This window comes from Pseudomonas sp. NFACC24-1 (genome assembly GCF_900115235.1).
Taxonomy (GTDB): domain Bacteria; phylum Pseudomonadota; class Gammaproteobacteria; order Pseudomonadales; family Pseudomonadaceae; genus Aquipseudomonas; species Aquipseudomonas fluorescens_AA.
In genome coordinates this window covers 283,472-341,142 of the sequence record NZ_FOVS01000002.1, presented here as the reverse complement: position 1 = coordinate 341,142, position 57,671 = coordinate 283,472, and the positions used below count along the sequence as shown (strand labels likewise).

Here is a 57,671-nt window from a genome sequence, read left to right as displayed (position 1 = left end):
GCGCCGCCAGGTGCAGCTGGCCCAGGTCCAGGTGGCGGGACGGGGTCACGTCCAGTTCATCGGTCACCGCCACGCCTTCGCTGTGGTGCAGCAGGGCGATGGCCAGGTAGTCGGTCATGCCCTGCTGGTAATGGGCGAACAACACGTGGCCGCCCACCGACAGGTTGGACTCTTCCATCAGTTTTTGCAGGTGTTCCACCGCCACCCGACTGAACGCGGTGAAATCCTTCCCGCCATCCAGGTACTCCTTCAGCCAGCCGCTGAACGGATGCGCCCCGGACTCGGCATGGAAAAAGCCCCAGGCCTTGCCTTGCTTGGCGTTATAGCTTTCGTTGAGGTCGGCGAGCATGTTCTCGATGGCCGTGGACTCTGCCAGTTCGGAGTCGCGGGCATGGAGCACCGCAGGGGTGCCGTCGGGTTTTTTGTCGATCAGGTGGACGATGCAATGACGGATCGGCATGGATTTCTCGGCTGATGAAAGAGAGGAGGGCGTGCTCCCCGAAAAGGGCCCAGTGTACCGCAATCACTGGTTTTGGAACCCGGCAAAGGACCTTTCAGGCCCGTCCGACTGCCTATATGCATTTTTTTAACGTTTTAGCGCAAGAAAGCTGACCAAATGGGTAGCTAGAGGCGGATATTTCAGAGGCGTTGTGCTAGTTTTGCCCGGTCTTACGCGAAGTCACTGCGTTAAGCGTGCATTCAGCATCTGTCAGGTCGAACCAAACCCGGTTTTCGGCATCTATTACCCCGATCCGTCGTGGTGATTGCCGAGGGTGCCTGATCCAGAGAGATCGGGCTCGATGGCTGACACTGCACTCTGCAATCCATATGAATTTGATAGGGAAGGAACACTACATGGCTCTTACTAAAGACCAACTGATCGCTGACATCGCTGAAGCTATCGACGCGCCAAAAACCACCGCGCGTAACGCTTTGGACCAACTGGGCCAAATCGTTGCCGATCAGCTGGAAAACGGCGGCGAAATCACCCTGCCAGGTATCGGCAAGCTGAAAGTCACCGAGCGTCCTGCCCGTACCGGCCGTAACCCTTCGACTGGCGCTGCCATCGAAATCGCTGCCAAGAAAGTGATCAAGCTGGTTGTGGCCAAAGGCCTGACCGACGCGGTCAACAAGTAAGATCGCTGTAAAAAAACCGTGCCTCGGAGTGATCCGGGCACGGTTTTTTATTGCCTTGGAAAAAGTGGCCTGTGGTGAGGGGATTTATCCCCGCTTGGGCGCGAAGCGCTCGCAAGACCTGACACCCGAGTTGACTGCTTTTAGGGCCGCTTCGCAGCCCAGCGGGGATAAATCCCCTCGCCACAGGGTTCTTTTGCTGGCTGAAGGATTGGTGGTGAGCGCTATGCCGATTCAGCCCTTGCGAACCCAACGCGCCTGGCGCCACGCCTGTTGCTGGGCCTCGGTCTGGAAGGTCCAGGCCACGAAACGACTCTGCTTCTGGCCCTGGGACATCTCCACCACGTGGCTGTGCAGCGCCCCGGCCTTTTTCAGCGCGGCCTGAATCGCCGGCAGGTTCGACACCTTCGACACCAGGGTGCTGAACCACAACACTTGGCTGGCCAATTGTGCGCTTTCGCTGATCAATTGCGTGACGAATCGCGCTTCCCCGCCCTCGCACCACAACTCCGCGGCCTGGCCGCCAAAATTCAGCACCGGCAGCTTGCGCTTCGGATCGGCCTTGCCCAGTGCCCGCCACTTGCGCTGGCTGCCCTTGGTGGCCTCTTCCAGGGAGGCGTGGAACGGCGGGTTGCACATCGTCAGGTCGAACCGTTCGCCATCTTCCAGCAGGCCCAGGAGGATCTGCTTGCGGTTGGCTTGCTGGCGCAACTGGATGGCCTTGTTCAAACCATTGGATTGGACGATGGCCTTGGCCGAGGCAATGGCGGTCGGGTCGATCTCCGAGCCGAGGAAGTGCCAGCGGTAGTCGCTGTAGCCGATCAACGGATAGACGCAGTTGGCGCCGGTGCCGATGTCCAGCACCTTCACCGCCGCACCCCGAGGGATCTCTCCGTCGTTATGGCTGGCGAGCAAATCGGCGAGGAAATGCACATAGTCGGCGCGACCGGGCACCGGCGGGCACAGGTAATCGGCCGGAATGTCCCAATGGGCGATGCCATAGAAGGATTTGAGCAGCGCCCGGTTGAACACCCGCACCGCGTCGGGGCTGGCAAAGTCGATGCTTTCCTTGCCGTAGGGGTTGATGATCACGAACTTGGCCAATTCAGGCGTGGACTTGATCAACGCCGGGAAGTCGTAGCGGCCCTGGTGACGGTTGCGTGGATGTAGGCTGGCCTTTTCCCGCGGCGCCACGGCTTTGGCCTCGGTGGTGGACTTGGGCTTCTGGCGTGCAGGTTTGGGTGTGCGGGGGGCGGTCATTGGCGGGTCGATTCGGGGATGGCTCAAAAAGTGGCGGGTATTGTCCCACATCCAGACTGGTCTTGATGACTGCGCAGTTCAAATGTGGGAGCGAGCTTGCTCGCGATGGCGGCGACACATCCAGCTTTGATGCAAGCTGACCCTCCGCTATCGCGAGCAAGCTCGCTCCCACATTAGGGGGGCTCAGCATGAATAGGAAAGTGCCAGGCAGAAAAAAAGGAGGCCACCAGGGCCTCCTTCTTCAGTGACGAACCGCCGTTACAGGCTGGAGATCCGCCCATGCTGCTCGGCCAGCTTGCCCAGGGCCTGTTCGGCCTCGGCCAGTTTGGCCCGTTCCTTCTCGATGACTTCGGCTGGAGCCTTGTCGACGAAACCGGCGTTGGACAGCTTGCCACCAACCCGCTGCACTTCACCCTTCAGGCGCAGGATTTCCTTGTCCAGGCGCGCCAGTTCGGCGGCCTTGTCGATCAGGCCAGCCATCGGCACCAGCACTTCCATCTCGCCGACCAGGGCGGTGGCCGACAGTGGCGCTTCTTCGCCGGCGGTCAGCACCGTCACCGACTCGAGCTTCGCCAGCTTCTTGAGCAGCGCTTCGTTTTCGTTGAGGCGGCGCAGGTCTTCGGCGCTGGCATTCTTCAGGAACAGGGTCAGCGGCTTGCCCGGGCCGATGTTCATTTCGGCGCGGATGTTACGCAGGCCCAGCATGAAGGTCTTGAGCCATTCGATGTCGTCCTCGGCTGCCGGATCGATGCGGGTCTCGTTGGCCACCGGCCACGGTTGCAGCATGATCGTCTTGCCCTGGATGCCCGCCAGCGGTGCGATGCGCTGCCAGATTTCCTCGGTGATGAACGGCATGAACGGATGCGCCAGGCGCAGGGCCACTTCCAGCACGCGAACCAGGGTGCGGCGGGTGCCGCGCTGGCGCTCGACCGGTGCGTTCTCGTCCCACAGCACCGGCTTGGACAGCTCCAGGTACCAGTCGCAGTACTGGTTCCAGATGAACTCGTACAAGGCTTGTGCGGCCAGGTCGAAACGGAACTGGTCCAGTTGGCGGGTCACTTCGGCTTCGGTGCGTTGCAACTGGGAAATGATCCAGCGATCGGCCAGGGTCAGCTCGTAGGCTTCGCCGTTCTGGCCGCAGTCTTCGCCCTTGTCCAGCACGTAGCGCGCGGCGTTCCAGATCTTGTTGCAGAAGTTGCGATAGCCTTCGACGCGACCCATGTCGAACTTGATGTCGCGACCGGTGGACGCCAGCGAGCAGAAAGTGAAACGCAGGGCATCGGTGCCGTAGCTGGCGATGCCCTCGGCGAATTCTTCGCGGGTGGCCTTCTCGATCTTCTTCGCCAGTTTCGGCTGCATCAGGCCGGAGGTGCGTTTCTGCACCAGGGTTTCCAGGTCGATGCCGTCGATGATGTCCAGCGGGTCCAGGACGTTGCCCTTGGACTTGGACATCTTCTGGCCCTGGCCGTCGCGCACCAGGCCATGAACGTAGACCGTCTTGAACGGTACTTGCGGGGTACCGTCTTCGTTCTTCACCAGGTGCATGGTCAACATGATCATCCGGGCGACCCAGAAGAAAATGATGTCGAAGCCGGTGACCAGCACGTCGGTGGAGTGGAATTTCTTCAGGAACTCGGTCTGTTGCGGCCAGCCCAAGGTCGAGAAGGTCCACAGCCCCGAGCTGAACCAGGTGTCGAGGACGTCGTTGTCCTGCGTCAGGGCGACGTCCGGACCGAGGTTGTGCTTGGCGCGGACTTCGGCTTCATCGCGGCCGACATAGACCTTGCCCGATTCGTCGTACCAGGCCGGGATGCGATGGCCCCACCACAGCTGACGGCTGATGCACCAATCCTGGATGTCGCGCATCCACGAGAAGTACATGTTTTCGTATTGCTTGGGCACGAACTGGATGCGGCCGTCTTCCACGGCGGCAATCGCCGGCTCGGCCAGCGGTTTGGTGGACACGTACCACTGGTCGGTCAGCCACGGCTCGATGATGGTGCCGGAGCGGTCGCCTTTCGGGACTTTCAGGGCGTGATCGTCGACGCTGACCAGCAGGCCGGCGGCCTCGAATGCCGCGACGATCTGCTTGCGCGCCTCGAAGCGGTCCAGGCCGGCGTATTCGGCCGGCAGCGTGCCGTCGACGCTTTCATTCAGCGTGCCGTCGAGGTTGAACACCTGGGCCGCCGGCAACACGTTGGCGTTCTTGTCGAAGATGTTCAGCAGCGGCAGGTTGTGGCGTTTGCCGACTTCGTAGTCGTTGAAATCATGGGCTGGGGTGATTTTCACACAGCCGGTGCCGAATTCAGGGTCGCAGTAATCGTCGCCGATGATCGGGATGCGACGGCCAACCAGGGGCAGCTCGACGAACTTGCCGATCAGTGCCTGGTAGCGCTCGTCGTTCGGGTTTACCGCCACGGCGGCGTCACCCAGCATGGTTTCCGGACGCGTGGTGGCGACGATCAGGTAATCCTTGCCTTCGGCGGTCTTGGCGCCGTCGGCCAGGGGGTACTTGAGGTTCCACAGGAAACCTTTCTCGTCGTGGTTCTCCACTTCGAGGTCGGAAATGGCCGTGTGCAACTTGGTGTCCCAGTTGACCAGGCGCTTGCCGCGATAGATCAGCCCGTCTTCATGCAGGCGCACGAAGGCTTCCTTCACCGCTTCCGAAAGACCGTCGTCCATGGTGAAGCGCTCGCGGCTCCAGTCCACGGACGAGCCGAGGCGACGGATCTGGCGGCTGATGTTGCCACCGGACTCATCTTTCCATTCCCAGACTTTCTCGAGGAATTTCTCGCGCCCCAGGTCGTGGCGATTCTGGCCTTGGGCTTCGAGGCGGCGTTCCACCAGCATCTGCGTGGCGATACCGGCGTGGTCGGTACCCGGTTGCCACAGGGTGTTGCGACCTTGCATGCGGCGGAAACGGATCAGGGCGTCCATGATCGCGTTGTTGAAGCCGTGGCCCATGTGCAGGCTGCCGGTGACGTTCGGCGGCGGGATCATGATGGTGTAGGAATCGCCCGCACCTTGCGGAGCGAAATAATTCTCGGACTCCCAGGTGTTGTACCAGGAAGTTTCAATGGCGTGCGGCTGGTAGGTCTTATCCATGCGCGGCGGGACCCTATTGGCATTTATTCAGGAAAAGCCGGGAAGTATAGCGGGGGGGGCAGGTACAAGCCACAAGCTGCAAGCTGCAAGAGGGATCCGGCTTTTGCTTTTGCTTGCAGCTTAAAGCTTGCCGCTCGTAGCTGCGGCGACGAGCCGCTCCATCCTTGCCTCCAGCCGGCGCTTGATCTCGGTTTCGATGTGCGGGGCGAAGTCGTCGATGACGTCTTGCATGATCAACTGCGCCGCAGCGCGCAATTCGCGGTCCAGGTGCAGCAGGGCGTCGGGGCCCTTGGCTTCGGTCTTGGCGGCAGGCTCGGGTTCGGGCTGGCCGTTGATCGGATCGAACAGCAGGGGAATCTGCTCGTCATGCACCGGCTCGGGCACGACCGTATCGGTCAGCAGTGGCGGTTGCAGGTTGTCGTCGCCGAGCAACTGGCGGATCGACTCGAGGTCGTCCAACAGGTGCGCGGGCTTTTGTGGCGATTTTGGAGTGTCCATCGTAGGGCTCAGAGTCGCTGTAAACGGTGGTCTTGCAGAGGATAGCCCTGTTCGCGGTAGAAACGGAAACTCTCCCGCGCGGCTTGTCGGATGGCCGGATCTTCCACCACCACTTCCGCCACGCGGGCGAAGCGCTGGGCAAAGGCCGGTACTTTCAGGTCGAGGTTGACCAACAGGTCCTGATGATGGCCGCAGTCATCTCCCAGTCCCAGTACGATCAGCCCCTCGGGTTCGCTTTCGGCCGGGCCGTGGGGCACGAAACTCTCGCCCTTGAAAGCCCATAGGCGTGCGTCCAGGTCATCGCGCTGGGCGGCATCGCTGCAATGCAGGTAGATGCGGTGCCCCATGCGCCAGGCCTTTTCGACGAGCTTGCAGGCGAAATCCAGCCGCGCCGACGGATCGGCGCTGGGCAGGATATAGAAATCGACTTTGGTCATTGCGGTTCCTGAGCCGCCGCTGGCGCCACCCGAGGGTGACGCCAACGACGGTCATTGGTGTCAGGCCTTGGCGCGGTCCAGCAGGTACTGGGTCAGCAGGGGCACTGGGCGGCCGGTGGCGCCTTTGTCCTTGCCGCCGCTGGTCCAGGCCGTGCCGGCGATGTCCAGGTGCGCCCAGTTCAGGTTCTTGGTGAAACGCGACAGGAAGCAGGCCGCGGTGATGGTCCCGGCTTTCGGGCCGCCGATGTTGGCGATGTCGGCGAACGGGCTGTCCAGTTGTTCCTGGTACTCGTCGAACAAAGGCAACTGCCAGGCGCGGTCGTCGGCTTGCTGGCCGGCGCTGAGCAATTGGCCGATCAGTTCGTCGTTGTTGCCCAGCAGGCCCGAGGTGTGGGCACCGAGGGCGACGACGCAGGCGCCGGTCAGGGTGGCGATATCGATCACCGCTTGCGGCTTGAAGCGCTCGGAGTAGGTGAGGGCGTCACACAGCACCAGGCGGCCTTCGGCATCGGTGTTGAGGATTTCCACGGTCTGGCCGCTCATGGTGGTGACGATGTCGCCCGGACGCGAGGCGGTGCCGCTGGGCATGTTCTCGGCGCAGGCCAGGATGCACACCAGGTTGATCGGCAATTGCAGTTCGAGCACGGCGCGCAGGGTGCCGAACACGCTCGCGGCACCGCCCATGTCGTACTTCATTTCATCCATGCCGGCGCCTGGCTTGAGGCTGATGCCGCCAGTGTCGAAGGTGATGCCCTTGCCAACCAGCGCATATGGCTTCTCGGACTTCCTGCCGCCGTTGTATTGCATGACGATCAGGCGCGGCGGCTGGGCGCTGCCCTGGCCGACGGAATAGAACGAACCCATGCCCAGGTCCTTGATCTTCTTCTCGTCGAAGACCTCGACCTTCAGGCCCTTGAACTCCTTGCCCAGTGCCTTGGCTCGTTCGCCGAGGAACGTCGGGTGGCAGATATTCGGCGGCAGGTTGCCCAGGTCACGGGTGAAGGCCATGCCGTTGGCAATCGCGGTGGCGTGGGTCACGGCGCGCTGGACTTCAGCCTGGGCGGCCTTGATGGTCAGCAGGGTGATTTTCTTCAGGGCGCGGGGTTCGGCTTTCTGGCTCTTGAACTGGTCGAACTGGTATTCGCCGTCCACCAGGGTTTCCGCCAGCAGGCGGTTCTTGCCGTAGCTGTCGCGACCCTTGACCACCAACTCGTCCAACGCCAGGACGGCATCGGCGCCGCCCAGGCCCTTGAGGGTGCCCAACACGCCAGCGATGGTTTTACGGAACGGACGGTCGCCCAATTCGGCGTCCTTGCCCACGCCCACCAGCAGCACCCGATCGGCCTTGAGGTTGGGCAGGCTGTGCAGCAGCAGGCTCTGGCCGACCTTGCCGGCCAGGTCGCCGCGCTTGAGCACGGCGCTGATGGCACCGCCGCTCAGGCTGTCGAGCTGGGTGGCGACGACGCCGAGCTTGCGGTTTTCACCGACGGCAACCACCAGCGTGGCGGTTTTCAACGTTTCTGGGCTGACGCTTTTTACAACCAGTTCCATGTCCGGTTCCCTGAGTGAATGGTCAAGAGGCCAGGCGCCGACACAATGGCGCGCTGAGCGAGCTTCTTCTATATAGAAGCGCCGGTGCTTGCCGGCGACAAAGGCCGCAGTTTGAACCCCGGCGGCCGAGCCTGACAACCCTCGACGGCGCTAACTTTTGGCTTTAAGCACCGGTTTAAAGCGTGCGAAGTGACAGGCGCCTCCAATCACAGGATAATGCGGCTCTTTTTTCGGCGGTTCGCGTTGGCGGACCGGCTCGATACGTTTGCTTGTTTGGCCGCCTTAAGGGTTTGTATGAAAAGTCGCCGAGCGGCGATCAGGCAAGGCGAAAACAGGCGAGGAAGCGGAGTTGACTGGCTGTCAATGAGCATTCCGAGCCTGTTTTCAACGCAGCATGATCGTCGCGCAGGCACTTTTCATACAAAACCCAGCCTGACAACCCTGGAGTGTCTGGTGTGATCGTCTTTCGTTATCTATCCCGCGAAGTCCTGCTGACCCTGAGCGCCGTGAGCGCCGTGCTGCTGGTCATCATCATGAGCGGACGCTTCATCAAATACCTTGCCCAGGCGGCCTCCGGTGCCCTGGATCCGGGCTCCCTGTTCCTGATCATGGGGTTCCGCCTGCCGGGCTTCCTGCAATTGATCCTGCCGCTGGGGTTGTTCCTCGGTATTTTGCTGGCCTATGGGCGGCTGTACCTGGACAGTGAAATGACCGTGCTGTCGGCCACCGGCATGAGCCAGCAACGGCTGTTTCGCATGACCCTGTTCCCGGCCACATTGGTGGCGCTGGTGGTGGCCTGGCTGAGCCTGAGCCTGTCGCCCCAGGGCGCCAACCAATTCCAGCTGCTGATCAACCAGCAGGACGCCATGACCGAATTCGACACCCTGGTGCCAGGGCGTTTCCAGGCCCTGCGCGACGGCACGCGGGTGACCTACACCGAACAGCTCTCGGATGACCGGATCGACCTGGGCGGCGTCTTCATTACGCAAAAGAACCTGTCTTCGGACAGCAAGAAGGACCGTGGTATTTCCGTGCTGGTGGCCGAGAAGGGCCGGCAGGAAATCAACCCCGACGGCAACCGCTACCTGATCCTGCATAATGGCTATCGCTACGATGGCAAGCCGGGGCAGGCCGACTACCGGGCCATCAAGTACGACACCTATGGTGTGCTGTTGCCCAAGCCCGAGGTCAGCGACGAAGTCACCGATCGCGACGCGATGCCCACCGCCAGCCTGTTGGGCAACAAGGACATCCGTGCCCGCACCGAGCTGCAATGGCGCCTGTCGTTGCCGCTGCTGGTGTTCATCGTGACCCTCATGGCGGTCCCGCTGTCGCGGGTCAACCCGCGCCAGGGCCGTTTCCTCAAGTTGCTGCCGGCGATTCTCCTGTATATGGCTTACCTGACCATCCTGATTTCCGCCCGCGGCGCCCTGGAGAAGGGCAAGATCCCGCCGACGCTGGGCTTGTGGTGGGTGCATGGCATCTTCCTGGCCATTGGCCTGGGGCTGCTCTATTGGGAACCCCTGCGCCTGAAACTGGCCAGTCGCCGCAGCGCGCTGGAGGTGGCCCGTGGTTAAACTCGACCGCTACATCGGCAGCAGTGTGTTCATGGCGATTCTCGCGGTGCTGGGGATCATCCTTGGCCTGGCGACCCTGTTTGCCTTCATCGATGAAATGAGCGACGTCAGCGACACCTATACCCTGACGGACGTGGCGAGCTACGTGCTGCTGACCGCGCCTCGGCGCCTGTACGACATGCTGCCGATGGCGGCGCTGATCGGCTGCCTGATCGGCCTGGGCAGCCTGGCCAGCAACAGCGAGCTGACCATCATGCGCGCCGCAGGCGTGTCCATTGGTCGGATCGTCTGGGCGGTGATGAAGCCGATGCTGGTGCTGATGCTGGTGGGTGTGTTGATCGGCGAATACATCGCCCCGGCCACCGAGAACACCGCCCAGGCCAACCGTTCCCTGGCCCAGGGCGGCGGTGATGCGCAAAGCGCCAAGCACGGCCTGTGGCACCGCCAGGGTGACGAGTTCATCCACATCAACTCGGTCCAGCCCAATGGCATCCTCTATGGCGTGACCCGCTATCGTTTCGACGACCAGCGGCACATGCTGTCAGCGAGCTTCGCCAAGCGCGCGAATTTCGCCGAGGACCACTGGCAACTGAGTGATGTCACCACCACCCTGTTCCATGACAAGCGCACCGAGGTGGTCGCTGCCCCGCAAGAGCGTTGGGACGTGTCGATCAGCCCGCAGCTGCTCAGCACCGTGGTGATGGCGCCGGAATCGCTGTCGATTACCGGTTTGTGGGGCTATATCCACTATCTGGCGGACCAGGGCCTGAACAATGGCCGCTACTGGCTGGCTTTTTGGGTCAAGGTGTTGCAACCGCTGGTCACCGCCGCTCTGGTGTTGATGGCGATTTCCTTCATTTTCGGCCCGCTGCGTTCGGTGACCCTTGGTCAACGAGTGTTTACCGGCGTGCTGGTGGGCTTCACCTTCCGTATCGCCCAGGATCTGCTGGGGCCGTCGAGCCTGGTGTTTGGTTTCTCGCCGCTGTTTGCGGTGCTGGTCCCCGCGGCTGTCTGCGCGTTGGCCGGGCTCTGGTTGCTGCGCAGGGCGGGTTGACCCCAATTCTTGTGGCGAGCAGGCTTCATGTGGCGAGGGGATTTATCCCCGTTGGACTGCCCAGCAGTACCCAGCATCCTCCCTGGCGCATCGCCAGGGTTGATAGGTCGAGGGCTGCTTCGCAGCCCAGCGGGGATAAATCCCCTCGCCACAATGGCGTCTGTATCAGGTACAATTCCCGGCTATTTTTCGGCGGGCCATGCCTGCAGCCTTTTTGAGTGTTGATCCGTGAGTGATTTGAGTCATATCCGCAATTTCTCCATCATCGCCCACATTGACCATGGCAAGTCGACGCTGGCTGATCGCTTCATCCAGATGTGCGGCGGCCTGGCCGAGCGTGAAATGGAAGCCCAGGTCCTGGACTCCATGGACCTCGAGCGTGAGCGCGGGATCACCATCAAGGCCCACAGCGTTACCCTGTATTACAAGGCCCGCGACGGCGTCACCTATCAGCTGAACTTCATCGATACCCCGGGTCACGTCGACTTCACCTATGAAGTCAGCCGGTCGCTGGCGGCCTGCGAGGGTGCATTGCTGGTGGTCGATGCCGGCCAGGGCGTCGAGGCCCAGTCGGTCGCCAACTGCTACACGGCCATCGAGCAGGGTCTGGAAGTCATGCCGGTGCTGAACAAGATCGACCTGCCCCAGGCCGATCCGGACCGCGTGAAGGAAGAAATCGAGAAAATCATTGGCATCGATGCCACCGACGCGGTCACCTGCAGTGCCAAGACCGGCCTGGGCGTGGATGAAGTGCTCGAACGCCTGGTCACCACCATTCCTGCGCCAACCGGCAACATCGAAGATCCGCTGCAAGCGTTGATCATCGACTCCTGGTTCGACAACTACCTGGGTGTAGTCTCCCTGGTACGCGTGCGCCATGGCCGCGTGAAGAAGGGCGACAAGATCCTGGTCAAGTCCACCGGCAAGATCCACCTGGTGGACAGCGTCGGGGTCTTCAACCCGAAACATACCGCCACCGTCGACCTGAAGGCCGGCGAAGTGGGCTTCATCATCGCCGGCATCAAGGACATCCACGGGGCGCCGGTCGGTGACACCCTGACCTTGAGCTCCACCCCCGACGTCGATGTGCTGCCCGGTTTCAAACGCATCCAGCCGCAGGTCTATGCCGGCCTGTTCCCGGTCAGCTCCGACGACTTCGAGGATTTCCGCGAAGCCCTGCAAAAGCTGACCCTGAACGACTCCTCCCTGCAGTACACCCCGGAAAGCTCCGACGCCCTGGGCTTCGGCTTCCGCTGCGGGTTCCTGGGCATGTTGCACATGGAAATCATCCAGGAGCGCCTGGAGCGCGAATACGACCTGGACCTGATCACCACGGCACCGACGGTAATCTTCGAGCTGCTGCTCAAGAACGGCGAAACCCTCTACGTCGACAACCCGTCCAAGCTGCCGGACCTGTCGGCCATCGAGGACATGCGCGAACCGATCGTGCGGGCCAACATCCTTGTGCCTCAGGAGCACCTGGGTAACGTCATTACCCTGTGCATCGAGAAACGCGGCGTACAACACGACATGCTGTTCCTCGGCACGCAGGTCCAGGTGACCTACGACCTGCCGATGAACGAAGTGGTGCTGGACTTCTTCGACCGCCTCAAATCCACCAGTCGCGGCTATGCTTCGCTGGACTATCATTTCGATCGTTACCAATCGGCTAATCTGGTGAAACTGGATGTGCTGATCAACGGTGAGAAAGTCGATGCCCTGGCATTGATCGTGCACCGTGACAACGCGCACTACAAAGGTCGTGCATTGACCGAGAAGATGAAGGAACTGATTCCGCGGCAGATGTTCGATGTGGCAATCCAGGCCGCCATTGGCGGGCAGATTGTGGCGCGTACAACCGTCAAGGCGCTCAGAAAGAACGTATTGGCCAAATGCTACGGCGGCGACGTCAGCCGTAAGCGCAAGCTGTTGGAAAAGCAGAAGGCCGGTAAAAAACGCATGAAGCAGGTCGGTAACGTGGAAATTCCACAGGAAGCCTTCCTTGCGGTGCTCAGGTTGGATAGTTAGGTCCTATGTCGCTAAATTTCCCGCTGTTGCTGGTTATCGCCGTATTCGTCTGCGGCCTGTTGGCGTTGCTTGATCTGTTGTTCCTGGCGCCTCGGCGCCGGGCGGCCATCGCCTCTTATCAGGGCAGCGTCAGCCAGCCTGATGGTGTGGTGATCGAAAAGCTCAACAAGGAACCGCTGCTGGTCGAATACGGCAAGTCGTTCTTCCCGGTGCTGTTCATCGTGCTGGTGCTGCGTTCGTTCCTGGTGGAGCCGTTCCAGATCCCGTCCGGTTCGATGAAGCCGACCCTGGACGTGGGCGATTTCATTCTGGTGAACAAGTTCTCCTACGGGATCCGCCTGCCGGTGATCGACAAGAAAGTCATCGAGGTGGGTGATCCGCAACGCGGCGATGTCATGGTGTTCCGCTTCCCGAGCGACCCGAACGTCAACTACATCAAGCGGGTGGTCGGCTTGCCGGGCGACACGATCCGCTACACCGCCGACAAGCGTCTGTTCGTCAATGGCGAATCGGTGGCTGAACAATTGCTCGGCTCCGAGCCGGGTACGCTGGGCAGTGCCGAACTCTACCGGGAAAAGCTCGGCGAGGCCGAACACCTGATCCGCAAGGAAATGAGCCGCTACCGCGCAACGCCGGACCGTTCGTGGACCGTGCCGGCGGGGCACTATTTCATGATGGGCGACAACCGCGACAACTCCAACGACAGCCGTTACTGGGATGATCCGAACATTCCCAAGGACCTGCTGGGCATGGTCCCGGACCGAAACATCGTCGGCAAGGCCTTTGCGGTCTGGATGAGCTGGCCGGAACCCAAACTCAGCCACCTGCCGAATTTCTCGCGGGTTGGCTTGATCAAGTAATCCCACACGGCGCTGTTGAACACAGCGCCGAATGCTTTTCTGGAGCCTGCACAGGGTTGCCCGGAGGCATGAAGCCAACGATAGTCAGGACGTCATTTTTGAACACAGCGTTAATTGTCCCAAGCCAACGGTGCCTTGCCACCGTGGCGGTGGAATCCAGCCACGAACTCAGCGTGGGTAAACCGTGAGCGTTTCTCTAAGCCGTCTCGAGCGTCAGCTCGGCTACACCTTCAAGGACCCGGACCTGATGCTCCTGGCCCTCACTCACCGCAGTTTTGCCGGGCGCAACAACGAGCGCCTGGAATTCCTCGGTGATGCCATCCTCAACTTCGTGGCCGGCGAGGCGCTGTTCGAACGCTTCCCGCTGGCCCGCGAAGGCCAGTTGTCGCGTTTGCGCGCGCGATTGGTAAAAGGTGAGACCCTGGCCGTGCTGGCCCGTGGTTTCGACCTGGGCGATTACCTGCGCCTGGGCTCCGGTGAATTGAAAAGCGGCGGTTTCCGTCGCGAGTCGATCCTGGCCGATGCCCTGGAAGCGTTGATTGGCGCGATCTACCTGGACTCAGGCATGGACATGGCGCGCGAACGCGTGCTGGCCTGGCTGACTTCCGAGATCGACAGCCTGACGCTGGTGGACACCAACAAGGATCCCAAGACCCGTTTGCAGGAGTTCCTACAGTCGCGCAGTTGCGAACTGCCGCGCTACGAAGTGGTGGATATCCAGGGTGAGCCGCATTGCCGAACCTTCTTCGTCGAATGCGAAGTTGTCCTACTGAATGAAAAAAGCCGGGGTCAGGGTGTGAGTCGTCGTATTGCCGAACAGGTAGCGGCCGCCGCAGCACTGATCGCCCTGGGCGTGGAGAATGGCAATGACTGATACAACCGTCACCCGCTGCGGCTATGTCGCCATTGTCGGTCGGCCGAACGTGGGCAAGTCCACGCTGCTGAACCACATCCTGGGCCAGAAACTGGCGATCACCTCGCGCAAGCCCCAGACCACCCGCCACAACATGCTGGGTATCAAGACCGAAGGCGCCGTGCAGGCGATCTACGTCGACACCCCGGGCATGCACAAGGGTGGCGAAAAGGCCTTGAACCGCTACATGAACAAGACTGCCTCGGCGGCGTTGAAAGACGTCGACGTGGTGATCTTCGTGGTCGACCGCACCAAATGGACCGAAGAAGACCAGATGGTCCTCGAGCGTGTCCAGTACGTGACAGGGCCGTTGATCGTGGCGTTGAACAAGACCGATCGCATCGAAGACAAGGCTGAACTGATGCCGCACCTGGCCTGGTTGCAGGAGCAGTTGCCCAATGCCCAGATCATCCCGATCTCTGCCCAGCATGGCCATAACCTCGACGCGCTGGAGCGGGTGATTGCCGAACACCTGCCGGAAAACGATCATTTCTTCCCTGAAGACCAGATCACCGACCGCAGCAGCCGTTTCCTCGCCGCCGAGCTGGTGCGCGAGAAAATCATGCGCCAGATGGGCGCCGAGCTGCCGTACCAGATCACGGTCGAGATCGAAGAGTTCAAGCAACAGGGCAAGACCCTGCACATTCATGCATTGATCCTCGTCGAACGTGATGGCCAGAAGAAAATCATCATTGGCGACAAGGGCGAGCGCATCAAGCGCATCGGCACCGAGGCGCGCAAGGACATGGAGCTGCTGTTCGACTCCAAGATCATGCTCAACCTGTGGGTCAAGGTGAAGGGCGGCTGGTCCGATGACGAGCGTGCGTTGCGTTCGTTGGGTTACGGCGACCTGTAATCCATCCGGCAGTACACCACGGACCTTGTGGGAGCGGGCTTGGGGTCGTTTATAAAATTGTGCTCCGTCAGCGAGACTCCATTTCCATGTCCCCAACCCAACCCACCGGCCAATCCGCCTACGTCCTCCACAGCCGCGCCTACCGTGAAAGCAGCGCCCTGGTGGACTTCCTCACGCCCCAAGGGCGGCTGCGGGCGGTGTTGCGGGGGGCGCGGGGCAAAGCGGGGACGCTGGCACGGCCCTTCGTGCCGCTGGAAGTCGAATTTCGCGGGCGGGGCGAGTTGAAGAACGTCGGGCGCATGGAAAGCAACGGCGTCGCCGCCTGGCTCAATGGCGAGGCGTTGTTCAGCGGCTTGTACCTCAATGAATTGCTGATCCGCTTGCTGCCCGCCGAAGATCCTCACCCGGCCGTCTTCGACCACTACGCCGCCACGCTGCTGGCCCTGGCAGAAGGCCGTCCGCTGGAGCCGCTGCTGCGTTCGTTCGAATGGCGGCTGCTGGATGACCTGGGCTATGGCTTCGCCTTGAGCGCCGACCTGCACGGCGAGCCCATCGCCGCCGACGGCCTCTACCGTTTGCAAGTGGATGCTGGCCTGGAGCGGGTCTACCTGCTGCAACCGGGGCTGTTCAATGGCGCCGAGCTGCTGGCCATGGCCGAGGCCGACTGGAGCGCGCCGGGCGCCTTGTCGGCGGCCAAGCGGCTGATGCGCCAAGCCCTGGCCGTGCACCTGGGCGGTCGGCCCCTGGTCAGTCGCGAGCTGTTTCGCAAGCCCTGATCAACCCGTATGCTGTGGGCCGACTATCTGTCCCTTCAGGAGCCTTTTTGTGAGCACCAGCAATCGCATTCTTCTCGGCGTGAACATCGACCATGTCGCCACCCTGCGCCAGGCCCGCGGTACGCGCTACCCGGATCCGGTCAAGGCCGCGCTGGACGCGGAAGAGGCGGGTGCCGACGGCATCACCGTGCACCTGCGTGAAGACCGTCGCCACATCCAGGAGCGCGACGTGCTGCTGCTCAAGGACGTGCTGCAAACCCGCATGAACTTCGAAATGGGCGTGACCGAAGAAATGATGGCGTTCGCTGAGCTCATCCGCCCGGCGCACATCTGTCTGGTGCCGGAGACGCGCCAGGAACTGACCACCGAAGGCGGCCTCGACGTAGCGGGGCAGGAATCGCGGATCAGCCTGGCGGTGGAACGCCTGTCGAAGATCGGTGCCGAGGTATCGCTGTTCATCGATGCCGACGAACGGCAGATCGAAGCATCCAAGCGGGTCGGCGCCCCGGCCATCGAACTGCACACCGGTCGTTACGCCGATGCCGAAACCCCCACCGAGGTGGCCGACGAGCTGCAGCGGGTCGCCGATGGCGTCGCCTTTGGCCTGGCCCAGGGCTTGATCGTCAACGCCGGCCATGGCCTGCACTACCACAACGTCGAAGCCGTCGCGGCCATCAAGGGCATCAACGAGCTGAACATCGGCCACGCGCTGGTGGCCCATGCGTTGTTCGTCGGGTTCAAGTCGGCGGTGGCGGAAATGAAAGCGCTGATCCTGGCTGCCGCGAAAGCCTGATGCCACCACATAACTCAATGTGCCTGCTCATTTAAGGCCTGCTTGATTGATTGTGGCGAGGGGATTTATCCCCGTTGGGCTGCGAAGCGGCCCTAAAATCTGGCGCCTCGGTGTGTCAGGCAGATTGAGTTGACTGCTTTGGGGCTGCTGCGCAGCCCAACGGGGATAAATCCCCTCGCCACAGATTCATCACAGCATCGGGATGGTGTACAGCTTCAGAGCTGCGGGGATTCCTGGTTCGGCTTGCTCTTGTCCACACCCGGCACGTGCAGGTTGCCCTCGGCCACCTGGTCGCCTTCGAGCTGCGGTTGCGTCACCCAGGTCAGGATGTCGTAGTAGCGACGGATGTTCGCCACGAAATGCACGGGCTCGCCGCCCCGGGCGTAGCCGTAGCGGGTCTTGCTGTACCACTGTTTCTGGGACAGGCGCGGCAGGATCTTCTTCACATCCAGCCACTTGTCCGGGTTCAGCCCTTCCTTGGCCGCCAGTTTGCGGGCGTCGTCCAGGTGGCCGCTGCCGACGTTATAGGCCGCCAGGGCGAACCAGGTGCGGTCGGGCTCCTGGATGCTTTCGTCCAGTTGGTCCTTCATGTAGGCCAGGTACTTGGCGCCGCCCATGATGCTTTGCTTCGGGTCCAGGCGGTTGGACACGCCCATGGCCTGGGCGGTGTTCTGGGTCAGCATCATCAGGCCGCGCACGCCGGTCTTGGACGTGACCGCCGGTTGCCACAGCGATTCCTGATAGCCGATCGCGGCCAGCAGGCGCCAGTCGACTTTCTCTTTCTTGGCGTAGGCCTTGAAGTGCTGTTCGTATTTGGGCAGGCGTTGTTGCAGGTGCTGGGCGAACGTGGTGGCGCCCATGTAGCCGAGGACATCGACGTGGCCGTAGTAGCGGTCCTTGAGGCGTTGCAGCGTGCCGTTCTTCTGCACCTTGTCGAGGTAGCTGTTGATCTCGTTGAGCAGGCTGTTGTCTTCACCAGGGGCCACGGCCCAGCTCTGGTTGCGGGCATCGCCCAGGTCGAAGGCCACGCGCACGTTGGGGAAGTACACCTGGTTCATCGCCACTTCGTTGGAATCCACCAGGGTGAGGTCGATCTGGCCCTCGTCGACCATGCGCAGCAGGTCGACCACTTCAACCGCGTCGGACTCTTCGTATTCGATGCCCGGGTATTGCTGTTTCAGCTGCGCCAGCTGTTCGGCGTGGCTGCTGCCCTTGAGCACCATGATCTTCTTGCCCGCCAGGGCGGCCGCGTCGGTGGGGCGTGACTGGCCATTGCGGTAGATGACCTGCGGGGTGACTTCCAGGTAGGCGTGGGAAAACCGCACCTGCTTCTTGCGCTGTTCGCTGCTGACCAGGCCTGCGGCCGCCAATACCGGGCCGTTGGGCTTGCCGATCTGGCTGAACAGGTCGTCGAGGTTGTCAGCGGTCTCGATCTTCAGCTCCACCCCCAAATCGTCGGCGAAGCGCTTCACCAGCTCGTACTCGAAGCCGGTTTCACCGTTGCGATCCTGGAAGTAGGTGGCAGGGCTGTTTCGGGTAACCACCCGCAGCACGCCATCCTCCTTTACGCGCTCCAGTGTGTTGGGTTTCTCAACACAACCACTGAGCACCAGGAAGAGTCCGGTTGCGATCAGCCATTTGGCATATCGCGGACGCAAAGCCGTTGGGGAAAACATCTGCGCAGTATACGCAAACGGCCCCTACCGCCATATCTCGACAGCAAAAGGCCAGTCTGCTAGCGGTTGCAAAACATGTCCGCAACACCGGCCGGCCGGGGTGTGGCGGGCTTTGCGCCGCTGAAAAATATCTCTGCACGAACCTTGGTACGGGGCCCCAATACCCCCGCATGCGCAAAGACCGACATTCGGCCAGCACCGTGCGTGCCGTTTCGGGTGCCGTTGCCGGCGGTTTAGGCTAGAATGCACGGCCTCAAAGCACACCCCCTTCCCGAGGCTGTCCCGAAGATGTTGATCCTGCGCGGCGCTCCTGCCCTTTCTGCCTTTCGCCACAGCAAACTCCTTGAGCAACTGAGCCAAAAGGTTCCGGCTGTCAGTGGCTTGTATGCTGAATTCGCTCACTTCGCCGAAGTCACCGGCGGTTTGACCGGCGACGAACAGCAGGTGCTCGCGCGCCTTCTGAAGTACGGCCCCAGTGTTCCTGTCCAGGAGCCGGCCGGTCGCCTGTTCCTGGTGCTGCCGCGTTTCGGCACCATTTCGCCGTGGTCGAGCAAGGCCAGCGACATCGCCCGCAATTGCGGCCTGGCGAAGATCCAGCGCCTGGAGCGCGGCATTGCCTTTTATGTCGCCGGTGAGTTCAGCGAGGCCGAGGCCCAGTTGATCGCCGAAGGCCTGCATGACCGCATGACCCAGGTCGTGCTGGGCAACCTGGAGCAGGCCGCCGGTCTGTTCAGCCACGCCGAACCCAAGCCGCTGACGGCCATCGACGTACTGGGCGGCGGCCGTGCCGCACTGGAAAACGCCAACGCCGAACTGGGCCTGGCCCTGGCCGAAGACGAGATCGATTACCTGGTCAACGCCTTCCAGGGCTTGAAGCGCAACCCGCACGACATCGAACTGATGATGTTCGCCCAGGCCAACTCCGAGCACTGTCGCCACAAGATCTTCAACGCCAGTTGGGACATTGACGGCCAGAGCCAGGAAAAAAGCCTGTTCGGCATGATCAAGAACACCTATCAGATGCATAACGAAGGTGTGCTGTCGGCCTACAAGGACAACGCGGCGGTGATCGTCGGCAACGTTGCCGGTCGCTTCTACCCGAACCCCGAGACCCGCCAGTACGGTGCGGTCCAGGAGCCGGTGCACATCCTCATGAAGGTCGAGACCCACAACCACCCGACCGCCATTGCGCCGTTCCCGGGCGCGTCCACCGGTTCCGGTGGCGAGATCCGCGACGAAGGCGCCACCGGGCGCGGTGCCAAGCCCAAGGCCGGCCTGACCGGCTTCACCGTGTCGAACCTGCAGATCCCGGGCTTCGAACAGCCGTGGGAAAAGCCCTACGGCAAGCCTGAGCGCATCGTCAACGCCCTCGACATCATGATCGAAGGTCCCCTGGGGGGCGCGGCGTTCAACAACGAATTCGGCCGTCCGGCCCTGACCGGCTACTTCCGTACCTTCGAACAGTCCATCACCACCCCCCGTGGTGAGGAAGTCCGTGGTTACCACAAGCCGATCATGCTCGCGGGTGGCATGGGCAACATCCGCGCCGAACACGTGCAGAAAGGCGAGATCCTGGTCGGCTCCAAGCTGATCGTCCTCGGCGGCCCGGCCATGCTGATCGGCCTGGGTGGCGGCGCGGCTTCCTCCATGGCCACCGGCACCAGCTCGGCCGACCTGGACTTCGCCTCGGTCCAGCGGGAAAACCCGGAAATGGAACGCCGTTGCCAGGAAGTCATCGACCGTTGCTGGCAGTTGGGTGAACACAACCCCATCAGCTTCATCCACGACGTCGGCGCCGGCGGCCTGTCCAACGCCTTCCCGGAACTGGTCAACGACGGTGGTCGCGGTGGTCGCTTCGAACTGCGCAACATTCCGAACGACGAGCCGGGCATGGCCCCGCACGAAATCTGGAGCAACGAATCCCAGGAGCGTTACGTCCTGGCGGTCGGCCCAGCCGACTTCGAACGCTTCCAGGCCATTTGCGAGCGCGAGCGCTGCCCGTTCGCGGTAGTGGGTGAAGCCACCGCCGAGCCGCAACTGACCGTCACCGACAGCCACTTCGGCAACAGCCCGGTGGACATGCCGCTGGAAGTGCTGCTGGGCAAGGCCCCGCGCATGCACCGTTCGGCCGTTCGCGAAGCGGAGCTGGGGGATGATTTCGATCCATCGACACTCGACCTCGCCGATTCCATCGAGCGTGTACTGCATCACCCGGCCGTGGCGAGCAAGAGCTTCCTGATCACCATCGGTGACCGCACCATCACCGGCCTCGTGGCCCGTGACCAGATGGTCGGTCCATGGCAGGTGCCGGTGGCCGACGTGGCCGTGACCGCCACCAGCTTCGACGTCTACACCGGCGAAGCCATGGCCATGGGCGAGCGCACGCCGCTGGCGCTGCTGGATGCCCCGGCCTCGGGCCGCATGGCGATCGGCGAGACCCTGACCAACATCGCGGCTTCGCGCATCGGCAAGATTTCCGACATCAAGCTGTCGGCCAACTGGATGTCCGCCGCCGGTCACCCGGGTGAAGACGCGCGCCTGTACGACACCGTCAAGGCTGTCGGCATGGAGCTGTGCCCGGAACTGGGCATCACCATTCCGGTGGGCAAGGACTCCATGTCCATGGCCACGCGCTGGAACGACGAAGGCGTGGACAAGAGCGTGACCTCGCCGCTGTCGCTGATCGTGACCGGTTTCGCCCCGGTCACCGACATCCGCCAGACCCTGACCCCGCAACTGCGCATGGACAAGGGCACCACCGACCTGATCCTGATCGACCTGGGCCGTGGCCAGAACCGCATGGGCGCCTCGATCCTGGCCCAGGTGCATGGCAAGCTCGGTTCGCAGGCGCCGGACGTCGACGATGCCGAAGACCTGAAGGCGTTCTTCGCCGTCATCCAGGGCCTGAACGCCGACGGTCACCTGCTGGCCTACCACGACCGTTCCGACGGTGGTTTGCTGACCACCGTGGTGGAAATGGCCTTCGCCGGTCACTGTGGCCTGAGCCTGACCCTCGACAGCGTGGCCGAGTCCACGGCTGAAATCCCGGCCATCCTGTTCAACGAAGAACTGGGTGCGGTGATCCAGGTTCGCCAGGACGCCACCCCGGACATCCTCGCCCAGTTCAGCGCCGCCGGCCTGGCCGATTGCGTCTCGGTGATCGGCCAGCCGATCAACAACGCTCACATCAACATCACCTTCAACGGCGACACCGTCTTCGAAGGCCAGCGCAGTCTGTTGCAGCGTCAGTGGGCTGAAACCAGCTACCAGATCCAGCGCCTGCGCGACAACGCCGAGTGTGCCGAGCAGGAGTTCGACGCGCTGCTGGAAGAAGACAACCCGGGCCTGAGCGCCAAGCTCAGCTATGACGTCAACCACGACGTGGCGGCGCCCTACATCAAGAAAGGCATTCGCCCACAAGTGGCGGTCCTGCGCGAGCAGGGCGTCAACGGCCAGGTGGAGATGGCGGCAGCGTTCGACCGCGCCGGTTTCAACGCGATCGACGTGCACATGAGCGACATCCTGGCCGGTCGTGTCGACCTGAACGACTTCAAGGGCATGGTCGCCTGCGGCGGTTTCTCCTACGGCGACGTGCTCGGTGCCGGTGAGGGCTGGGCCAAGTCGGCGCTGTTCAACAGTCGCGCCCGCGACGCGTTCCAGGGGTTCTTCGAACGCACCGACAGCTTCACCCTCGGCGTGTGCAACGGTTGCCAGATGATGTCCAACCTGCACGAGCTGATCCCGGGCAGCGAATTCTGGCCGCACTTCGTGCGTAACCGTTCCGAGCAGTTCGAAGCGCGCGTGGCGATGGTCCAGGTCCAGGAGTCGAACTCGATCTTCCTTCAGGGCATGGCCGGTTCGCGCATGCCGATCGCCATCGCCCACGGCGAAGGCCATGCGGAGTTCGAAAGCGAAGAAGCCCTGCTCGAAGCCGACCTGTCCGGTTGCGTGTCGCTGCGTTTTGTCGACAACCACGGCAAGGTCACCGAAACCTACCCGGCCAACCCGAACGGCTCGCCGCGCGGGATCACCGGCCTGACCAGCCGCGACGGCCGCGTCACGATCATGATGCCGCACCCGGAGCGGGTGTTCCGCGCGGTGCAGAACTCGTGGCGTTCGGACGACTGGAACGAAGACGCGCCCTGGATGCGCATGTTCCGCAACGCCCGCGTCTGGGTGAACTGAGACGGTGTACAAGCTCTGCTTCTTCGTCCCGGCCAGTCACGTGGACGAGGTCAAAAGCGCTGTATTCGCTGCCGGTGGCGGGCGAATCGGCGACTATGACCACTGTGCCTGGCAAGTGTTGGGCCTGGGCCAGTTTCGCCCGTTGGACGGCAGCGAGCCGTTCATTGGCGAGGCGGGCCAGGTCGAGCAGGTTGAGGAATGGAAAGTCGAGCTTGTGGTGGCCGATGATTTGATCGAAGGGGTGGTGAAGGCTTTGAAGCAGAGCCATCCCTACGAGACGCCGGCCTATGAAGTGTGGCGGTTGGAGGATTTCTGATTCTTCGCTCGTCGAATGAGAAACCCGCTGATTGAATCAGCGGGTTTTTTATTGGTTCCAGCGAACCCGGAAGCTGTGGGAGTGAGCTTGCTCGCGATAGCGTTGGGTCAGCAAAATCAATGTTGACTGAACCCCCGCTATCGCGAGCAGGCTCGCTCCCACATGGGATCTCCAGTGGGCCCGAAATAGGTGCTCGACGCCAATCAACTGTGGGAGCGGGCTTGCCCGCGAAGGCGTCGGGTCAGCTTGCATTGATGTTGGATGTACTGGCCTTTTCGCGAGCAAGCCCGCTCCCCAGAGGCTCTACCTAGCCCGCCCGTCTATTGATGCCGGTTCTCGAGGCGGCAGGCTTCCTTCTCGATGCCAATGCACTCGACTGGTTCACTGACGCCTTTCTCGAAGCGGCGGGCGTTCATCAATAGGCCTCCTTTGATACCGCCAATAAATGCGAAGGCGCCTTCACGCGAACCTACGTTACGTACCGATAAATCTACTGCCACGCTGTTGGGCCTGACTTCATAGACCCAGCCCCCGTTGGCGGCTTCTTGGGTTGCCCAGAACTTGGCTTCGCTATAATCGCTGAATGCCACAACGACCGATTGAGCCAGAGGGGACTCCGGCCAGATCGATTGTCGCAGATTCGGTGTCAGAGAGTTCCAGGCCCGTAGCCCTCGGGCCAGCGCATCCGCTCCCTGCGTGGGATTGATTGTCGTAGAGCCGACTGCCCAGAGGGACTGCTTGTTCGTTATCCATGCCAGGCCCTCCGGAGGCACCACTCGGTTCCACTCGATGGACATTGCAGCGATCTCCAGCCTCGTCTCGCGGCCAGTGGGTTCACGGTAGTTTGGGTTAGTTACGCATTCGGTAAAATCGGGTGCCCGGCAGGCATTTTTGATGAAGCGCCCCTTTACACCGCCTGGGAAGCTGATTTCCTCCTCGCTGGGAAAATGCCCTCCCGATAGCGGCTGATCGACGCCATGGGGGGCATGGAGTTCGTACAGCCATTCGCTGGCGTAGTGCTCGGCGATGGACTTACTGCGCGTTGTGCTGCTGTATATCGATTTTGCGATCCCGCCCCCATGACTGTACCAGTCGTATTTCCATTCATTCTCGGGGAAGCCCACGGCCTTGGGCAGTAGCCCGTCCCGGAAGGCATTGAGGCCTTGACCCGTTGTATCTCCTCGATAGAGCGTATCCATGTCGGTACGCCAGCGTAACGAGGGTACGGTCTTGCGGATATCCACGCTCGAATCCGCGGTGACCTGCAGCCAGGCCTGATACCAGGGTTCATCTTTCTGCACCGAGTCCTGAGTCGCGGCCCACGTATTCGGGGCCACTTGCCAGGCGCTTGCCGTTACCACGGCGACAGCCGCCACCCGTACAAAACCGTTGCTTCTACTCATGATTTGGACACCTCAGCTTGAAACGAGGACGCCAATCGAATCACATACTTCGTTACGACATATTCTTCGAATTGACAGTTTAACTACCTGTTGCGCAGTTCGATGGCACCGCTGGGGTGCGCCTTGGTTTACTGCGTGGGGGTAAGGATAGTTGACTGTTCTGCGCTGTAACGTCTGATTTTGTAACAAGCGGCTCAGTTGAATGCGTTGGCGAATAATCAGGTTGTGTTGTTGGTTGTAATCCGTCTGGTTTGTCCGTTACCTGTTATTTATGACAGTTGTGAGGTTCTGCTTGATGACTTTTAATCTAGGGTTTTGTCTTGGAGGCGCTCGCTAAATTTTCGGTTGGGTACAGATCTGGACTTGATGCAATAAGTGCCGGCCTCATCGCGAGCAAGCTCGCTCCCACAAGAGGCAGGTGTCGATCACAGGTTTTGTGAACAACACCCAGCCACTGTGGGAGCGAGCTTGCTCGCGATAAATCGAAAGACGAATACAAGAATCCCGGTAGAACACTGGGCCCGTGGTGAGGGAGCTTGCTTCCACAGAGGCTCTACCTAGCCCGCCCGTCTATTGATGACGATTCTCGAGGCGGCAGGCTTCCTTCTCGATGCCGATGCATTCGACCGGTTCACTGACGCCTTTCTCGAAGCGGCGTGCGTTCATCAACAGCCCGCCCTTGATACCGCCGATGAATGCGTACGCGCCTTCACGGTTACCGGTGTAGCGCCCGGACAAATCCACGGCAACGCTGTTGGGCTTGACTTCGTACACCCAGCCGCCGTTTTCCGCTTCCGTGACAGCCCAGATCTTGGCATCGCTATAATCACGGAAGGCCATGACGAGCGAATGCGCAAGATTAGACTCCGGGGTCGTCGCCAAGCGCAGATCCGGTGGCAATGAATTCCAGCCCCGCAATCCGTGGGCCAGCGCATCCGCACCCTGCACCGGATTGATCTTCGCAGAGCCTACCGCCCATAGGGATTGCTTGTTCGTTACCCAGTCCAGGCCTTCGACAGGCACGAGCCTGTTCCAATCGATGCGGGTTGCGGCAATCTCCTGCATCGTCTCGTGGCCAGTGGGTTCGCGGTAGTCCGGGTTCGCGACGCAATCGCCCGGATCGGTTTTCTTGCAGGCCTGCTTGATAAAGCTTCCCTTGACGCCACCGGGGTAGCTGATCTCTTCCTCCGAAGGAATTGGCCCGCCTGATTGCGTCTGGTCGATTCCGTGGGGCGCCTTGAACTCGAACACCCATTCATTGGCGAAGCTCTGGGCGATACGCTGGCTGCGGGTCGTACTGCTGTAGACCGACCGTTGGGCGCCCGCCCCATGGCCGAACCAGTTGTACATCCATTCGCTCTCCGGGAAGTTGACGGATTTAGGCAACAGGCCGTCCCGGAAAGCTTCTAGCCCCTGGTTGGTGGTGTCGCCCCGATAGAGCGTGTCCATGTCGGTCCGCCAGCGCAAGGAAGGGTTGGTCGCGCGGATATCCACAGTCGAGTCCGCAGTGACCTGAAGCCAGGCCTGATACCAGGGTTCATCCTTCTGCGCCGAGTCCTGGGTCGTTGCCCACGCATTGGGGTTCGCTTGCCAGGTGCCTGCCAATACCATGGCGACAGTCGCCGCCCGTATAAAACCGCTGCTTCTACTCATGATGTGGACACCTCTCCTGAAACGAGGATGCCAATCGAATCACATACTTCATTACGACATATTCTTCGAATTGACAGTTTAATTATCGATTGCTCAGTGCGAAGGCAACGCTGGGGTGTGCCTCGGTTCACTGGTGAGAGTGAGAATAGATGACTGTGCTGGGCTGTAAGATCTTATTTTGTAACAAGCATCTCAGTTGGAAGTGGTCGCGAACATCAGGATGTGTTTGTTGGCCGTTACTGGTCGGAATTATCCGTTACCTGTTATTTCTGACAGTTGATAGCTCTTGGTTGATGACCTTTAATCGAGGGTTTTGTCGAGGGTTCGCGCTAGATAACTTTTCGGTTGGGTACAGGTTCGGGCTTGATGCAATAAGTACCGCCCTCATCGCGAGCAAGCTCGCTGGGTTCGTAGGAGCTGCCGAAGGCTGCGATCTTTTGATCTTTCGTTGGGATTCAAGTGTCTAGGGAAAGATCGCAGCCTCGTTGCACTCGACAGCTCCTACACAGCTCCTACACAGCGCCTACAACGCAGTCCAGTGGGCGGACGGTGGTGCTAGGCCCCGGCATCGACCTTGCGGCCATGCGTCAGGCTATCCAACGCCTGCCATAACCTCGGTGCCTTTTCCCCCAGCAGCAGGTGCCAGACGCCACCTTCCAACGGGCTCATACCCTGACACCCCAACCCTTTGAGCCGGTTTTCCGACAAGCCCTTGTCATCGGCCAGTCGCACCCGTAGCCGGCTCGTCGCCACGCACTCGAGTTGCAGGACATTGTCCTGGCCTCCGAGGGCGTCCAGCCATTGTTGCGCTTCGATGCTGGAAAGGGCGGCAGGTGTCGTCGGTGCAGGGGCATTCGGCACCGGCGCGGTGACCAGGCGAAGGGAGGAGGGCACCGCCAGGCGGATTTCGTCGGCAATGCTGTCGGCCATCGGCCCCACCACCACCTGCAGGCTCCCGCCGTTACCGGGGCGCACCACGGCCATGGCGCCGAGGGCCTTGAGCTGGGCGTCGGACGCCTTGTTGCGATCCACCATGTCCAGCCGCAAGCGCGTGGTGCAGGCACCGATGGTGATCAGGTTGTCGGCGCCGCCCAAGGCCTGGATGTAGGCCGCGGCCCGCTGGTTTTCGGCGATGGCCGGTTTGTCGCCTGCCGGTACCTCTTCACGCCCCGGGGTCTTCAGGTCGAAGCGGCGGATGCAGAAGTCGAACACCAGGTAATAGATTGCCGCGTAGGCCAGGCCCACCGGGACGACCAACCAGCCGTTGGTGGATTTGCCCCAGCCCAGGACCATGTCGATGAAGCCGCCGGAGAAGGTAAAGCCCAGGTGAATGTCCAGCAGATTGGTCACGGCCATCGATACGCCGGTGAGCAGCGCATGGGCTAGGAACAACAGGGGCGCGAGGAACATGAAGGCGAACTCGATCGGCTCGGTGACACCGGTCAGGAACGAGGTCAGCGCCATGGACAGCAGGATCCCACCCATGATCTTGCGCCGCTGGGGCAAGGCATTGCGGTACATCGCCAGGCACGCGGCGGGCAGGCCGAAGAGCATCACCGGGAACATGCCGGTCATGAATTGGCCGCCCTTGGGGTCGCCGGCGAAATAACGGCTCAGGTCACCGGTGACCACCGCACCGGTGTCGGGATCGGTGAAACTGCCGAAGATGAACCAGGCCATGTTATTGAGGATGTGGTGCAGGCCGGTAACGATCAGCAATCGGTTGAACACCCCGAACACGAAGGCACCGAAACTGCCGCTTTCCATCAGCATGGCGCCGAAACCGTTGATACCCTGCTGGATCGGCGGCCAGATAAGGCCGAAGACCACGCCCAGCCCGACGGCGCTGAAGCCGGTGACAATCGGCACGAAGCGCCGGCCACCAAAGAACGCCAGGTACTCCGGCAGCTTGATGTCTTTGAAGCGGTTGTACAGCGCTCCCGCCAGCAGGCCGCTGATGATTCCGGCGAGCATGCCCATGTTGATGCTGGCATCGAGCACCTTCAGGGTCGCGATCATCACCAGGTAGCCGATGGCCCCGGCCAACCCCGCCGTACCGTTGTTGTCCCGGGCGAAGCCCACGGCGATGCCGATGGCGAAGATCATCGCCAGGTTGGCGAAAATCGCCTGGCCGGCGTCGTGGATGATGGCGATGTTCAACAGGTCGGTGTCGCCCAGGCGCAGCAACAAGCCGGCGATGGGCAGGATCGCGATGGGCAGCATCAGTGCCCGGCCGAGGCGTTGCAGCCCTTCGATGAAATGCTGGTACATGGCGTCTCTCCCTTTATTGTTCTTCGAAGTGGCTCAGCCCAGGGGCCAATGTCGATGGCAGGCACGGCGTACCGCGAGTGCGCTGCCCAGGTTCAGCAGTTCGTTGCTCAAGCGAGCGCACTGCGCGGCGTCGAGGTGGCGCACGCGGTCCTTGATTTCGCCGATCTGCGGCGGGCTGACCGACAGTTCGCGTACACCCAGGCCGATCAGTACGGGCGTGGCCAATGGGTCCGAGGCCAGGGCTCCGCACACGCCGACCCAACGCCCATGCTTGGCGGCACCGGCGCAGGTCTGGGCGATCAGCCGCAGCAACGCGGGGTGCAAGGCATCGACCCGGGCGGCGAGGCCGGCGTGGTCGCGGTCCATGGCCAGGGTGTATTGCGACAGGTCGTTGGTGCCGATGGAGAGGAAGTCCGCATGTTCGGCCAATTGTTCGGCCAGCAACGCCGCGGCCGGCACTTCGATCATCACCCCCAGTTGCGGGCGTTCGCTCAGGCCCAGCTCGGTGCCGAGGGCTTCGAGGCGTTGGCGGATGTGCAGCAGTTCGTCGACTTCGGTGACCATGGGCAACAGGATCCGGCAGCGGTCCAGCGGACGGGTTTGCAGCAAGGCGCGCAGTTGCTGGTCGAGCAGGTCCGGTCGCACCTGGGCCAGGCGAATGCCGCGCAGGCCCAGTACCGGGTTGGCTTCGCTCGGCAGTGGCAGGTAGTCCAGTTGCTTGTCACCGCCCACGTCGATGGTGCGAATGATCACCGGCCTGTCGTCCATGGCATCGAGTACGGCTTGATAAGCCTGACGCTGCTCTTCTTCGTCGGGGGCGGTGCGGCGGTCGACGAAGAGAAATTCGGTGCGCAACAAGCCAATGCCATCGGCACCGTTGGTCAGGCTTTGGCCGGCTTCGGCGCTGGAGGCCACGTTAGCGGCGACTTCAACCTCCACGCCATCGACGGTTCGCGCCGGCGTGTGGGCGAGGCTCTGTTGTTGGGCGCGCAGGGCCGTGCGTCGGGTCTGTGCTTGCTGTACTTGCGCCAGGCGCTCGGCGGTTGGTGTGAGTTCGAGGCGGCCCCCGTCAGCGTCCAGCACCACCGATTGTCCTGGCGCCTGCGCAAGCAGTGCCTCGCCCAGCGCCACCAGGCATGGCAGGCCTTTGCCTCGGGCCAGGATCGCCACATGGGACGTCGCGCCGCCCTCGACCATGCAAACCCCGGCCACGCCTTGGGCGCTGAGTTGCAGCAAGTCCGACGGGGTCAGTTCCTGGACGGCGACGATGGCGCCCGCCGCGACGTCGAATTGCCAGGCCTCACCCAGCAACGCCCGCAGGACCCGTTGGCGCAAGTCACGCAAGTCGTTGGCGCGCTCGGCCAGCAGCGTGCTGCCCAGTTGTTGCAGGACCTGGCATTGCGCGTCGATGGAGCGGCTCCAGGCGTGGGGCGCGGCACTGCCTTGTTCGATGAAGAACTCGGCGGCATCCAGCAGTAGCGGGTCTTCCAGCAGCGCCAGGTGGGCACTGAAAATCGCCTCTTCATCGCGGTGCTGCCTGGCCCGGGCGTGCTCCAGCGTGAGGTGGATTTCGCCACGGACCTGGGCCAGAGCGTCACTCAGGCGTTGGCGCTGGTCTTCGATGGCATGGCCGCCAGTGTCTTCCGGCAATTGAATGCCGCTCAACCGAATCAGCGGCCCGGTCACCAGGCCGGGCGCGGCACATACGCCGTGCAGCACACCTTCTTCTGCATTCGCCCGTGGTGGTTCGGGTGGCGGCGCGTTGGCATGGACTTCTTCCACCAGGGCTGTGGATAAGGTCGTCAGCAAGGCTTGCAACGCCGCCTCGGCATCGCTGCCCCGGCAACTGACGTGCACTTGTGCCTGTTCGGTGATGGCCAGCCCCATCATGCCTATTACACTGTCGCAGGAGGCCGATTTGCCGCTGAAATGCAACTGCGAACGGCTCTTGAAGCCTTGCGCGGTCTGGCGCACCAGGGCCGCCGGGCGAGCATGAAGACCGCCGCGATGGGCGATGCGGACCTGGCCGAACACTTCGATGCCGCCGCCGTCTTGGTCGTGATGTTCCGCCTGGTCGCCGGCCTTGGCGAGGATGTGCAGCAGCGGGTCGCCGACCTTCACCCCTTTAAGCGTGATGGGGCGTGCCTGGAAATGCTCGCCGTTGGTGATGACCAGCAGGCTGACCAGGCTTTTGCAGCGCAGCGCCACTTTATCCACGTCATACCGCAGCAGCGGCTGGCCATGGCTGACCCGTGCACCTTCCTTGACCAGCATGGAAAACCCGTCGCCTTGCAGCTCGACCGTATCCAGGCCCAGGTGCAGCAGCAGTTCGGCGCCATTGTCGGCCCGCAGGGTCACGGCGTGGCCGGTGCGGGCGACGTGGATCACTTCTGCGTCGCACGGCGCGTAGAGGGTGTCGTTCAGCGGATCGATGGCGATCCCATCGCCCATGGCGCCGCTGGCGAACACCGCGTCCGGGACATTGGCGAGGGTGAGCACCGGGCCGCTGAGGGGGGCGCTGAGGATCAGCTCTTTATTGTTGTTGGGCATGGGCTCGCTCTCTTCAGGCTCTTGTTTGAAAAGCAGTCGGATCAGTGGGTACGGGTGACCTTGCTCAGGTGCCGCGGCTGGTCCGGGTCCAGGCCCCGGGCCACGGCCAGGCTCGCGGCCATCGCGTAGAAGCTCTGGATCGCCAGGATCGGGTCCAGGGCCGGGTGTTCGGCGCGGCTCAAGGTCAGGTCGCGTTCGACAATGTCATCAGGTGCCGCCAGCAGGACCCGGGCACCGCGCTGGCGCATGTCCGCGGCCAGGCTCAACACGCCGGCCTGTTCGGCACCGCGGGGGGCGAACACCAGCAGCGGGTAGTCATGATCGATCAGCGCCATGGGCCCGTGGCGAACTTCGGCACTGCTGAAGGCTTCGGCCTGGATCGCCGAGGTTTCCTTGAACTTGAGCGCTGCTTCCTGGGCGATGGCGAACCCGGCGCCCCGGCCGATCACCATCAACCGCTGACAGTCGCGCAGGGCGTCGACAGCGCTGTGCCAGTCCTGGCGGGCGGCCTCGCGCAGGCCCTCGGGCAGCGCGCTGCCGGCTTCGAGCAACTCGGCGTCAGCTTTCCAGTGGGCCACCAGTCGCGCACTGGCGCTGAGGGTGGCAATGAAGCTCTTGGTCGCGGCGACGCTGCTCTCGACGCCGGCACACAACGGCACGCTGAATTCACAGGCGGCTTCCAGAGGCGAGTCGGTGGCGTTGACCAGGGCCACGCTCAAGGCGCCACGCTTGCGCAACAAGCGCAGGCTGTTCACCAGGTCCGGGCTCTGTCCCGACTGGGAAAACCCGAACGCCACCTGGCCGCTGACCTTCAGCGGCGCCTGTTGCATGGTCACCACCGACATCGGCAGCGAGGCCACCGGGATGCCCAGTTGCTGCATGGCCAGGTAAGCGAAATAGCTGGCGGCGTGATCGGAGCTGCCGCGGGCGATAGTCATTGCCACTTGCGGTGGCTGGCGGCGCAGGCGTCCGGCGATTTCCTCGAGGGCCGGGTCCAGTCGCTGCAACTGGCGCTCGACCGCTTCATGGGAGGCCAGGGCCTCTTCAAGCATTTTGGAAGTCAATGGCTTCTCCTTCGACCATCACGTCGGTCAGGGTCAGGGAACGGTCAAGGCGTACGCAGTCGGCCCAGGCGCCGGGTTGCAGGCGACCGCGCTCGGGCAGGCCGAGGTAGTCGGCGGGAAATTGGGACAGACGCTGGGAGGCTTCGGCGATGGGCAGGCCGATCTTCACCAGGTTGCGCAGGGCCTGGTCCATGGTCAGGGTGCTGCCGGCCAGGGTGCCATCGGCCAGGCGCACCCCGCCCAGGCACTTGGTCACGGTGTGGCTGCCGAGCTTGTATTCGCCGTCGGGCATGCCGGCGGCGGCGGTGGAGTCGGTAACGCAATACAGGCACGGGATTGAACGCAAGGCCACGCGCATCGCACCCGGGTGTACGTGGAGCAAGTCCGGGATCAACTCGGCATATTGCGCATGGGCGAGGGCCGCGCCGACGATCCCCGGTTCGCGGTGATGCAGCGGGCTCATGGCGTTGTACAAATGGGTGAAACTGCTGGCCCCGGCCGCCAATGCGGCGACGCCTTCTTCATAGCTGCCCAGGGTATGGCCGATCTGCATGCGCACGCCCCGGGCGCTGAGGGCACGGATCAAGTCATCATGACCGGCGATTTCCGGGGCGATGGTAATCACCCGGATCGGCGCCAGGGCCAGGTAGCTCTCCACCTCGGCCAGCAGCGCGGTGTGGGCGAAATTCGGTTGCGCGCCGAGTTTGCCGGGGTTGATGTAGGGGCCTTCCAAGTGCACCCCCAAGACCCGGGCGCTGCCGTTCGGGCGCTGCTCACAGAACACGCCGAGGGCCTGCAGCACGCTGGCGATCTCTTCGCTGGGGGCGGTCATGGTGGTGGCCAAGAGTGCGGTCGTGCCAAAACGCAGGTGGGTGCGGGCGATGGTCTCGAACGCCGAAGTCCCTTGCATGATGTCCTTGCCGCCACCGCCGTGGACGTGCAGGTCGATGAAACCGGGCAGCAGGTAGGGCAGGTCATTGCTGGCCGGATCGCAGGGCTGGCCTTCGATGGACACGACTTTGCCGTGCGCATGGAGCAGGCGGCCGCGAACCCAGCCGTCGCAGGTGAGGATGTTGTCTTCGGACATGGGCGTTCTCTGGTCGTCTAGCGCCGCAGTTCTGCGACAAAGTCGTAGTAGTCGTTGCGGCAATAGGTGTCGGTGACTTCGATGGGGGTGTTGTCTTCCAGGTAGCCGACCCGGGTCATCAGCAACATCGCGGTGCCGGGGGCGATGCCTACCAGGGCGGCGAATTCGTCCGAGGCGTTGATGGCCTGGATGTGTTGCAGGGCGCGCACCACCGGCTTGCCGATGCCGTCGAGAAATGCGTAGAGGGAATCGCCCACCGCTTGCGGCTTGGGAATGATCGAGGCGGGCAGGGTGCTCATCTCGATGGCCATGACCGTGTCGTCGGCCTTGCGCAGGCGCTTGAGCCGCGCGACTTTGTCGGTGGGCGACAGGCCCAGGCGGATCAGTTCTTCGTGGGTGGGCGGGGTGATTTCCCGCTCCAGCCATTGGGAACCGGGCACAAAGCCCTTGAGCCGCAGCATCTCGCTGAAGCCGCTGAGGCGTGACAGCGGCTGCTCCAGACGCGGGGTGATAAAGGTGCCCGAGCCCTGGTTGCGGCGGATCAAGCCTTGTTCGAACAACACTTCCAAAGCCTTGCGGGCGGTGACTCGGGAAATGCCCAGTTGCTCGCTCAAGCTGCGCTCGGACGGCATCGCCTGCTCGGCTTTCCACTGGCCGGCATGAATCGCCGTCTCCAGGTTACGCGCCAATTGCAGGTACAGCGGCGTGGGTTGGGTGTCGTCAGGGCGCAGGGCCAGGATGTCGTTCATAAGGGGTGTCCGATGCGGTTGTCGAGTTGTTGTCGCTCGGTAAGTGGGATGGAAGCTAATACCACTTGAATACCATGTCAACGCCGCTTGCCTGGGTTCTGGAGGCGTTGTTAGAGGGTTTTATCGGGGTGGGATTGAAGTGGTATTAGGGGGAGGGGATTCGAACGCAAAGATCTTCAACTGCGACAACGCCTACTGGGTGAACTGGTATTCATCTGTAGGTAATTTCTGAAGATGGGATCTTTTGATTTTATTTTTCGATGCTGACGGGCGGTCGTCCGAGCCCACCAAGGCTACCGCGCTGTTGTGGCGAGGGGATTTATCCCCACTGGGGCGCGCAGCGGCCCTAACCTGACAACTCGGCGTGGGGGATTGCTTGGGGCTGCTGCGCAGCCCAGCGGGGATAAATCCCCTCGCCACAGAGATAGCGGTCTGTCAGACGCACCGAAATTTCCGACACGTTTTTAGGGTTGTCCCTCGGAAGCGGGGGCTCTAGCCTTTGGGTGTCGCTGCCAATTCAGCGACCGGGTTTGACCGCTCGAGAATCCAGGCAAGCCAGCGCTCCAAGACCTATTTCAGGCGTTTTTCTTTCGTCTGAGGTATCGTGTCGCGGCGGCTGTGCGTGGGACGTCTTCGGACGTACCGGAATGCCTGATTTCCGGTCGGTCAACCCGCGTACAGCTGCCACTTTTTTGTTTGACCGCGGAATGGTGGTGGCTCCATTGAATCAGGAGCTGCTCAATGATCAAAGAAACTCCGAACCCTCCAAAACCCGCTTCGACTTTCCCCTACGGTGACTACGCCCCCGAAAAGCTGCAAGAGGCCGCTGATCGTGCGCTGGACCATTACCTCAAGCCCCAGGACAACCCGCCAGAACCCAAGCCCTCGTCGCAATTGTTCAACGTGAGCGATGCTGTCGATACCGAAGTCCTGTTGGCCAACCTCAGCGAAACCCTGGCCTCGGCCAATGCGATGCTCAATGATCTGGCCTTTGACATGGATGGCTCGCGGCGGCATGTGTTATTGGGGGTGCTCCAGATCATCGAGCTGGGGGCGCTGCTGGCGGACAAGGCTTTGGATCGGGTAGAGATTCGGACTTGATGCAGTAAGGGGCGGCGGCCTCATCGTCGGATCGCCGCCCGGGCTGGCTCGCTCCCACAGTGGGCCTGTGTTGTTCACGAATTCAGCAAACGACACATAGGTTTGTGGGAGCGAGCTTGCTCGCGATGGGGCCAACTCAGACCGTTAAGTTTGGATGATTACCAGTGGTCGGAAAGCTTCTCCCACCTGTCATCTCTTACAGTAGTCAGCGCGCTACACATGCAGCTTAATGAGTCTCCGATGTTAATGAACCAGGAGAACCATCATGGCGACTGAAAAGCTACCGCCTCTGGCTATTGTGTGGGTTGGAGTTCGGACTGACGTGCCATACATTCCAGACGGTGGAACAACAACCGCTAGGAAAATATTCGTGCAGGGCTATGCCCCCATCGATAGCCAGGTTTTGCTGTTTGATGGGGATGGTCCTAAGGAGTTTTTAAAAACTTACGCTGACCATCATGGGATCTGGAAGTTTGAGGACGTAGAGACGACCGTCAAGGAATATAAGCTCAAAGCCCACGCCAATGGTGTGAGTTCGCGCCCATGGTCTTTTGAGGTTCTTGCACCCTGATGTTGTCAGAAGTGCTGACCATCAGCCAAAAGCCATCTGTCCAGACAAGCTTTCTTTCAAGGCCGAATTTCGATCATCGTGCCATCCGGCACCAGGTTCCAGACTTCGCGCATGTCCACGTTGCGCATGGCGATGCAGCCATCGGTCCAGTCCAGGGTATGGAACAGCTGTTCAGGGTTTTCTTCCGAATCAGGCGTGCCGTGGATCATGATCATGCCTCCCGGCTCCACGCCTTCACGGCGGGCGCGGGCGGCGTCGCTGATATTGGGGTAGGAAATGTGCATCGACAGGTAGAACCGGTCACTGGTCTTGCGCCAGTCGATCCAGTAGAAACCCTCGGGGGTGCGCTTGTCGCCCTCGATCAGCTTGGGGCCTTTCTTGGCGCCCTTGCCCAGGGAAATGCGATAGGTCTTGAGCGGCTTGCCGTCGTTGATCAATTGCAATTGATGGGCGGACTTGAGCACCAGCACTTTTTCGATGACCTTGCCGTTGTAGGTTCCCACGGCAGCGGCCTGGGACACAGCGGTGAACGACAAGCAGAACAGGACAAGCAACCAGCGCATTGAAACGATATCCCTAGAGGTGTTTCGACTGTATGGGTTTTCAGGTGTTGGCCGGCTGAGCCAGCGGCGGGATCGATTCGGATCGCACCGGGTAATCCTCGGCCCGGCGGTCGGCATAGAAATATTCCAGGGTGCGGCCCACCGTACGGAAAGCCAGCTCGTCCCAGGGAATGTCCGCTTCTTCGAACAACTTCACTTCCAGGCTCTCGGGCCCGGCGGCGAAATCCTCGTCCACCAGTTCGGCGCGGAAGAATACATGCACCTGGCTGATATGCGGTACGTCAATCAGCGTATAGATGCTCAAGTTTCGCACCCGGGCGCAAGCCTCTTCGGCAGTTTCGCGCACGGCGGCCTGTTCGATGGTCTCGCCGTTCTCCATGAAACCGGCCGGCAGGGTCCAGTAGCCGCGTCGCGGTTCGATGGCGCGCCGGCACAACAACACCTTGCTGCCCCAGGTCGGTACGCAACCAGCGACGATGTTGGGGTTCTGGTAGTGGATGGTGTGGCAGGTGTCGCAAACGAAGCGCAGGCGCGAGTCGCCTTCGGGTATGCGCTGGGTCACCGGGTTACCGCACTGGCTGCAGAATTTCATGCTTGGGTTCCTGAATGCTGCGCCTATCTTGGCGTGCGCGGCAGGTGTCGGCAAGTTGTCGTTTCGCGACACGACGCGGTGCGGGGGTTGGGCCGCTTGAATGATTGGTGCATGATGCAAGGTAGCGAATAAATCGAGAAGTCTCATGCTGGACGAGCTACTGCATCGAGTAAGCAACCACACCCCACACGACCTGCAGGCCGACCGACGTTTCCCTGAAGCCGCGGTACTGGTGCCGATCACCCGCAGTGACGAACCGGAACTGGTACTGACCCTGCGCGCCAGCGGGCTATCGACCCATGGCGGCGAAGTGGCGTTTCCCGGAGGGCGTCGCGACCCGGAAGATCCGGACCTGATCTTCACCGCCCTGCGCGAAGCCGAGGAAGAAATCGGTCTGCCCCCCGGCCTGGTGGAAGTGATCGGCCCTCTCAGCCCGTTGATCTCGCTGCATGGCATCAAGGTCACGCCGTATGTCGGGGTGATTCCGGACTACGTCGAATACCAGGCCAACGATGCCGAGATCGCGGCGGTGTTCAGCGTGCCGCTGGAGTTTTTCCGCAAGGATCCGCGCGAACACACGCACCGGATCGATTACCAGGGCCGCAGTTGGTATGTGCCCAGCTATCGGTTTGGCGAGTACAAGATCTGGGGGCTGACGGCGATCATGATCGTCGAGTTGGTCAACCTGCTGTACGACGCCGGGATCGACCTGCACACCCCGCCAAAAAGCTTCATCAATACCTGATGCCCCGAGGATTCCCATGAAATACCGCCTGGGCGATGCCCGTGTCGACACCCACCCACAGAGCTGGGTCGCACCCAACGCCACGCTGGTGGGCAAGGTCCGCCTGGAAGAGGGCGCCAATGTCTGGTTCAACGCCGTGCTGCGCGGCGACAACGAGCTGATCCTGATCGGCAAGGACAGCAACGTGCAGGACGGCACGGTGATGCACACCGACATGGGTTATCCACTGACCATCGGCACCGGCGTGACCATCGGCCATAACGCCATGCTCCATGGCTGTACGGTGGGCGACTACAGCCTCATCGGCATCAACGCAGTGATCCTCAACGGCGCGAAGATCGGCAAGCACTGCATCATCGGCGCCAATGCGCTGATCGGCGAAAACAAGGAAATTCCCGACGGCTCCCTGGTGATGGGCTCGCCCGGCAAGGTGGTGCGTGAATTGACCGAAGCCCAGAAGAACATGCTCGTGGCCAGTGCGGCGCACTATGTGCACAATGCCCAGCGCTACGCCCGCGACCTGGCCGAGCAGGAACCATGAGCGCCCCTGAACGCCCGGTGCCTTCGCCCTGCGTGAACATTTGCGCGCTGGACGATGACGACATCTGCACCGGCTGCCAGCGCACCGTGGCGGAAATCACCCGGTGGAGCCGGATGGACAACGACGAACGCCGTGGTGTCCTGGCGTTGTGTCATGAACGGGCCAAGGCCAGTGGGTTGGTGTGGATGTTGCCGGCCGGGTCTTGAATCCCCATTTATGACACAGCTCCTGTGGCGAGGGGATTTATCCCCGTTGGGCTGCGAAGCAGCCCCAAATCAGGCTTCCAGGTCTATCTGGGGAAACACTTAGGCTGTCAAGAGGGGCTGCTGCGCAGCCCAACGGGGATAAATCCCCTCGCCACAAGTGATTCACCAGCGATGCCTAATGCGACCGCCGCCCCACCCACCGACCCAACCCCACCACCCCCAACGCAATCCCGACAAATCCCGCCAGTATCCCCCCGGCATTGATGAACACCTGTGGATAACCCAGGCTCGCCACGTCGATGAAAGGGTAGGGATAGGCCGCCAGTAAATCCCCCCGCAGCAGGACATAGGCGAAATAGACCAAGGGATAGATCATCCACAGTCCGATGTGGCCCAGGCGCAAGCTGCCTTTGGGCACCCACCGCCACCAATAGGCGATGTAGAGCAAGGGCACCACGTCATGCAGTAATTCGTCGGCCACGAACTGCCAGCCTTCGGGTTGCCAGAGGTGGCGCAGCAGCAGGTTGTAGGCCAGGCTGACCAGGGCGATGCTCACGGCAACGCCACTGCGTACGCTGGGCTGCAGGAACCAGCGGCGGGCCGGGGCTGGGCGAGGGGTCAGCTCCCAGGTCAGGACCACCGCCACCCACAGGTTGGTCAGCACCGTGAAGAAACTGAAGAAACTCACCAACCCGCCCAGCAGGCTCGCCCCCAGTTCCCAGCGACCCAGCAGGATCAGATACAGCTGGATGCTCAACCCCGCCCAGGCCAGCAGCGCCGTGACCGACACGAAGCGCTGGCGCAGGGTGAGGCGAGGACCTGTATCAATCTCCACGGCGGCTCAGACCGGCCGTTTGGTGCGCATCAACTTGATGTACAGGCGCTCGACTTTCTCCCGCGCCCAAGGGGTCTTGCGCAAGAAGGTCAGGCTCGACTTGATGCTCGGGTCGCTTTTGAAGCAGCGGATATCAATGCGTTCGGCCAGGCCTGACCATTCGTAGTGCTGCACGAGGGCGTTGAGGATCTGCTCCAGCGTCACGCCGTGCAGCGGGTTGTTGTTGGGTTCGGTCATGGAAGGCCTTCGCGCAAAAAAGGGTAAAGCCGCGCACCTTAGCCGAGGTGCCCTCGTGGTGGAAGCATAGCCTTCATCGTAAGGCTCCAGGGCAGGCGCACTGTTACCAAATCCGAGATGATCCATGTCAACAAAAGCCCTTTCTCAATCTGTAACAGAACATTATCCTTGCGCCGCTTGCTGAAACGCTTCTTGCCGTGTGCCAGAGCTGTCGAGCTATCCCCGATGCTCTGCCTTCAACTTAAAAGACAGCGCTATCTCTGCATCTGCGGCGAACTGCTTTTCTGTGGGAGCGGGCTTGCTCGCGAAGGCGTCGTGCCAGTCAACGATGAGGTCGACTGAACCACCGCCTTCGCGAGCAAGCCCGCTCCCACCTCGTTTCTTCGCAATATCCGGACACTTTTAACTGAACCATGCCCCCAAAGGATCGTCATCTACAGTGAAACTTTGCGCGGGCCTCCTTAAAACATCACGGAGAATCACACTATGAGCACTGAGGGTGCTTTGAGTCGAAGCCGTCTGCTACCGAGCCTGCTCGGCATTCTGCTTCTATTGATGGGCCTGGCCCTGCTGGCCGGGGGAGTCAAGCTGAGCACGCTGGGCGGCTCGTGGTATTACCTGCTGGCCGGTATCGGCCTGGCACTGACCGGCGTGCTGCTGATCATGGCCCGTCGCGCGGCCCTGGGCCTGTACGCGTTGGTGCTGTTCGCCAGCACCGTATGGGCGCTGTGGGAAGTGGGCCTGGACTGGTGGCAACTGGTGCCGCGCCTGGCGCTGCTGTTTGCCCAGGGCATCGTCATGTTGCTGCCGTGGTTCCGTCGCCCGCTGTTGGCCGCCGATGCCTCGGCCATGGGCACCCGTGCATTGGGCGCCGCCGTGGTCATTGCCGGTATCGCCGCGCTCGCCAGCCAGTTCACCAACCCGGGTGAGATCAAGGGCCAACTGGACCGCGACAGCGTGCCAGGCATGACCAACACCGCTCCAGCCATGCCGGACGGCGACTGGAACTCCTATGGCCGCAGCGCCCATGGCGACCGCTATTCGCCGCTGGCGCAGATCACCCCCGAGAACGTCAGCAAGCTGAAGCAAGCCTGGACCTACCGCACTGGCGACCTGCCAGGGCCGAACGACCCGGGGGAAACCACCGCCGAAAACACCCCGCTGAAGGTCAACGGCATGCTCTACGTGTGCACGCCTCACAGCCAGGTGATTGCCCTGGAGCCTGAAACCGGCAAGGAAATCTGGCGTTTCGATCCGAAGCTTTCCACGCAAAAAGCGGAAAACTTCAAGGGTTGGGCCCACATGACCTGCCGTGGCGTGACCTATCACGATGACGCGGTGTACGCCTCCGCCGAACAGAGCCCCACCGGCACTGCCAGCACCGCACCGGCCAGCACCGTCTGCCCGCGGCGGATCTTCCTGCCGACCGCCGACACCCGCCTGATCGCCCTCAACGCCGACACCGGCAAGATGTGTGAAGACTTCGGTGACAAAGGCCAGGTCGACCTGACCGCCAACATCGGCGGCTTCACGGCCGGCGGTTACTACTCCACCTCGCCACCGGCGGTCACCCAGAACCTGGTGGTGATCGGCGGCCACGTCACCGACAACGTCTCCACCGACGAACCGAGCGGTGTGATCCGTGCCTACGACGTGCACACCGGCAAGCTGGTGTGGAACTGGGACAGCGGCAACCCGGACGACACCACCCCGATTGCCGAAGGCCAGACCTACACCCGCAACTCGCCGAACATGTGGTCCATGTTCAGCGTCGATGAAAAACTCGGCATGCTCTACCTGCCGATGGGCAACCAGACCCCCGATCAGTTCGGTGGCCTGCGTACCCCGGAATCGGAAAAATACGCCGCCGGCCTGACCGCCCTGGACATTGCCACCGGCAAGGTGCGCTGGTACTTCCAGTTCACCCACCACGACCTCTGGGACATGGACGTCGGCGGTCAACCGACGCTGATGGACATGAAGACCGCCGATGGCGTGAAACCCGCCGTCCTGGCGTCGACGAAGCAGGGCAGCATCTACGTGCTGGACCGCAGCAACGGCCAGCCAATCGTGCCGATCAAGGAAATCCCGGTGCCGCAAGGCGCGGTGGAAGGTGACCACACCTCGCCGACCCAACCGATGTCCGACCTGAACTTCGTGCCGCCGGTCCTCAAGGAACGCGACATGTGGGGCGTGACTCCGTTCGACCAGATGTTGTGCCGGATCGACTTCAAGTCGCTGCGCTATGACGGCATGTTCACCCCGCCGTCGCTGCAAGGCTCGATCGTCTACCCGGGCAACTTCGGCGTATTCGACTGGGGCGGCATTTCGGTGGACCCGGTGCGCCAGATCGCCTTCGTCAACCCGAGCTACATGGCGTTCAAGTCGAAGCTGGTGCCAGCGGCGGAAGTGGCCGGTGGTCCGGGTCGCAAGAGCGAAACCGAAGGCGTGCAGCCGAACAAAGGCGCGCCGTATGGCGTGATCCTCGAAGCGCTGCTCTCGCCGATGGGCCTGCCTTGCCAGGCGCCGGCGTGGGGTTATGTCGCCGCCGTGGACCTGACCAACAACAAGACCCTGTGGAAACACAAGAACGGCACTGTGCGCGACAGCTCGCCGGTCCCGATCCCGTTGAGCATGGGGGTTCCGAGCCTGGGTGGCACGTTCACCACTGGCAGCGGCCTGGCGTTCCTCAGCGGTACGCTGGACCAGTACCTGCGTGCCTATGACGTGAAAAACGGCAAGCAGCTGTGGGAAGGCCGCCTGCCCGCCGGCGCCCAGACCACGCCAATGACCTACACCGGCAAGGACGGCAAGCAATACGTGCTGGTCGTTGCGGGTGGTCATGGCTCCCTGGGGACCAAGCAGGGTGATTATGTGATTGCCTACAAGCTGCCGGATTAAGCAAAACCGGCGCCCATGAAAAAGGCGACACCTTGGCGGGTGTCGCCTTTTTTTGTGCCAATTTCACTCAGGTTGAGGCAGCACCCGGTTTTTGTGGTGAGGGGATTTATCCCCGCTGGGCTGCGAAGCAGCCCTAAAACCTGACAACTCGGTGGATCAGAAAGATTGAGGGGACTGTTTTGGGGGGCTGCTTCGCAGCCCAGCGGGGATAAATCCCCTCGCCACAGATAAATCCCCTCACCACAGGGGGACTGTATCCCGCCCAGTTTTACAACTCGATCTTCACCGCTTGCGAAGCCCGGGTTGCCTTGGCGCGGGCCGCTTCGATGGACTCGTCGCGGGCCAGGGCCACGCCCAGGCGGCGCTGGCCGTTGACTTCCGGTTTGCCGAACAGGCGCAGCGCGGTGTCCGGTTCGCTCAGGGCCACGCCCAGGTTGGCGAACGCGGTCTGGGTCGATTGGCCTTCCACCAGGATCACCGACGAGGCCGACGGGCCGAACTGGCGGATCAGTGGGATCGGCAGGCCGAGAATGGCGCGGGCGTGCAAGGCGAACTGCGACAGGTCCTGGGAAATCAGTGTCACCAGACCCGTGTCATGCGGACGTGGCGAGACTTCGCTGAACCACACCTGGTCGCCCTTGATGAACAACTCGACGCCAAACAGGCCACGTCCACCCAGGGCCTCGGTCACGGCCTTGGCCACACGTTCGGATTCGGCCAGGGCCGCCGGGCTCATGGCTTGGGGTTGCCAGGATTCCTGATAGTCGCCTTTTTCCTGACGGTGACCGACCGGTGCGCAGAAAGTGGTGCCGCCCACGTGACGTACGGTGAGCAAGGTGATTTCGTAGTCGAAATCGATAAAGCCTTCGATGATGACCCGGCCCTTGCCGGCGCGGCCACCTTCCTGGGCGTAGTCCCAGGCTTTCTGCACGTCATCGCTACCACGCAATAGGCTCTGGCCCTTGCCCGAGGAACTCATCACCGGCTTGACCACACAGGGGAAGCCCAGGGTTTCCACGGCCTTGCGGTAGTCTTCGACGGTGTCGGCGAAGAAATACGGCGACGTCGGCAGGCCCAGTTCTTCGGCGGCCAGGCGCCGGATGCCTTCACGGTTCATGGTCAACTGCGCGGCGCGAGCCGTAGGGATTACAGTGAAACCTTCGGCTTCCAGTTCCACCAGGGTGGCGGTGGCGATGGCTTCGATTTCCGGCACGATGAAGTGCGGTTTCTCGGCCTCGATCACCGCACGCAGGGCGGCGCCGTCGAGCATGTTGATCACATGGCTGCGGTGGGCCACTTGCATGGCCGGCGCGTTGGCGTAGCGATCCACGGCAATCACCTCGACGCCCAGGCGCTGCAGCTCGATTACCACTTCCTTGCCCAGCTCACCGCTGCCACACAACAAAACGCGGGTCGCGGTGGGCGACAATGGGGTTCCGATACGGGTCATCTGAAGGTCCTCAAACAGGAGCGGATCATCGGGGGGCGCGCCGGGCGAGCTTCCCATGGGGAGAAAGCGCGGCATTTTACATGAACCGCGGGGTTTGGCTTCAGGTGGCGACGGTTTGCTTGCGCAAACGCCAGGCCATGATCAGCCAGACGGCCGTGACGCCGGCGAATTTCGAGGCCAGGGCGGTGATCACTACGCCCGGGGTCAGGGCATCGATCAGACCGAAGAAAATGAAGGTGTCGAGGGGAATGCTCAGGGCCGAGCTGATCCACAACCGGTCATGGAGCGGGCGCTTGGTGATCGTGAACACCAGCCAGTCGATGCACTCGGACACGGCGAATGCCGTGGCGCTGGCCAGGGCGATGGTCGGGTCCGAAGTGACGTAGGACAACACCAGCGCCACCAGCATCGCCACGATGGCGCCATGGCCGAAACGCGTCTGCACCATGTCCCGCAGGACAAACACCAGCCCGCCCCAGGCCGACCAGATGATGTCCAGGTGCGGCGCGGCGGAAAACGCGAAGTTGATCAGCACGACGCTGGCGATGTAGGCGAGGAGGAAGAGCATGGGGCGGAGTCTCTGGTGGGATGTTGGTAAAGCGCTCAAGGACAACGATAGCCCTTATGGTAAGAGCCATTTATCTGTGGCGAGGTACTTATCTGTGGAGAGGTACTTATCTGTGGCGAGGGGATTTATCCCCGCTGGGCTGCGAAGCAGCCCCCAAAGCAGCCCCCTCAATTTATCTGATACACCGAGTTGTCTGGTTTTGGGACTGCTGCGCAGCCCAGCGGGGATAAATCCCCTCGCCACAGGGGGCTGTGTTGTCCGGTGGACAGGGTAGTCCAGCCGCCAGTCTCTCAATCCTCCTCACTACCCTCCGCCTTCCAATACCCCACCGCCTTCACAAAGTCCTGGTCCAACCCTTTCTCCTCCAGCAACACCTTGCGAATCTGCCGCGACACCTTGCTCTCGGTCGCGACCCAGGCGTACAGCTTGCCGCCGGGCATTTCCAGCTGTTGCACGGTTCGCAGCAGGTTGTCCTGGCGGCCTTCGCGCAATACCCAGATCACCTGGACCTGCGCCGGGCTCTGGAGGATCTGCTGTTCGGCGCCGTTTTCCACTTCAACCACCACCAGGGCCCGTCGGTTCGGTGCCAGGCCTTCGAGGCGGCGGGCGATGGCGGGCAGGGCGGTTTCGTCGCCGACCAGCAGGTAGCTGTCGAAGATGTCCGGCACGATCATCGAGCCCCGGGGCCCGGCGATGTTCAGGTATTGCCCGGGGGCGGCCTGGGCCGCCCAGGTCGAGGCCGGGCCGTCGCCGTGGAGCACGAAATCGATGTCCAGCTCCAAGGTGTCCAGGTCATAGCGCCGTGGCGTGTAGTCGCGCATCTCGGGCATCGGGCCTTGGGCCTTGCCCGCGCTGGGGTTGAAGTTATCCAGGGCGGCCTGTTCCTCGGCGTTCTGAGGGAACAGCAATTTCACATGGTCATCCGTGCCCAGGCTGGCGAACCCGGCCAGTTCCGGCCCGCCGAGGGTGATGCGGCGCATGCGTGGGGTCAGGTCCACCACCCGCAACACTTGCAGGCGGCGACGCTTGATCTCGTGGCTGACGCGGTGAATGGTGTTTGGATCGTGTTCAGTCATTGCTTGACTCCGAAACAGAGGGACGGGCAGGGCCGTCGATGATGGCTTTGACGGTGTCGTTGAGCAGGCCGCGCACCCGCAGGATTTCTTCCGGGCTCCAGCGGCCTTGATGCATCTGTAGCGCATCACGCAGGTGACCCACCGCTTCGTGGATCTCGGCAGGCCGATCCTGGTCACGCAGGGTGCGCTTGCTGGTTTCGATGCGCATCCGCACGCCGTCCAGCGCTTCGGCCTGGTCTTGAAGGAATAGACGTCCGGCATCGGTCGCGCTGTAACACTTTTTTCCACCCTCGGCGTCGCCGCTGATCATCTTACCCATTTCAAGGTGGGTCAGGGTTGGGTAGATCACGCCGGGGCTGGGGCTGTAGGCGCCGTCGAACATGGACTCGATCTGCCGGATCAGCTCGTAGCCGTGACAAGGTTTCTCGGCAATCAGGGCCAGCAACAGCAATTTCAAGTCGCCGGGGGCGAAAACCCGTGGGCCGCGACTGCCGCGCTCGCGACCGGGCGGGCGTCGTTCGAAGCCATCCTGACGACCCTGTTCATGAGTGGAAGGGGAATAAAGGACTGTCATGTGTTTGCTCTCTGTTGCGCATAAATAGAATCGAGATATATCTTTGACTTCAGATATATCTTCGCTTATATAGATACATCTTGGAATGAAGATATATCTTAGTTGTGTCCTACAAGAGATGAAGTATGACCTTACCTGAATCCCTTAAGTTTGCGGGACGAAACCGGGTGGGTATCAGGAAGTATTAACCGTAACTAGTGGGAATGTGGGAATGCTCTTACATTAAAAGTTACGTTTTATCGAAAATTGCGTATTTTTCTCTGTGTTGTATGTTCGCTTTACTACAAGCCTATGCGAACTTTCCTGCTTATTTTTAATTAAAGAGCGACGATCATGCACCGGCGTTGAAAGGGGCACGCCAAGCTGTGTTTGGCCTGCAACTTCAGCCCTTCCCTCTTTATTGCTATGAACAGGTGTTAACAATGCTCATGAAAATCGTAACCGCAGCTTCCCTGACCGCCGCGGCCCTGAGTTCTTCGCTGGCTTTCGCTGCTGACGACGCACGTTCGTCCATCCATATCACCGCAAATATCCCGACCGATCAGTTCCACGTGCAGCCAACGGACGCGAATTGGGGTAAGAACGAGACCATGACGTACAACACGGTCAACGGCACCCTGACTTCGCTGCGCCAGACCTACAACGTGAAAAACACCGTCGGTTCGGTCAATGCCTACATCGAAAACGGCCCGGCTGCGCTGTACAACGGCAGGGATGCCATCGACCTGACCACGACTTTCAACGGCGTCACCCTGACCGGCCAGACCCAGGAAGTGGTAGACGATGCAACCTCCACCCCAGGGACCCAGGCCGAGATGGTCATCCTCCCGGCCAAGCCTCTCAACACCCAGAATGGTGTGTACACCGCCGACATGACCGTCATCTTCGACGCCGTGCCACGCCCGTAATGCCATTCGCTGCCCGGTGAGTCTCACCTTCCCCCCGGGCCTGGCAGCAGGCCGACCGGTTCTCCCCGACCGGTCGGCCCGCATCTGAAATACCCCCATAGCTCGCTGATTATGAGAGTCCGTTGATGTTACCGATGACACCCATCGCGGGTGCGCTCGCGCTGTTGCTGTGCGCCAGCGCATTGGCCGCGCCGACTGCCCCCGGTACAACGCCGAAGAGTCTGCTGTCCCAGGCCAAGGGGCTGCCGGCGGAGTTTGAGTCCCACTTCTTCGATGTGCCCATCGCGGTTCGTATTGAACTCAATCAACAGTATCTCGGTGAAGCCATGGTGGTCCTGACGCGCGATGATCGCATTACCTTGCTTGAATTCACCGACACCCAAGAGAGTTCGATCAAGGCGGTCGAACGCGAGCAATGGGAACAACGCCTCAAGCAGGGCATCACGCTCGGCGCCTGTGAAACCAATTGTTCGGCGGGGTTGCTGGCCGTGCATTACAGCCTCGAGAACTCCTTGGTGTCGATCCTGACCCAAGACGTCGAGCGCTCGACCGAGCCCCGGCGTTTTTACGACCAGCCCAAAGAGGGCAGCTTCGGCCTTATCTTCAATAACCAACTCAATCTCAATGGTGGCCAGGAACAGGACACCGGGGGACGCTATGGCCTCAACGCCAGTTCCAGCGTGGGCAACTGGAGCCAATCCCTGGACCTTCAGCTCTCGCGTCTTGGTGGGCCGGACGACAAGACTTACCACGCCATCCACGAGCTCTATACCCAACGAGAGTTGGAAGGACATTTTTTCCGCCTGGGTTATTTCACGCCCAGCTCCGATGGCCTGAACCGTCAGATCCGTTCGTTCGGCGCCAACCCGGACACTGCGCTGGGGGTGATGTTCGGCAGTTCCGACAGCCTGGTCGTCGATAATCCCAAGCCCAGCGTCTACCCTATTTATGTCACCGCCAGCCGCCAGGCGTCGGTGGAGATTTATCGCAGTGGCCTGCTGATCAACACCCAGGCCGTCAGCGCCGGCCTGCAGAGCCTGGACACGCGACCATTGCCTGGCGGTATCTACGAAGTGGAAGTCCGGCTGATCGAGGACGGGCAAACCACCGCCACCAGCCAGGAACTGGTCTACAAACCCAGCAATTGGAGCAGCACGGAAGATCGCTGGCGCTACAACCTGTTCGCCGGGCGGGAAACCCGGTTGTGGAGCAACTGGGACGACCAGCCCTCGGGTTTCACCACGGCGGGCCTCGGCGTCAATTACCTGCTGCACCCACGGGTGATCCTGGGGGGCTCGATGCGTCAGGTGCAGGACAAACTGCAAGTGGGCACTTCGGTGGACTGGACGCTGGGCAGCAGTACCAGCCTGTTCGCCAATGTCTACCAGACCCAACAGTACGGCACCGGCATGGACTTGCAGGGCATGTACAGCTACGGCAATGGCAGCGTCGTGGCCAGCCACAACCGCAGTTGGCTGGATACCCGCAACACCTACGAAACCCTGCCGGACGGCACCCGTATCCGCCAGCGCAACGTGTACGTCGGTCAAACCAGCAACTCGTCGCTGTCGGTCAATCATCGCTTGAGCAACAAGACCTCCCTCAACGGGCGGCTGGCCTACAGCGAAGGCAATGTCCAGGGCACGGGCCTGGACCTGGGCTGGACCCAGCGCGGCAAGCTGCGTGGCAGCGATGCCAACTGGCGGTTGTCGGTGTTCGACCGTCCTGGCTCTTCGAGCACCAACGACCGGCGCAATCGGGGCGTGGACCTGAGCCTCAGCGTGGCCTTGGGCGGCCCGGGCGAATACTGGTCGGGCAGCATCGGCACCCGCACTTCCCGCGAGGGCGACCGGGACAACAATGCCTCGCTGACCTATCGCCGCGACCTCCAGGACCACGTGTTGCAAAACGTCTCCGCCACGGCGCTGGCCGATACCTATGGCGTGGGCCTGTCCGGCCTCGCCAGCTTCAGTACCGACTCGCTTTACGGCGATGGTTTCATCCAGCGCTCGTCCTACAACGACAACCTCACCGGCGGCCTGAACCTCAGCAGCACGGTGGCTGTGGGCGGCCGCAAAGCCGCCTTCACCGGGGTGCCGCAAGGTCGCGGCGCCGGGATGATCGTTGACGTGGAGACCGACCTGGACAACATCGTCCTGCGTGCCGACGACCTGACTGGCGGCAGCACCACGTTGCACCCGGGCCGTAACTTCGTGCCGATCACCGCTTATAAAAACAGCATGGTCACCTTCGACTTCGAGGGCGTCCATCCGCCGGCGGCGAGCATCGAGCCGGCACGCACCCGTTATCACCTGAACAAGGGCGGCGTGGACTACCGCAAGGTCAGCGTGATGAAAACCGTGACCGTGCTCGGCCGCCTGCTGGACGAACAGGGCCAGCCGCTCAAGGGCCATCACGTGATCAACCACGCCAGCCGCGGCGTCAGCGAGGTGGACGGGTTCTTCTCCATGGAGATGAATGCCGCGTCCCCGACCCTGGAAGTGCGCTACGGCAACGAGTTGTTCTGCCGCTTCCGCCTCGACCCGGAAACCGCCACCGAGGAAGGCGACGTGTTGATGATCGGCGACCTGCGCTGCACCCCGGACAGTTTGGCTGACAGCTCGCTGGCTGCGACTGACCCGGCGAAGCAACGCTCATGACCTGAGCTGTGGGAGCAAGGCTTGCTCCCACAGTGAAGTTTCCCCACCAAAACCTGCAAGGATTCGCATTGATGTATGAGGTTGTATAGATGAAACCCTTATCGGTAGCCGTGCGCAGCGTGGTTTCGCTGTTGTTGCTTGCTTGCGTGCCTGCTGCCAATGCCGTGAGCCGGGACATCACTGCGATATTCAGGCCTGATGCTTCGAAACCCCAAGAAAATACTTTTCGCAATACCACTCCGGTCAGTGGTTATTGCGCGACTTATCCGGATCAGTGCGCGCAGGCCAAGATGTTCAGCCTTCGATTACCCGTTACATTCGGTTCGGCAGGCCCTATCCAGGCTAGTCATGGAAGCGTTCGACAAGGGGCAATGTTCAAAGTACCTGTTGACTGGCGTCCAGCACAGGTTACTCATACTGCTACAGGCGAAACTGAAATCGTTGAACTGCGCTTTTCGGGTATTGGTTCCAGATACCGAATTCCTGGAGGTGTGGCCAATCTAGTAGGTGGCGGCGTGAGCGACCTTGTCGCCCATCAGAGGTTATGGAGAGGCTCCTCCTGGGTGAATGCTCCAACCCCATGTGGAATCACTGGTGTTGGCATCTACAGCTTTATGGATTACGAGTTTTTTTGGAAAACTCCACGAGAAGGAATTTGTTCCAAACAAGCCCTTTATCTGATCCCCGAAATGCGCTACACCCACCTGGATTTTGCCTACGAGCTGCGCACCCCTAATCCATTGGGGATGTCGTCCGGTCAATACGCAGGAACGCTGACATATAGCATCGGGCCGGGCCAGGACCTCGACCTGGGCGACGTCATGATCCCTAATGATTCGGTGCTCACCCTCAACTTCAACCTGACCGTCGAACACACCCTCAAGGTCGAAGTCCCCCCCGGCGGCAACCGTGTGGAACTGGTGCCCCAGGACGGCTGGCAAGCCTGGCTCAACAGCGGGCGTAAACCGACGCGGCTGTTCCGCGACCAGCGCTTCCATATCTCCGCCTCTTCCCGTTTCAAGATGGGGCTGGAGTGCCAGCACATCAGCGGCAATACCTGCGCGATCACCGAAACCGGCAGCGGGCACGCCGTGCCGGTGGACGTCAGCGTGACCCTGCCCGATGGCTTGACGGACGCCAGCGGGCAACCGGTCAACCGGCGCCGGCTGTTGCGCGATGGCAGTGGCACCGAGTTGTTCCAGCCGGGCTTATATGTCGACCGCCGGTTGGGAATGCTGCACTTCGAGGTCGGCCGAGGCAGCGTCGAAGAGATGCTGGACGGCGGCGCCACGCGCTATAGCGGCGACGTCACGGTGATCTGGGATTCGGAAGTTTAAAAGGCATGGCTTGGCCAGTCCGAGCCGATTTGAGGGTGGGGTTTAGATGAAGCAGTTACCAGCAGTGCGAGGCATGGTTTTGGTGATGTTGTTGGCTTGTGCATCCACGGCCAGTGCCGTGAACAAGGAAGTCACCGCCGTCTTCAGGCCGGACCCCTCGAAACCCAATGAAAACACCTTTCTCAATACCACGCCGGTATCGGGTTATTGCGCGCTGTATCCGGCGGTATGCGAACGGGAAAAGATGTTCAGCCTTCAAGTGCCCATCGTTTTCGATTCGACCGGCCCCATCCAGGCCAACCACGGGAGTTCTCGGCAAGGTGCCATGTTCGATGTGCCCGCCACCTGGCGGTTGGCCCAGGTGACCCATACCGATACTGGCGAAACCGAGATAGTTCAAGTGCGCATTTCCGGCGTTGGCTCGCGCTATCAACTTCCCGTCAGCGTCGTGGAACTGGTGGGTGGCGGCGTGGATAACACGACCGCCCACAGGAGGTTATGGGGCGGTTCTAGCTGGATGTATGCGCCATCGCCATGTCGATCCACCAATTTCGGGACCCTGAACAGCTTGATCTATAACTTCTTCTGGAAGACTCCAGTCGAAGGCGTGTGCGCCAAAAGGGCCAGTTATTTGATTCCTAGCATGTCATACCTACATCTGGACTTTGCCTACGAGTTGCGCACCCCCAACCCCTTGAAAATGTCATCCGGTCAATACACGGGCTCAGTGTCCTATGGCGTGGGGCCGGGGCAGGACTTTGACATGGGGGACGTCATGATCCCCAACGACTCGGTGATCACCCTCAATTTCAAGCTGGACGTCGAACACACCCTCAAAGTGGATGTACCCCCCGGCGGCAACCGCGTCGAACTGGTCCCCCAGGAAGGCTGGCAAGCCTGGCTGAACAGCGGGCGCAAACCCACGCGACTGTTCCGCGACCAGCGTTTCCACATCTCCGCGTCTTCGCGTTTCAAGATGGCCATCGAATGCCAGACCATCAGCGGCAACACCTGTGCGATTTCCGAAACCGGCACCGGTCACGCCGTGCCGGTGAACGTCAGCGTGACCCTGCCCGAGGGTTTGACGGATGCCGCCGGGCAACCGGTCGCCCGTCGCCCGTTGTTGCGTGACGGCAGTGGCACCGAATTGTTCCAGCCCACCTTCTACGTCGACCGCCGGCCCGGGATGCTGCACTTCGAAGTGGCGCAAGGCAGCGTCGAAGAGATGCTCGACAGTGGCGCCAAGGCCTACTCCGGCAACGTCACCGTGGTCTGGGATTCGGAAGTTTAAACGGCCTGTCGGCCAGGATTTTTAGTGAGTTGCGTTAAATGCATGAGGTTGGAAAAACGATGAAACATCTATTGGCATGGGTTGGACTCTATCTGTTTTGCGGCGTGGCCCAGGCCGGTCCGCAGATCGGCGTCGGGGTGGTCTACGACTACCTGGACGGCAACAAGACCACCTACATGAAGCGGATATTCAATGGCGGCACGTCCACGGCGTTCGTCAAGGTCAACATCCTGGAGATTATCTATAACGAGGACGGCACCTATCAGGAAGTGCCGCTGCAGAACCAGGCCAGTGCCCAGGCCAAGGACGGGTTGATGGCCAGCCCGGCGCGGCTGATCGTGCCGGCCAACGGGGTGCAGGGCACGCGCTTGCTGTTCATGGGGAACCGCGACAAGGAACGGTACTTCCGCGTGCGCTTCGTGCCGGTGGTGCCGGAGGCCGAAGACGAGTTCGCCATCACCAAGGAGGAGCGCGAGGAATACAAGAAGGAGCGCGTCGGGGCGGGGGTCAAGGTGCTGGCGGGCTACGGCACGGTGTTTTTCGTACGGCCCAAGGACACCCGCTTCGAGACCGTGATCGATGACGGCGCCAATCGCTACCAGATACGCAATAACGGCAACAGCGTGCTGGTGATCGATGAGTTCAAGGACTGCGAAGCGAAGAAAGAGAACGAGTGCCGGCCCACCACCAAGCACCACATCATGGCCGGTCGGACGTTTTCGTTCGACAAGGAGGCGGGGCGTGAATACCGCTTCACGCTGATCGAAGGCAGCGAGCAGAAAAACGTCGAGATCAAAGGTTGACGGTCGCCGTCGCCGAACCGTCGTTGACGCCACAGGTAATCAAATATGTTCAAGACACTGGTACGCCCCCTCGCACTGAGCGCCCTTATATTGCCCTGGGTCCAGGCCTGGGGCGCGGTCGAACGGGAAACCTTCGAGGTCTACGTGACCATCCCCACCGCCGACTTTCATGTGGTGCCCCTCGACCCGCAACTGGTCCAGCGCGAACAGCGCTTGCCCTTCAGCACCGTCACCGGCGAGCTCAGCCCGTTGCGGGCCACCTACGAGGTGAAGAACAGCAACGGTGCCATCGGTGCCCGCCTGGGGGAAGAAGCGTACCTGTCCAATGGACGTGAGCGCATCGATCTGCGGGTGACCTTCAACGGTGTCGCACTGACCCTGGATTCGGCCCAGGTGGTCACGGCCACCGAAGCCCGGCCCGGACGCCAGGTGCCGCTGGAAATCGCCGCCATCAGGCCCGATGACGATTACAAGCCGGGGGACTACTACGGCACGGTGCACATGGTGTTCGACGCCACCGCGCCGTAGCAACCGCGAACCCTGCGGCAAAGATCATTTGAACCAGCACTCCTGTGGCGAGGGAGCTTGCTCCCGCTCGGCTGCGCAGCAGACGCAACCAGTCCAGAGGCCGACAGTGTTTCAGGGAAGAGCGGGGGCGGCTGCGCCACCCAGCGGGAGCAAGCTCCCTCGCCACGGGGGGGTGTTGGGTCAGTGACGGTGGGGGCAAGTTTGCTCCTGCGCTTTTTATTACTACAAAAAGGTATCAAGCATGTTCAAGAAAGTTTTGTCCGTTATTGCTTTGGGGGCTGCTGCGCTAAGTTCGTCGCTGGTACTGGGCGCCGATGACGCACGTTCATCCATCCACATCGAGGCGAACATTCCGACCCAGCAGTTCCACGTGCAGCCACGGGATCCGGAGTTTGGCAAGGATGAATACATGCATTACAACCCGGTGACCTACCAGCTCACCTCTTTGCGCCATACCTATGATGTGAAGAACACCGACGGTTCGGTCCACGCCTACCTCGAGAATGCCAACCAGACAGGTGCCATCCATCTGAGCAACGGTGTGGAGCATGTGACCCTGAGGGCGATATTCAACGGCGTGCCTCTGGACAACCGACCCCAGGAAGTCGTGGACGATGCCACGTCCACACCGGGTACCCAGGCTGAGATGCGTGTCGTCGTTGCGAGACAGCCCACTCGCCCACTGTCTCCAGGCGTGTACAACGCTGACTTCACCGTGATTTTTGACGCGGTGCCTCGGGTCAACCCCTGATTTTGTGGTGTGTGTTGCCTGTAACAGCGGGACGCAGGCAGCACTCCCGCATTTCCATAACCATAAAAAGAGTTTCAACCATGTTCGAAAAATTTGTATCCATCGCTGCCCTGGTCATTGTAGCTATGGGTTCTTCGCTGGCGTGGGCTGGCGATGACGCGCGTTCATCGATCCATATCAGCGCGAACATCCCGAACAAGCAGTTTCATGTACAGCCACGAAATCCAGACTTCGGTAAGGACGAAGTCATGCATCTCAATCCTGTGAACAGAATGTTGTCCCCAGTGCGTCAGATCTTCGATGTGAAAAACACCGACGGTTCGGTCCATGCCTACATTGAAGGGAATTCCTGGTTGTTCAACGGTACTTATGGAATCCACACTGTCACCATGTTCAACAACGTTTGGTTGGAAAAAGTGCCTAAGGAAGTGGTGGATGACGCTGCGTCCACGCCAGGCATGACGGCTGAGATGCGCATCTTCGTCCCTCTCCCGGTTTCTCCCATGTTGTCCGGTTTGTTCACGGGGCATATCACCGTGATCTTCGACGCGGTGCCTCGGGTCAATCCCTGATCTCGGGTCAACCCCTGACCTGAGGGCAACCCCAGATCTGAGGGCAATCCCAGATCTGAGGGCAACCCCAGATATGAGGGCAACCCCTGATCTGAGGGCAACCCCTGATCTTTGTGGCGAGGGGATTTATCCCCGTTGGGCTGCGCAGCAGCCCTGAAAGCCGACACCACGGTGGTCAGGTTAATGGCGTGCTTTTTTAGGGGCTGCTGCGCAGCCCAGCGGGGATAAATCCCCTCGCCACAGGTACCTGCCCCTTGTTGTCGTGACTCATTGACGCGCCACCAACCAACCTCTGACTCTGTGGCGGCGGGGTGCAGGAGTGTTCTCGCATTTTCATAACAATAAAAAGGAGCTTTCAACCATGTTCGACAAATTTGTATTCATCGCTGCCCTGGGCGTTGTAGCCCTGGGGTCTTCGTCGGTGTGGGCTGGCGATGACGCGCGTTCATCGATCCATATCTCCGCGAATATTCCGACCCAGCAGTTTCACGTGCAGCCACGCAATCCGGATTTTGGTAAGGACGAATACATGTCTACGACCCTATCAGGAATGATCTGAGTGTTCTGCGCGAGACTTTCGACGTGAAAAACACCGACGGTTCGGTCCATGCCTATCTTCCAGCGGGTCATCCTTGGCTGACGAACGGCCGTGACGTGATTCCCCTGTTCGTCAGGTTCAACAATGTCACTTTGTTGGCTACGCCGCTGGAGGTAGTGGATGACGCAACGTCAACGCCGGGGACGCAGGCCGAGATGGTCATCAGGGCGGCGGCCGCGCCGCTTCCTACCCAGACAGGCCTTTACAACGCCGACATCACCGTGATCTTCGACGCGGTGCCTCGGGTCAATCCCTGATCTCGGGTCAACCCCTGCTCTGAGGGCAATCCCAGATCTGAGGGCAACTCCAGATCTGAGGGCAATCCCAGATCTGAGGGCAACTCCAGATCTGAGGGCAACCCCTGATCTTTGTGGCGAGGGGATTTATCCCCGTTGGGCTGCGCAGCAGCCCTGAAAGCCGACACCACGGTGGATCAGGTTAATGGCGTGCTTTTTTAGGGGCAGCTGCGCAGCCCAGCGGGGATAAATCCCCTCGCCACAGGTACCTGCCCCAACTTGCCGTGACTCATTGACGCGCCACCAACGGCTTGCACTGGGTATGGCTCCCCGGTTGCAGGTAGGGGGAGAGAAACGGCGCCATGCCCTTGAGCACTTGTACCGGCAAGGCCGAGGTAAACTTGAAGTTCTGCGCCGACGCGCCCGGTACATAGGCGGTGAGGGTGCCGAAATGACTGTCGCCGATGTAGAACACGAAGGTGGCGGTGCGGTTGATCGCCTTTGAACTGATCACCCGCCCACCGGCGCCAACGGCTTCGATGCGGTTGTCGCCGGTGCCGGTCTTGCCGCCCATGGCCAGCGGCGTACCGTCGGCCAGCTTGAAACTGCCGGCCACGCGTTTCGCGGTGCCGGCATCCACCACCTGGGACAGCGCACCGCGCAAGGCCTGGGCCACTTCCACCGGCATCACGCGCTTGCCGTTGTCCGGGTTGTTCACCAGCCGTGTCTCGTAAGGCGTGCCGACGGCAAAGTCGAGGCTGTCCACCCGCAGCGCCGGTTGGCGGATGCCATCGTTGAGGATGGTGCCCACCAGTTCGGCAAGCGCAGCCGGGCGGTCACCGGAACTGCCAATGGCGGTGGCCAGCGACGGCACCAGGTGATCGAACGGGTAGCCGACTTTCTGCCAGCGCTGGTGGATATCCAAAAAGGCCTCGATCTCCAGCATGGTACGGATGCGACTGTCGCGGGCACTCTTGTGCCGGCTCTTGAACAGCCAACTGTAGACTTCCTGGCGCTCGAACTGGCTGGCCTTGACGATCTGGCTGAACTTGGCGTCGGGGTTGTTCAGCAGGTAACCCATCAACCACAGGTCCAATGGGTGGACCTTGGCGATGAAGCCCTGGTCCGGCAGGTCATAGGCGCCGGGGCCATAGCTTTGGTAGAGCCGTTCGAGGCGTTCGTCGGTGAGTTTTTCGGCGCTCTTGGCCGACTTCAAATGGGCACGCACGAAGCGGTTGAAGCTCTCCTGGCTGTCGTTGGGAAAGAAATAGCGGTGTACGGCGGCCAGGCGGATAGCGGTAGGGCGCATGCCGTCGAGGAACGTTTCCAGGCGCTGGCCGGTGTCCTTTTTCTGGTATTTCTTCCAGAACCTGAGCAGGAACGAGGTACCTTCGCGGTCGGCGAACTGGGCCAGGTATTCCTGGCGGCGCGGGTCCTTGTCGTCCTTGAGCAGTTCGGAACTGTTGTTGGGCCCGGCATAGGTGGCGTAGCGCACCAGGTCGCGCATCAGGCGGATGAACGGCAGGTTGATGGATTCTCGCAAGGCGTCGCGCAGCGTGGGCAGGCGACCGTCGTCTTCCCTGCGGAAGTTGTGGAAGGTGTGCAGCCCGCCGCCGGTAAAGAACGCCTCGCCGGGGCTGGCCGAGTAGGTCCGGTCCAGCGCGGCCTCGAGCATCTTCGGCAGGCTGCGGTCGGTGTTCTGGATGAGGTAGTCGACGGCCCAGCGGGACAGGCGATCCTGCTCGGCGACTTCGGTTTTCTTCAACGCCGCCGGGGTCTGCTGGGCATAACGCTCGTGCAGTTCGGCGATGATCTGCAGGTAGGTGGTGAGCACCCGCAACTTGGCGGTGGAGCCCAGTTCCAGCTTGCTGCCTTCGTTGATGTCGAAAGGCTGGTCGGTGCTGTCGGTCTGCACCCGCACACGTGAGCCATCGGGGGTCAGTTCCAGCAGGGTGAAGCTATAGCGCACCTGGGTGGTGCTGGTGGGGGTCAGCAGGCGTTCTCCCATCAGGCCGATCTCGGTCGCGAAGGCCGGGTCGGCCAAGCGCTTGAGGTAGTCGGTGGCCTGGGCCTGCAAATCGCTTTGCAAGGTGCTGGTGGCGGACAGGTCGAGGCGATCGAGGTCGTACAGCGGACGGTTGAGCAGGGCGGCGAGGCGACTGCGGGCGGCGCTGATGCCTTTGTTGGTTTCGTTGGGCTGCACGGTGGGGTCCTGGACCCAGTCGCGATAG

General features: G+C 61.6%; 48 protein-coding genes and 1 pseudogene (2 of these 49 running past the window's edge). 26 read left to right on the top strand and 23 right to left on the bottom strand.

Annotated elements, in window-relative coordinates; all coding sequences use genetic code 11:
- Window positions 1-460 carry the 5' portion of a nucleoid-associated protein YejK gene (gene yejK, locus BM317_RS03710; RefSeq protein WP_014340016.1) on the bottom strand. The gene continues 545 nt to the left of window position 1, outside the view, so the window shows 460 of its 1,005 coding nt (coding positions 1-460); it begins with the start codon at window positions 458-460; its stop codon lies off the left edge, out of view.
- Window positions 461-855: 395 nt separating this feature from the next.
- On the opposite strand from yejK, the gene BM317_RS03705 reads away from it, so the two are divergent.
- On the top strand, window positions 856-1,137 hold the full coding sequence (locus BM317_RS03705) for an HU family DNA-binding protein (RefSeq protein WP_007905514.1): 282 nt from the start codon (window positions 856-858) through the stop codon (window positions 1,135-1,137).
- 231 nt (window positions 1,138-1,368) lie between these two features.
- Here the strand turns inward: BM317_RS03705 and rlmF are convergent, their stop codons facing one another.
- From rlmF to BM317_RS03680, 5 genes are all read right to left on the bottom strand, one after another.
- Window positions 1,369-2,394 carry a 23S rRNA (adenine(1618)-N(6))-methyltransferase RlmF gene (gene rlmF, locus BM317_RS03700; RefSeq protein ID WP_092166266.1) on the bottom strand — a complete coding sequence of 342 codons (1,026 nt, stop codon included), beginning with the start codon at window positions 2,392-2,394 and terminating at the stop codon, window positions 1,369-1,371.
- A 258-nt stretch (window positions 2,395-2,652) separates the two neighbouring features.
- Window positions 2,653-5,499, bottom strand: coding sequence for a valine--tRNA ligase (locus tag BM317_RS03695; protein WP_092473124.1), 2,847 nt, complete (start codon window positions 5,497-5,499; stop codon window positions 2,653-2,655).
- Between the two features lie 120 nt (window positions 5,500-5,619).
- The gene (locus BM317_RS03690) at window positions 5,620-5,997 is read right to left on the bottom strand and encodes a DNA polymerase III subunit chi (RefSeq protein WP_092166270.1); all 378 of its coding nucleotides are present in this window, start codon (window positions 5,995-5,997) and stop codon (window positions 5,620-5,622) included.
- Between the two features lie 8 nt (window positions 5,998-6,005).
- Window positions 6,006-6,434, bottom strand: coding sequence for a DNA polymerase III subunit chi (locus tag BM317_RS03685; protein ID WP_092166272.1), 429 nt, complete (start codon window positions 6,432-6,434; stop codon window positions 6,006-6,008).
- Window positions 6,435-6,494: 60 nt separating this feature from the next.
- Entirely contained in the window at window positions 6,495-7,985 is a 1,491-nt protein-coding gene (locus BM317_RS03680) for a leucyl aminopeptidase (RefSeq protein ID WP_092473122.1), read from the bottom strand.
- Between the two features lie 455 nt (window positions 7,986-8,440).
- Here BM317_RS03680 and lptF point away from each other — a divergent pair, with 455 nt between their 5' ends.
- From lptF to pdxJ, 8 genes are all read left to right on the top strand, one after another.
- Entirely contained in the window at window positions 8,441-9,562 is a 1,122-nt protein-coding gene (gene lptF / locus BM317_RS03675) for an LPS export ABC transporter permease LptF (RefSeq protein ID WP_092166274.1), read from the top strand.
- Window positions 9,555-10,616 carry an LPS export ABC transporter permease LptG gene (gene lptG / locus BM317_RS03670; RefSeq protein ID WP_072408974.1) on the top strand — a complete coding sequence of 354 codons (1,062 nt, stop codon included), beginning with the start codon at window positions 9,555-9,557 and terminating at the stop codon, window positions 10,614-10,616. Before lptF ends, lptG begins: the two co-directional genes overlap by 8 nt.
- Window positions 10,617-10,844: 228 nt before the next feature.
- Window positions 10,845-12,644, top strand: a complete 1,800-nt coding sequence (gene lepA, locus BM317_RS03665) for a translation elongation factor 4 (protein WP_060740809.1) — start codon at window positions 10,845-10,847, stop codon at window positions 12,642-12,644.
- Window positions 12,645-12,649: 5 nt separating this feature from the next.
- Window positions 12,650-13,504 carry a signal peptidase I gene (gene lepB / locus BM317_RS03660; RefSeq protein ID WP_092166276.1) on the top strand — a complete coding sequence of 285 codons (855 nt, stop codon included), beginning with the start codon at window positions 12,650-12,652 and terminating at the stop codon, window positions 13,502-13,504.
- 184 nt (window positions 13,505-13,688) lie between these two features.
- On the top strand, window positions 13,689-14,378 hold the full coding sequence (gene rnc, locus BM317_RS03655) for a ribonuclease III (RefSeq protein ID WP_092166278.1): 690 nt from the start codon (window positions 13,689-13,691) through the stop codon (window positions 14,376-14,378).
- Window positions 14,371-15,273: a GTPase Era gene (gene era, locus BM317_RS03650; RefSeq protein ID WP_079303829.1), complete on the top strand. Its 903-nt coding sequence runs from the start codon at window positions 14,371-14,373 to the stop codon at window positions 15,271-15,273. The genes rnc and era overlap by 8 nt, the downstream gene beginning before the upstream one ends.
- Before the next feature lie 86 nt (window positions 15,274-15,359).
- A complete protein-coding gene (recO, locus tag BM317_RS03645; RefSeq protein WP_092166280.1) occupies window positions 15,360-16,049 on the top strand; it encodes a DNA repair protein RecO in 690 nt (229 codons plus the stop codon).
- 49 nt (window positions 16,050-16,098) lie between these two features.
- Window positions 16,099-16,842 carry a pyridoxine 5'-phosphate synthase gene (gene pdxJ / locus BM317_RS03640; RefSeq protein WP_092166282.1) on the top strand — a complete coding sequence of 248 codons (744 nt, stop codon included), beginning with the start codon at window positions 16,099-16,101 and terminating at the stop codon, window positions 16,840-16,842.
- A 215-nt stretch (window positions 16,843-17,057) separates the two neighbouring features.
- On the opposite strand, the gene mltF is transcribed toward pdxJ, so the two are convergent.
- Entirely contained in the window at window positions 17,058-18,518 is a 1,461-nt protein-coding gene (gene mltF / locus BM317_RS03635; protein WP_092166284.1) for a membrane-bound lytic murein transglycosylase MltF, read from the bottom strand.
- Between the two features lie 288 nt (window positions 18,519-18,806).
- On the opposite strand from mltF, the gene purL reads away from it, so the two are divergent.
- Window positions 18,807-22,703 (top strand): phosphoribosylformylglycinamidine synthase, encoded by a 3,897-nt coding sequence (gene purL / locus BM317_RS03630; RefSeq protein WP_092473120.1) that lies wholly within the window; start codon window positions 18,807-18,809, stop codon window positions 22,701-22,703.
- Between the two features lie 4 nt (window positions 22,704-22,707).
- Complete coding sequence (locus tag BM317_RS03625; RefSeq protein ID WP_092473119.1) at window positions 22,708-23,019, top strand: YqfO family protein; 312 nt, start codon at window positions 22,708-22,710, stop codon at window positions 23,017-23,019.
- Between the two features lie 320 nt (window positions 23,020-23,339).
- On the opposite strand, the gene BM317_RS03620 is transcribed toward BM317_RS03625, so the two are convergent.
- From BM317_RS03620 to BM317_RS03590, 7 genes are all read right to left on the bottom strand, one after another.
- Complete coding sequence (locus tag BM317_RS03620) at window positions 23,340-24,422, bottom strand: scabin-related ADP-ribosyltransferase (protein ID WP_139236007.1); 1,083 nt, start codon at window positions 24,420-24,422, stop codon at window positions 23,340-23,342.
- 570 nt (window positions 24,423-24,992) lie between these two features.
- The gene (locus BM317_RS03615; protein ID WP_139197821.1) at window positions 24,993-26,075 is read right to left on the bottom strand and encodes a scabin-related ADP-ribosyltransferase; all 1,083 of its coding nucleotides are present in this window, start codon (window positions 26,073-26,075) and stop codon (window positions 24,993-24,995) included.
- Between the two features lie 555 nt (window positions 26,076-26,630).
- Complete coding sequence (gene nagE, locus BM317_RS03610; protein ID WP_092473115.1) at window positions 26,631-28,346, bottom strand: N-acetylglucosamine-specific PTS transporter subunit IIBC; 1,716 nt, start codon at window positions 28,344-28,346, stop codon at window positions 26,631-26,633.
- 33 nt (window positions 28,347-28,379) lie between these two features.
- Window positions 28,380-30,896, bottom strand: a complete 2,517-nt coding sequence (gene ptsP / locus BM317_RS03605) for a phosphoenolpyruvate--protein phosphotransferase (protein ID WP_092473113.1) — start codon at window positions 30,894-30,896, stop codon at window positions 28,380-28,382.
- Between the two features lie 41 nt (window positions 30,897-30,937).
- Window positions 30,938-31,960, bottom strand: coding sequence for an SIS domain-containing protein (locus tag BM317_RS03600; RefSeq protein ID WP_092166294.1), 1,023 nt, complete (start codon window positions 31,958-31,960; stop codon window positions 30,938-30,940).
- A complete protein-coding gene (gene nagA, locus BM317_RS03595) occupies window positions 31,941-33,047 on the bottom strand; it encodes an N-acetylglucosamine-6-phosphate deacetylase (RefSeq protein WP_092166295.1) in 1,107 nt (368 codons plus the stop codon). Before nagA ends, BM317_RS03600 begins: the two co-directional genes overlap by 20 nt.
- Before the next feature lie 17 nt (window positions 33,048-33,064).
- Complete coding sequence (locus tag BM317_RS03590) at window positions 33,065-33,796, bottom strand: GntR family transcriptional regulator (protein ID WP_060740822.1); 732 nt, start codon at window positions 33,794-33,796, stop codon at window positions 33,065-33,067.
- Window positions 33,797-34,537: 741 nt separating this feature from the next.
- Here BM317_RS03590 and BM317_RS03585 point away from each other — a divergent pair.
- Complete coding sequence (locus tag BM317_RS03585) at window positions 34,538-34,897, top strand: DUF6124 family protein (protein WP_092473111.1); 360 nt, start codon at window positions 34,538-34,540, stop codon at window positions 34,895-34,897.
- Between the two features lie 265 nt (window positions 34,898-35,162).
- Entirely contained in the window at window positions 35,163-35,468 is a 306-nt protein-coding gene (locus tag BM317_RS03580; RefSeq protein WP_092166297.1) for a hypothetical protein, read from the top strand.
- 56 nt (window positions 35,469-35,524) lie between these two features.
- Here the strand turns inward: BM317_RS03580 and BM317_RS03575 are convergent, their stop codons facing one another.
- A complete protein-coding gene (locus BM317_RS03575) occupies window positions 35,525-36,031 on the bottom strand; it encodes a L,D-transpeptidase family protein (RefSeq protein ID WP_072409000.1) in 507 nt (168 codons plus the stop codon).
- A gap of 40 nt (window positions 36,032-36,071) precedes the next feature.
- Window positions 36,072-36,623: an NUDIX hydrolase gene (locus BM317_RS03570; protein ID WP_092166299.1), complete on the bottom strand. Its 552-nt coding sequence runs from the start codon at window positions 36,621-36,623 to the stop codon at window positions 36,072-36,074.
- Between the two features lie 145 nt (window positions 36,624-36,768).
- Here BM317_RS03570 and BM317_RS03565 point away from each other — a divergent pair, with 145 nt between their 5' ends.
- Genes BM317_RS03565 through BM317_RS03555 form a run of 3 tightly spaced genes read left to right on the top strand, consistent with a single transcriptional unit; the run spans window position 36,769 to window position 38,115 of the window.
- Window positions 36,769-37,368 carry a CoA pyrophosphatase gene (locus BM317_RS03565; RefSeq protein WP_092166302.1) on the top strand — a complete coding sequence of 200 codons (600 nt, stop codon included), beginning with the start codon at window positions 36,769-36,771 and terminating at the stop codon, window positions 37,366-37,368.
- Between the two features lie 16 nt (window positions 37,369-37,384).
- A complete protein-coding gene (locus BM317_RS03560; RefSeq protein ID WP_092166304.1) occupies window positions 37,385-37,909 on the top strand; it encodes a gamma carbonic anhydrase family protein in 525 nt (174 codons plus the stop codon).
- A complete protein-coding gene (locus BM317_RS03555) occupies window positions 37,906-38,115 on the top strand; it encodes a DUF1289 domain-containing protein (protein ID WP_092473109.1) in 210 nt (69 codons plus the stop codon). The genes BM317_RS03560 and BM317_RS03555 overlap by 4 nt, the downstream gene beginning before the upstream one ends.
- Window positions 38,116-38,290: 175 nt before the next feature.
- Here the strand turns inward: BM317_RS03555 and BM317_RS03550 are convergent, their stop codons facing one another.
- Together BM317_RS03550 and BM317_RS03545 are read right to left on the bottom strand one after the other, a co-directional pair.
- Complete coding sequence (locus BM317_RS03550; RefSeq protein ID WP_092473174.1) at window positions 38,291-38,944, bottom strand: Pr6Pr family membrane protein; 654 nt, start codon at window positions 38,942-38,944, stop codon at window positions 38,291-38,293.
- Window positions 38,945-38,956: 12 nt separating this feature from the next.
- Window positions 38,957-39,187 (bottom strand): VF530 family protein, encoded by a 231-nt coding sequence (locus tag BM317_RS03545; protein ID WP_003205228.1) that lies wholly within the window; start codon window positions 39,185-39,187, stop codon window positions 38,957-38,959.
- Between the two features lie 486 nt (window positions 39,188-39,673).
- Here BM317_RS03545 and BM317_RS03540 point away from each other — a divergent pair, with 486 nt between their 5' ends.
- Window positions 39,674-42,088, top strand: a complete 2,415-nt coding sequence (locus BM317_RS03540) for a glucose/quinate/shikimate family membrane-bound PQQ-dependent dehydrogenase (protein ID WP_092473107.1) — start codon at window positions 39,674-39,676, stop codon at window positions 42,086-42,088.
- A gap of 268 nt (window positions 42,089-42,356) precedes the next feature.
- Here BM317_RS03540 and purT read toward each other — a convergent pair whose 3' ends face one another.
- The 4 genes from purT to BM317_RS03520 form a co-directional block, all read right to left on the bottom strand.
- Window positions 42,357-43,538 (bottom strand): formate-dependent phosphoribosylglycinamide formyltransferase, encoded by a 1,182-nt coding sequence (gene purT, locus BM317_RS03535; protein ID WP_092166308.1) that lies wholly within the window; start codon window positions 43,536-43,538, stop codon window positions 42,357-42,359.
- A gap of 100 nt (window positions 43,539-43,638) precedes the next feature.
- Window positions 43,639-44,106: a preQ0 transporter gene (locus BM317_RS03530; protein ID WP_092166309.1), complete on the bottom strand. Its 468-nt coding sequence runs from the start codon at window positions 44,104-44,106 to the stop codon at window positions 43,639-43,641.
- 290 nt (window positions 44,107-44,396) lie between these two features.
- Window positions 44,397-45,182, bottom strand: coding sequence for a siderophore-interacting protein (locus BM317_RS03525; protein ID WP_092473105.1), 786 nt, complete (start codon window positions 45,180-45,182; stop codon window positions 44,397-44,399).
- Window positions 45,175-45,756: a PadR family transcriptional regulator gene (locus tag BM317_RS03520; RefSeq protein ID WP_092473103.1), complete on the bottom strand. Its 582-nt coding sequence runs from the start codon at window positions 45,754-45,756 to the stop codon at window positions 45,175-45,177. The genes BM317_RS03525 and BM317_RS03520 overlap by 8 nt, the downstream gene beginning before the upstream one ends.
- A gap of 422 nt (window positions 45,757-46,178) precedes the next feature.
- Here BM317_RS03520 and BM317_RS03515 point away from each other — a divergent pair, with 422 nt between their 5' ends.
- From BM317_RS03515 to BM317_RS03475, 9 genes and pseudogenes are all read left to right on the top strand, one after another.
- Window positions 46,179-46,664: a CS1 type fimbrial major subunit gene (locus tag BM317_RS03515; RefSeq protein ID WP_092166312.1), complete on the top strand. Its 486-nt coding sequence runs from the start codon at window positions 46,179-46,181 to the stop codon at window positions 46,662-46,664.
- Window positions 46,665-46,789: 125 nt separating this feature from the next.
- Window positions 46,790-49,324 carry a CS1-pili formation C-terminal domain-containing protein gene (locus BM317_RS03510; protein ID WP_092166313.1) on the top strand — a complete coding sequence of 845 codons (2,535 nt, stop codon included), beginning with the start codon at window positions 46,790-46,792 and terminating at the stop codon, window positions 49,322-49,324.
- A gap of 89 nt (window positions 49,325-49,413) precedes the next feature.
- Entirely contained in the window at window positions 49,414-50,661 is a 1,248-nt protein-coding gene (locus BM317_RS03505) for a hypothetical protein (RefSeq protein WP_092166322.1), read from the top strand.
- A 46-nt stretch (window positions 50,662-50,707) separates the two neighbouring features.
- Entirely contained in the window at window positions 50,708-51,952 is a 1,245-nt protein-coding gene (locus BM317_RS03500; protein ID WP_092166323.1) for a hypothetical protein, read from the top strand.
- A 59-nt stretch (window positions 51,953-52,011) separates the two neighbouring features.
- On the top strand, window positions 52,012-52,755 hold the full coding sequence (locus BM317_RS03495; protein ID WP_170842277.1) for a molecular chaperone: 744 nt from the start codon (window positions 52,012-52,014) through the stop codon (window positions 52,753-52,755).
- 45 nt (window positions 52,756-52,800) lie between these two features.
- A complete protein-coding gene (locus BM317_RS03490) occupies window positions 52,801-53,283 on the top strand; it encodes a CS1 type fimbrial major subunit (protein WP_092473101.1) in 483 nt (160 codons plus the stop codon).
- Between the two features lie 241 nt (window positions 53,284-53,524).
- Entirely contained in the window at window positions 53,525-54,034 is a 510-nt protein-coding gene (locus BM317_RS03485) for a CS1 type fimbrial major subunit (RefSeq protein WP_092166326.1), read from the top strand.
- An 80-nt stretch (window positions 54,035-54,114) separates the two neighbouring features.
- Window positions 54,115-54,606, top strand: coding sequence for an adhesin (locus BM317_RS03480; RefSeq protein ID WP_092473099.1), 492 nt, complete (start codon window positions 54,115-54,117; stop codon window positions 54,604-54,606).
- Window positions 54,607-54,967: 361 nt separating this feature from the next.
- A pseudogene (locus tag BM317_RS03475) lies at window positions 54,968-55,461 on the top strand (CS1 type fimbrial major subunit).
- Window positions 55,462-55,729: 268 nt separating this feature from the next.
- Here BM317_RS03475 and BM317_RS03470 read toward each other — a convergent pair.
- Window positions 55,730-57,671, bottom strand: partial view of a transglycosylase domain-containing protein gene (locus BM317_RS03470; RefSeq protein ID WP_092473097.1) — the 3' portion only. 1,166 nt of this gene lie beyond the right edge of the window; the window shows 1,942 of its 3,108 coding nt (coding positions 1,167-3,108); its start codon lies beyond the right edge, outside the window; the stop codon is at window positions 55,730-55,732.

What these genes read in the sequence shown, in the direction of transcription:
- BM317_RS03495 (WP_170842277.1), top strand. Translation starts at nt 52,012, where the DNA reads ATGAAACATCTATTGGCATGGGTTGGACTCTATCTGTTTTGCGGCGTG.
- BM317_RS03685 (WP_092166272.1), bottom strand. Translation starts at nt 6,434, where the DNA reads ATGACCAAAGTCGATTTCTATATCCTGCCCAGCGCCGATCCGTCGGCG.
- BM317_RS03485 (WP_092166326.1), top strand. Translation starts at nt 53,525, where the DNA reads ATGTTCAAGAAAGTTTTGTCCGTTATTGCTTTGGGGGCTGCTGCGCTA.
- BM317_RS03545 (WP_003205228.1), bottom strand. Translation starts at nt 39,187, where the DNA reads ATGACCGAACCCAACAACAACCCGCTGCACGGCGTGACGCTGGAGCAG.
- BM317_RS03580 (WP_092166297.1), top strand. Translation starts at nt 35,163, where the DNA reads ATGGCGACTGAAAAGCTACCGCCTCTGGCTATTGTGTGGGTTGGAGTT.
- BM317_RS03540 (WP_092473107.1), top strand. Translation starts at nt 39,674, where the DNA reads ATGAGCACTGAGGGTGCTTTGAGTCGAAGCCGTCTGCTACCGAGCCTG.
- rlmF (WP_092166266.1), bottom strand. Translation starts at nt 2,394, where the DNA reads ATGACCGCCCCCCGCACACCCAAACCTGCACGCCAGAAGCCCAAGTCC.
- BM317_RS03575 (WP_072409000.1), bottom strand. Translation starts at nt 36,031, where the DNA reads ATGCGCTGGTTGCTTGTCCTGTTCTGCTTGTCGTTCACCGCTGTGTCC.
- BM317_RS03505 (WP_092166322.1), top strand. Translation starts at nt 49,414, where the DNA reads ATGAAACCCTTATCGGTAGCCGTGCGCAGCGTGGTTTCGCTGTTGTTG.
- ptsP (WP_092473113.1), bottom strand. Translation starts at nt 30,896, where the DNA reads ATGCCCAACAACAATAAAGAGCTGATCCTCAGCGCCCCCCTCAGCGGC.
- BM317_RS03620 (WP_139236007.1), bottom strand. Translation starts at nt 24,422, where the DNA reads ATGAGTAGAAGCAACGGTTTTGTACGGGTGGCGGCTGTCGCCGTGGTA.
- BM317_RS03585 (WP_092473111.1), top strand. Translation starts at nt 34,538, where the DNA reads ATGATCAAAGAAACTCCGAACCCTCCAAAACCCGCTTCGACTTTCCCC.
- recO (WP_092166280.1), top strand. Translation starts at nt 15,360, where the DNA reads ATGTCCCCAACCCAACCCACCGGCCAATCCGCCTACGTCCTCCACAGC.
- BM317_RS03515 (WP_092166312.1), top strand. Translation starts at nt 46,179, where the DNA reads ATGCTCATGAAAATCGTAACCGCAGCTTCCCTGACCGCCGCGGCCCTG.
- BM317_RS03570 (WP_092166299.1), bottom strand. Translation starts at nt 36,623, where the DNA reads ATGAAATTCTGCAGCCAGTGCGGTAACCCGGTGACCCAGCGCATACCC.
- BM317_RS03525 (WP_092473105.1), bottom strand. Translation starts at nt 45,182, where the DNA reads ATGACTGAACACGATCCAAACACCATTCACCGCGTCAGCCACGAGATC.
- purT (WP_092166308.1), bottom strand. Translation starts at nt 43,538, where the DNA reads ATGACCCGTATCGGAACCCCATTGTCGCCCACCGCGACCCGCGTTTTG.
- BM317_RS03560 (WP_092166304.1), top strand. Translation starts at nt 37,385, where the DNA reads ATGAAATACCGCCTGGGCGATGCCCGTGTCGACACCCACCCACAGAGC.
- BM317_RS03520 (WP_092473103.1), bottom strand. Translation starts at nt 45,756, where the DNA reads ATGACAGTCCTTTATTCCCCTTCCACTCATGAACAGGGTCGTCAGGAT.
- BM317_RS03530 (WP_092166309.1), bottom strand. Translation starts at nt 44,106, where the DNA reads ATGCTCTTCCTCCTCGCCTACATCGCCAGCGTCGTGCTGATCAACTTC.
- mltF (WP_092166284.1), bottom strand. Translation starts at nt 18,518, where the DNA reads ATGTTTTCCCCAACGGCTTTGCGTCCGCGATATGCCAAATGGCTGATC.
- BM317_RS03690 (WP_092166270.1), bottom strand. Translation starts at nt 5,997, where the DNA reads ATGGACACTCCAAAATCGCCACAAAAGCCCGCGCACCTGTTGGACGAC.
- era (WP_079303829.1), top strand. Translation starts at nt 14,371, where the DNA reads ATGACTGATACAACCGTCACCCGCTGCGGCTATGTCGCCATTGTCGGT.
- BM317_RS03590 (WP_060740822.1), bottom strand. Translation starts at nt 33,796, where the DNA reads ATGAACGACATCCTGGCCCTGCGCCCTGACGACACCCAACCCACGCCG.
- purL (WP_092473120.1), top strand. Translation starts at nt 18,807, where the DNA reads ATGTTGATCCTGCGCGGCGCTCCTGCCCTTTCTGCCTTTCGCCACAGC.
- BM317_RS03695 (WP_092473124.1), bottom strand. Translation starts at nt 5,499, where the DNA reads ATGGATAAGACCTACCAGCCGCACGCCATTGAAACTTCCTGGTACAAC.
- lepB (WP_092166276.1), top strand. Translation starts at nt 12,650, where the DNA reads ATGTCGCTAAATTTCCCGCTGTTGCTGGTTATCGCCGTATTCGTCTGC.
- BM317_RS03480 (WP_092473099.1), top strand. Translation starts at nt 54,115, where the DNA reads ATGTTCGAAAAATTTGTATCCATCGCTGCCCTGGTCATTGTAGCTATG.
- nagE (WP_092473115.1), bottom strand. Translation starts at nt 28,346, where the DNA reads ATGTACCAGCATTTCATCGAAGGGCTGCAACGCCTCGGCCGGGCACTG.
- BM317_RS03615 (WP_139197821.1), bottom strand. Translation starts at nt 26,075, where the DNA reads ATGAGTAGAAGCAGCGGTTTTATACGGGCGGCGACTGTCGCCATGGTA.
- BM317_RS03705 (WP_007905514.1), top strand. Translation starts at nt 856, where the DNA reads ATGGCTCTTACTAAAGACCAACTGATCGCTGACATCGCTGAAGCTATC.
- BM317_RS03510 (WP_092166313.1), top strand. Translation starts at nt 46,790, where the DNA reads ATGTTACCGATGACACCCATCGCGGGTGCGCTCGCGCTGTTGCTGTGC.
- BM317_RS03555 (WP_092473109.1), top strand. Translation starts at nt 37,906, where the DNA reads ATGAGCGCCCCTGAACGCCCGGTGCCTTCGCCCTGCGTGAACATTTGC.
- BM317_RS03565 (WP_092166302.1), top strand. Translation starts at nt 36,769, where the DNA reads ATGCTGGACGAGCTACTGCATCGAGTAAGCAACCACACCCCACACGAC.
- BM317_RS03500 (WP_092166323.1), top strand. Translation starts at nt 50,708, where the DNA reads ATGAAGCAGTTACCAGCAGTGCGAGGCATGGTTTTGGTGATGTTGTTG.
- nagA (WP_092166295.1), bottom strand. Translation starts at nt 33,047, where the DNA reads ATGTCCGAAGACAACATCCTCACCTGCGACGGCTGGGTTCGCGGCCGC.
- BM317_RS03490 (WP_092473101.1), top strand. Translation starts at nt 52,801, where the DNA reads ATGTTCAAGACACTGGTACGCCCCCTCGCACTGAGCGCCCTTATATTG.
- BM317_RS03680 (WP_092473122.1), bottom strand. Translation starts at nt 7,985, where the DNA reads ATGGAACTGGTTGTAAAAAGCGTCAGCCCAGAAACGTTGAAAACCGCC.